The organism is Sphingobacterium sp. FBM7-1, assembly GCF_020687765.1.
In the GTDB taxonomy this organism is placed as follows: domain Bacteria; phylum Bacteroidota; class Bacteroidia; order Sphingobacteriales; family Sphingobacteriaceae; genus Sphingobacterium.
On sequence record NZ_JAJEWJ010000002.1, the window covers coordinates 517,880 to 563,195 of the forward strand.

General features: G+C 40.7%; 40 protein-coding genes and 1 rRNA gene (1 of these 41 only partly in view). 18 read left to right on the forward strand and 23 right to left on the reverse strand.

Annotation, left to right across the window (positions count from 1 at the left end; all coding sequences use genetic code 11):
- Positions 1 to 279, reverse strand: the 5' portion of a protein-coding gene (locus LKO28_RS06570) for an Lrp/AsnC ligand binding domain-containing protein (RefSeq protein ID WP_227693902.1). Its footprint begins 192 nt before the window's first position; the window shows 279 of its 471 coding nt (coding positions 1-279); it begins with the start codon at positions 277 to 279; the stop codon falls past the left edge of the window.
- A gap of 153 nt (positions 280 to 432) precedes the next feature.
- On the opposite strand from LKO28_RS06570, the gene LKO28_RS06575 reads away from it, so the two are divergent.
- Positions 433 to 1,476 carry a hypothetical protein gene (locus tag LKO28_RS06575; protein ID WP_227693947.1) on the forward strand — a complete coding sequence of 348 codons (1,044 nt, stop codon included), beginning with the start codon at positions 433 to 435 and terminating at the stop codon, positions 1,474 to 1,476.
- Between the two features lie 3 nt (positions 1,477 to 1,479).
- Here LKO28_RS06575 and ruvC read toward each other — a convergent pair whose 3' ends face one another.
- Entirely contained in the window at positions 1,480 to 2,043 is a 564-nt protein-coding gene (gene ruvC / locus LKO28_RS06580; protein WP_227693903.1) for a crossover junction endodeoxyribonuclease RuvC, read from the reverse strand.
- 92 nt (positions 2,044 to 2,135) lie between these two features.
- Here ruvC and LKO28_RS06585 point away from each other — a divergent pair, with 92 nt between their 5' ends.
- Both LKO28_RS06585 and LKO28_RS06590 read left to right on the forward strand, forming a co-directional pair.
- A complete protein-coding gene (locus tag LKO28_RS06585) occupies positions 2,136 to 3,110 on the forward strand; it encodes a lysylphosphatidylglycerol synthase domain-containing protein (RefSeq protein WP_227693904.1) in 975 nt (324 codons plus the stop codon).
- Positions 3,094 to 4,227, forward strand: coding sequence for a glycosyltransferase family 2 protein (locus tag LKO28_RS06590; RefSeq protein ID WP_227693905.1), 1,134 nt, complete (start codon positions 3,094 to 3,096; stop codon positions 4,225 to 4,227). The genes LKO28_RS06585 and LKO28_RS06590 overlap by 17 nt, the downstream gene beginning before the upstream one ends.
- Position 4,228: 1 nt before the next feature.
- Here the strand turns inward: LKO28_RS06590 and LKO28_RS06595 are convergent, their stop codons facing one another.
- Entirely contained in the window at positions 4,229 to 4,969 is a 741-nt protein-coding gene (locus LKO28_RS06595) for a lysophospholipid acyltransferase family protein (RefSeq protein WP_227693906.1), read from the reverse strand.
- An 80-nt stretch (positions 4,970 to 5,049) separates the two neighbouring features.
- On the opposite strand from LKO28_RS06595, the gene LKO28_RS06600 reads away from it, so the two are divergent.
- Positions 5,050 to 6,402: an alpha/beta hydrolase family protein gene (locus LKO28_RS06600; RefSeq protein WP_227693907.1), complete on the forward strand. Its 1,353-nt coding sequence runs from the start codon at positions 5,050 to 5,052 to the stop codon at positions 6,400 to 6,402.
- On the opposite strand, the gene LKO28_RS06605 is transcribed toward LKO28_RS06600, so the two are convergent.
- Both LKO28_RS06605 and LKO28_RS06610 read right to left on the reverse strand, forming a co-directional pair.
- Positions 6,403 to 7,113 (reverse strand): SDR family NAD(P)-dependent oxidoreductase, encoded by a 711-nt coding sequence (locus tag LKO28_RS06605; RefSeq protein ID WP_227693908.1) that lies wholly within the window; start codon positions 7,111 to 7,113, stop codon positions 6,403 to 6,405.
- A 5-nt stretch (positions 7,114 to 7,118) separates the two neighbouring features.
- Complete coding sequence (locus tag LKO28_RS06610; protein ID WP_227693909.1) at positions 7,119 to 8,006, reverse strand: lysylphosphatidylglycerol synthase transmembrane domain-containing protein; 888 nt, start codon at positions 8,004 to 8,006, stop codon at positions 7,119 to 7,121.
- 410 nt (positions 8,007 to 8,416) lie between these two features.
- Here LKO28_RS06610 and LKO28_RS06615 point away from each other — a divergent pair, with 410 nt between their 5' ends.
- The 3 genes from LKO28_RS06615 (at position 8,417) to LKO28_RS06625 (ending at position 11,227) form a co-directional block, all read left to right on the forward strand.
- Entirely contained in the window at positions 8,417 to 8,968 is a 552-nt protein-coding gene (locus LKO28_RS06615) for a hypothetical protein (protein WP_227693910.1), read from the forward strand.
- A 67-nt stretch (positions 8,969 to 9,035) separates the two neighbouring features.
- Complete coding sequence (gmd, locus tag LKO28_RS06620; RefSeq protein WP_227693911.1) at positions 9,036 to 10,187, forward strand: GDP-mannose 4,6-dehydratase; 1,152 nt, start codon at positions 9,036 to 9,038, stop codon at positions 10,185 to 10,187.
- Between the two features lie 86 nt (positions 10,188 to 10,273).
- Positions 10,274 to 11,227: a hypothetical protein gene (locus LKO28_RS06625; protein WP_227693912.1), complete on the forward strand. Its 954-nt coding sequence runs from the start codon at positions 10,274 to 10,276 to the stop codon at positions 11,225 to 11,227.
- Positions 11,228 to 11,243: 16 nt separating this feature from the next.
- On the opposite strand, the gene LKO28_RS06630 is transcribed toward LKO28_RS06625, so the two are convergent.
- The 5 genes from LKO28_RS06630 to LKO28_RS06650 all read right to left on the reverse strand — a co-directional run bounded on the left by LKO28_RS06630 (position 11,244) and on the right by LKO28_RS06650 (position 19,416).
- Entirely contained in the window at positions 11,244 to 15,005 is a 3,762-nt protein-coding gene (locus tag LKO28_RS06630; protein ID WP_227693913.1) for a sensor histidine kinase, read from the reverse strand.
- A gap of 126 nt (positions 15,006 to 15,131) precedes the next feature.
- Positions 15,132 to 15,908, reverse strand: coding sequence for a succinate dehydrogenase/fumarate reductase iron-sulfur subunit (locus tag LKO28_RS06635; protein ID WP_227693914.1), 777 nt, complete (start codon positions 15,906 to 15,908; stop codon positions 15,132 to 15,134).
- A 15-nt stretch (positions 15,909 to 15,923) separates the two neighbouring features.
- Entirely contained in the window at positions 15,924 to 17,858 is a 1,935-nt protein-coding gene (locus tag LKO28_RS06640) for a fumarate reductase/succinate dehydrogenase flavoprotein subunit (RefSeq protein ID WP_227693915.1), read from the reverse strand.
- A 45-nt stretch (positions 17,859 to 17,903) separates the two neighbouring features.
- Positions 17,904 to 18,677, reverse strand: a complete 774-nt coding sequence (locus tag LKO28_RS06645) for a succinate dehydrogenase cytochrome b subunit (protein WP_227693916.1) — start codon at positions 18,675 to 18,677, stop codon at positions 17,904 to 17,906.
- Positions 18,678 to 18,831: 154 nt separating this feature from the next.
- The gene (locus LKO28_RS06650) at positions 18,832 to 19,416 is read right to left on the reverse strand and encodes a porin family protein (RefSeq protein WP_227693917.1); all 585 of its coding nucleotides are present in this window, start codon (positions 19,414 to 19,416) and stop codon (positions 18,832 to 18,834) included.
- Positions 19,417 to 19,481: 65 nt separating this feature from the next.
- Between LKO28_RS06650 and LKO28_RS06655 the strand changes: the two genes are divergently transcribed.
- From LKO28_RS06655 to LKO28_RS06665, 3 genes are all read left to right on the forward strand, one after another.
- The gene (locus tag LKO28_RS06655; RefSeq protein ID WP_227693918.1) at positions 19,482 to 19,697 is read left to right on the forward strand and encodes a hypothetical protein; all 216 of its coding nucleotides are present in this window, start codon (positions 19,482 to 19,484) and stop codon (positions 19,695 to 19,697) included.
- A gap of 51 nt (positions 19,698 to 19,748) precedes the next feature.
- The gene (locus LKO28_RS06660; RefSeq protein ID WP_227693919.1) at positions 19,749 to 20,246 is read left to right on the forward strand and encodes a nucleoside deaminase; all 498 of its coding nucleotides are present in this window, start codon (positions 19,749 to 19,751) and stop codon (positions 20,244 to 20,246) included.
- Positions 20,247 to 20,314: 68 nt separating this feature from the next.
- Entirely contained in the window at positions 20,315 to 20,923 is a 609-nt protein-coding gene (locus tag LKO28_RS06665) for a superoxide dismutase (RefSeq protein WP_227693920.1), read from the forward strand.
- A 49-nt stretch (positions 20,924 to 20,972) separates the two neighbouring features.
- Here the strand turns inward: LKO28_RS06665 and recA are convergent, their stop codons facing one another.
- From recA to LKO28_RS06685, 4 genes are all read right to left on the reverse strand, one after another.
- On the reverse strand, positions 20,973 to 21,995 hold the full coding sequence (gene recA / locus LKO28_RS06670) for a recombinase RecA (protein ID WP_227693921.1): 1,023 nt from the start codon (positions 21,993 to 21,995) through the stop codon (positions 20,973 to 20,975).
- A 55-nt stretch (positions 21,996 to 22,050) separates the two neighbouring features.
- The gene (gene nth, locus LKO28_RS06675; protein ID WP_227693922.1) at positions 22,051 to 22,716 is read right to left on the reverse strand and encodes an endonuclease III; all 666 of its coding nucleotides are present in this window, start codon (positions 22,714 to 22,716) and stop codon (positions 22,051 to 22,053) included.
- 366 nt (positions 22,717 to 23,082) lie between these two features.
- Positions 23,083 to 24,705: a S8 family peptidase gene (locus LKO28_RS06680; RefSeq protein ID WP_227693923.1), complete on the reverse strand. Its 1,623-nt coding sequence runs from the start codon at positions 24,703 to 24,705 to the stop codon at positions 23,083 to 23,085.
- A gap of 136 nt (positions 24,706 to 24,841) precedes the next feature.
- The gene (locus tag LKO28_RS06685) at positions 24,842 to 25,045 is read right to left on the reverse strand and encodes a hypothetical protein (protein WP_227693924.1); all 204 of its coding nucleotides are present in this window, start codon (positions 25,043 to 25,045) and stop codon (positions 24,842 to 24,844) included.
- Between the two features lie 535 nt (positions 25,046 to 25,580).
- Here LKO28_RS06685 and LKO28_RS06690 point away from each other — a divergent pair.
- From LKO28_RS06690 to argC, 3 genes are all read left to right on the forward strand, one after another.
- Positions 25,581 to 26,297 carry a GNAT family N-acetyltransferase gene (locus tag LKO28_RS06690; protein ID WP_227693925.1) on the forward strand — a complete coding sequence of 239 codons (717 nt, stop codon included), beginning with the start codon at positions 25,581 to 25,583 and terminating at the stop codon, positions 26,295 to 26,297.
- Positions 26,298 to 26,452: 155 nt separating this feature from the next.
- A complete protein-coding gene (gene argG, locus LKO28_RS06695) occupies positions 26,453 to 27,646 on the forward strand; it encodes an argininosuccinate synthase (protein ID WP_227693926.1) in 1,194 nt (397 codons plus the stop codon).
- Positions 27,643 to 28,656 carry an N-acetyl-gamma-glutamyl-phosphate reductase gene (gene argC, locus LKO28_RS06700; RefSeq protein ID WP_227693927.1) on the forward strand — a complete coding sequence of 338 codons (1,014 nt, stop codon included), beginning with the start codon at positions 27,643 to 27,645 and terminating at the stop codon, positions 28,654 to 28,656. Before argG ends, argC begins: the two co-directional genes overlap by 4 nt.
- A gap of 684 nt (positions 28,657 to 29,340) precedes the next feature.
- Here argC and LKO28_RS06705 read toward each other — a convergent pair.
- From LKO28_RS06705 to rbfA, 8 genes are all read right to left on the reverse strand, one after another.
- Positions 29,341 to 29,595, reverse strand: a complete 255-nt coding sequence (locus tag LKO28_RS06705) for a hypothetical protein (RefSeq protein WP_227693928.1) — start codon at positions 29,593 to 29,595, stop codon at positions 29,341 to 29,343.
- A gap of 175 nt (positions 29,596 to 29,770) precedes the next feature.
- A complete protein-coding gene (locus LKO28_RS06710; RefSeq protein WP_227693929.1) occupies positions 29,771 to 30,589 on the reverse strand; it encodes a hypothetical protein in 819 nt (272 codons plus the stop codon).
- Positions 30,590 to 30,660: 71 nt separating this feature from the next.
- The gene (gene hemL / locus LKO28_RS06715; protein ID WP_227693930.1) at positions 30,661 to 31,971 is read right to left on the reverse strand and encodes a glutamate-1-semialdehyde 2,1-aminomutase; all 1,311 of its coding nucleotides are present in this window, start codon (positions 31,969 to 31,971) and stop codon (positions 30,661 to 30,663) included.
- A gap of 220 nt (positions 31,972 to 32,191) precedes the next feature.
- Entirely contained in the window at positions 32,192 to 33,166 is a 975-nt protein-coding gene (hemB, locus tag LKO28_RS06720) for a porphobilinogen synthase (RefSeq protein WP_227693931.1), read from the reverse strand.
- A 35-nt stretch (positions 33,167 to 33,201) separates the two neighbouring features.
- Positions 33,202 to 34,794 (reverse strand): hydroxymethylbilane synthase, encoded by a 1,593-nt coding sequence (hemC, locus tag LKO28_RS06725; RefSeq protein ID WP_227693932.1) that lies wholly within the window; start codon positions 34,792 to 34,794, stop codon positions 33,202 to 33,204.
- A 116-nt stretch (positions 34,795 to 34,910) separates the two neighbouring features.
- Positions 34,911 to 36,152, reverse strand: a complete 1,242-nt coding sequence (gene hemA, locus LKO28_RS06730; RefSeq protein WP_227693933.1) for a glutamyl-tRNA reductase — start codon at positions 36,150 to 36,152, stop codon at positions 34,911 to 34,913.
- Positions 36,153 to 36,271: 119 nt separating this feature from the next.
- On the reverse strand, positions 36,272 to 36,922 hold the full coding sequence (locus LKO28_RS06735; RefSeq protein ID WP_227693934.1) for a hypothetical protein: 651 nt from the start codon (positions 36,920 to 36,922) through the stop codon (positions 36,272 to 36,274).
- On the reverse strand, positions 36,923 to 37,294 hold the full coding sequence (gene rbfA / locus LKO28_RS06740) for a 30S ribosome-binding factor RbfA (protein ID WP_227693935.1): 372 nt from the start codon (positions 37,292 to 37,294) through the stop codon (positions 36,923 to 36,925).
- Between the two features lie 403 nt (positions 37,295 to 37,697).
- Here rbfA and argH point away from each other — a divergent pair, with 403 nt between their 5' ends.
- The gene (argH, locus tag LKO28_RS06745) at positions 37,698 to 39,029 is read left to right on the forward strand and encodes an argininosuccinate lyase (protein WP_227693936.1); all 1,332 of its coding nucleotides are present in this window, start codon (positions 37,698 to 37,700) and stop codon (positions 39,027 to 39,029) included.
- Between the two features lie 20 nt (positions 39,030 to 39,049).
- Here the strand turns inward: argH and LKO28_RS06750 are convergent, their stop codons facing one another.
- Positions 39,050 to 40,117 (reverse strand): aldose epimerase family protein, encoded by a 1,068-nt coding sequence (locus LKO28_RS06750; RefSeq protein ID WP_227693937.1) that lies wholly within the window; start codon positions 40,115 to 40,117, stop codon positions 39,050 to 39,052.
- Positions 40,118 to 40,231: 114 nt separating this feature from the next.
- Between LKO28_RS06750 and LKO28_RS06755 the strand changes: the two genes are divergently transcribed.
- The 4 genes from LKO28_RS06755 to LKO28_RS06770 all read left to right on the forward strand — a co-directional run.
- Entirely contained in the window at positions 40,232 to 41,578 is a 1,347-nt protein-coding gene (locus tag LKO28_RS06755; RefSeq protein ID WP_227693938.1) for a deoxyguanosinetriphosphate triphosphohydrolase, read from the forward strand.
- Positions 41,579 to 41,596: 18 nt separating this feature from the next.
- Complete coding sequence (locus LKO28_RS06760) at positions 41,597 to 43,708, forward strand: type IA DNA topoisomerase (RefSeq protein ID WP_227693939.1); 2,112 nt, start codon at positions 41,597 to 41,599, stop codon at positions 43,706 to 43,708.
- A gap of 94 nt (positions 43,709 to 43,802) precedes the next feature.
- Positions 43,803 to 44,786, forward strand: a complete 984-nt coding sequence (locus tag LKO28_RS06765) for a hypothetical protein (protein ID WP_227693940.1) — start codon at positions 43,803 to 43,805, stop codon at positions 44,784 to 44,786.
- 466 nt (positions 44,787 to 45,252) lie between these two features.
- Positions 45,253 to 45,316 (forward strand): 16S ribosomal RNA (locus tag LKO28_RS06770); the annotation flags it as partial.

Consider the following 45,316-nt stretch of genomic DNA (forward strand, 5'->3'; position numbering starts at 1 on the left):
TAGCTGTTTTACGGCATCCGAGTATTGAGATCCTTTCTCTAAGTAAATTCCTAAGAAAGCGGTAATGTCAAAACCCACTTTTTGAGGATTAATAATTAATTGAGAACCGTTGATTATTCCGAGTTCTTCCATTTTTTTCATTCGAACGTGTATGGTTCCCCCCGAAACAATCAGTTTTTTGGCTATTTCGGTGTATGGAATTGATGCGTCATCCATTAAAATAGACAAAATTTGTATGTCCAAGTTGTCTAGATCGTAATTTGAATACTTTTTATCCATAAAAAAACGCGTTTTTGCTTTTTTAAATTTTTTGTAAAAATACTAAGTATTTTTTTTAAAAAATTTTATAATTCATAAAAAGCATAGAGTTTATTGTAAATATTTTATATAGGTGTTTTTATTTAGAATTTCGTATTTTTCAAAAAAATGGTCATGGAAATCGAGGACGTCACTATATCGCACAAAAAGCCGATCTATCCAGTAGGTCCGGGGCTCAGCAAATATCTACGGATGTATCAAAGAGATGCTAAACTCCCTTTGACATATAAGGAACTGTTAAATTTTGTGGAGACAGTACCGGTGATGGATAAATATGGAAACGATACATTTTGGGAAACCCCTTTGTATCCTCCTCATATACAAGATCAATTGTATGAGTCGTTGCGCGTGGTATACGCTAAACTTAAAGCGTCAGGCAATACCCGTATTGTAGAACATAAGATTATTGATAGAGTTGAATATTGTGCTTTTGGAAATACCAAACCCTTTCGAATTCGTATCATCAACCGGTTAAACGACGTATACGACTATTTTTACATTAAACAGGCCGACGCTTCGCGAATATATGGCTTGGAATTAGAAGAAATTCTTTCCCCAAACCAAGTGAACTATTTGGTTGATCGAGAGACGTTGGTAGAAGAACATATTGTTGGTATTCCAGGCGATGTGTTTAGTAAAGGTGGAATATATAATGCTGAATATAACCAGACCCGTATCGCGAAAGAATTCGTGAAATTTAACGAACGTTGTATTATCTCGTTATTGGGAGATATGCGGGCGTACAATTATGTTATGCAGATTACACCGGATTTTGATGATTTTCAATTCCGTATCCGGGCGATCGATTTCGACCAACAATTTTACGAAGGGAATCCAAAAGTTTATATGCCACAATATTTCAAGGAAAATCTACCATATGTAAAACTAGCGATGGAGCACTTAACTGAAAAAACGGTGTTGCAGTATCAGCAGGAAGAGCGTTCGTCTATTGTACATCGCGTCCGTAGTGAACGCCATCGCATCAAAGATTTGCGAGACGCGTCGAAATTGCAGACATTGTCAACTCCTGAAAATATCAGCAGACTACGAGAAGGCTATCGTGTATTTTATAATAATGAGGCTTATCTCGATTGCAAGTCGATGACAGATATTGTCGAGCTAAATGTGAAGAATGTTATCCGCCAAGTGAAACTTTAGGGTTTAGCGTAGTCGACGTTGGTTGTCTTTTACAAAAGCCTCCCATCCGGAATAGCTTTTGGTTGTCACACTACTATTTTGTTGGAATGCGTGACATACCGCGACAGCTAAACCATCTGTAGCATCTAAAAATTCCGGAGTTTCGTTAAACTGTAAAATCGTTTTTAGCATCTCCGCCACCTGTTCTTTACTCGCGTTGCCATTTCCAGTAACAGATTGTTTTATTTTACGGGGGGCATACTCAAAAATAGGTATATCGACACTTAATGCCGCCGCCATAGCTACACCTTGAGCTCTTCCCAGCTTCAACATAACTTGAATGTTTTTGCCGTAGAAAGGTGCTTCCAGTGCCACGCAATCAGGTTGATATTCCTGTATAAGAGACATGGTTTTTTTAAAAATACGCTGAAGCTTTAGTCCGTGGTCATCTAAATGCGTCATTTTAACAACGCCGAGGCTTAAAAGTGATAGCTTCTGTCCAACCTGTTTGATTAATCCATAACCCATTACGGTTGTTCCTGGGTCTATCCCCAAAATAACCCGTTCCTTAGCCTTCTCTCTTTGCATGTTACAATATTACGATTTTGCGATCTTAATCTTCCTTTCATACATAATTATTCTAATGAAAAATTAGTAACATTGTGCTTTTATTTGCATAATTGACGAAACAACAAAAGAAATATCTCAACTTAGGAATTAAGTTAGCCATCGTTGGATTGGCAACATGGTTCATCATTTCTAAGATTAACAACCAACAAAACCTCCACGAGTTTAAAACCTTATTACAAAACATTGATCGGTGGACTGTTCGCGGGACACTTGTTCTGGTTGTGATAATGATGTTGATGAATTGGGCGATCGAGATTGTTAAATGGAAATACCTGAGTAAAAGAATCGAGGCTATCAGTTGGTGGAAGGCTATAAAATCAGTTTTTTGTGGCCTTACTTGGGCCATATTTACTCCCAATAGAATCGGCGAATATGGAGGACGTATTCTACTGCTAAAGCCGCGCAACCGAGCCCGGGGGGCGATTGCAATGGGGGTTGGTCTTTTTGCTCAGCTTGTCCTCACCAGTGTGTTCGGCTCCTTGAGCATCGCCTGGTTTATCGCTACTTATCTTCCCACACCCGCTAGTGTGGAATTTGGCGTATGGGTACTGGCTACTATTTATGCATTGGCGTTTGTCATACTTTATTTTAATGTCCAATGGGTAGACTATTTAGTCGGCAAATTTCGATTTTTACGAAAAATTAAGCCTTTTTTTTCCATTTTAGAAGACTTTACACCGCGTGAGCTTTTGCACGTCATTCTTTTATCGTTACTACGCTTTGTGATTTTCACCTCGCAGTATGTTTTATTGATGTTAGTTTTTCTGCCAGAGCTGCCGTTTGTTTCGATGATTTTAATGATTTTTATTTTATTTTTTATTCAATCAGCGGTTCCGTCGCTCGATATTTTTGATTTTAGTGTACGTAGTTTTGTAGCCAGCAATCTCTATGGTTATATCACCTCACAGGAAATTGCCGTTATGGCGATCGTTTCCTGCATTTGGTTTGTTAACCTTATCTTACCCGCTATTATAGGCTCCGTATTCGTTTTAAATGTGAATTATGTGGATGGCGACAGGTCTTGATCTATTTCTCGTCATCATGACGGGAGTATACGTTGTTTTAGTGCTTTATATGTTGCGCGGATGGTTTCGTATTTCTTATTTTAAAGGGGGCGATCGTCCTATCCGTACTTCCGTTTCCGTACTAATTGCGGCCCGCAACGAAGAAGAGAATATCGCTCGTACGCTAGATTGTATTATCCAGCAAGATTTTCCCAAAGAACTTTTGCAAATCATTGTGGTGGATGACCATTCTACCGATAATACAGCGGCTATTGTTGCTACTTATGCTTCGCGCGGTGTTACCTTGCTTTCATTAAACGAGGGAGACAAGCTAAATTCCTATAAAAAGTTGGCGATTACTCGGGGTATAGCTCAAGCTACTGGTGAGATAATTGTTACCACCGACGCAGACTGCCGTATGGGAGGAAGGTGGCTACGTACCGTTGTCAGTTTGTTCGAACAAACAAGCGCTGATATGGTTTCATCACCGGTAGCATACAATGAGGAGAAAGGTTATTTTGAACGATTACAGACTTTAGAATTCTTATATCTTATCGGGTTAGGCGCTGCTGGTATAGGAAACAAAAATCCTACGACTTGTAATGGCGCAAATCTCGCTTACCGACGAAACTTATTTTACGAAATGGGGGGATTTAATGGTATAGATAATCTTGCTTCTGGCGACGATGAACTTTTTTTGCATAAGGTTGCGGAAAAAAAGCCGGAAAAAATAAAATTCTGTAAGTCGAAGGATGCCATCGTATATACCGACGCGAAAGCAACACTTTCTGCATTTATTAACCAACGGAGACGTTGGGCGTCTAAAAGTACGAAATATAGAGACAAACGGGTCGTAATGTTAGGCGTAAGTATTTGGTTGTTCAATTTATCGTTAATAGCTGGCTTGGTACAGTTTATCGCCAACTTACCCAACATCAACGTGTTATTTTTAGCAGCTTTGGCGATGAAATTTCTGGCTGAACTATTCTTCATATACCCACTTTGCCATCTGATAAATCGGCGTGCGTTGCTGATCAACTTATTGCCCCTGTCTATTATACATGCGATTTATCTCGTGTACATAGGGGTAGCAGGTAACGTAGGGAAATACGATTGGAAAGGAAGAAAGGTTAATTAGTTTACCGATCTTCTACCTTTGCTCTAATAATAGCTTCCGCTTTTTTCACGATTTCTTCTGTATTCATTCCGGTGGTATCTATCGGTTGTAATACCTCCCAACTCATGGGAGTGAATGGACGTAAAGGAAAACTACCGTATTTTACCATCAAATAAGATCCCCTAATAGCAATTGGAACTACGAGTGCGTCAGGATTCTTTTTTAAGATCGTGGCTATTCCCCCTACGGAAAAAGGCTTTATTTTCCCTGTTTTCGTACGGGTTCCTTCCGGAAAAATAAAGGCTGACCAATTTTTTGCTTTCATGTTATTGGCCAGTTTTAAAATTTCCGAAATCGATTGTTTAGGATCGTTACGGTCTATGTTTGCAGCACCACCATGTATTAGATTGTAAGATATACTTGGGATTCCTGCCTTAGCGAGTTCAATTTTGGAAATAAATTTTCCATGGAACCGTCTCAAAAAATAAATCATGGGAGGAATATCAAAGGTACTTTGGTGATTCGCAACAAAAATAATTGGTCTTCCCGTCGGAATACTTTTGTTATCTACGAATCGTGTACGGTTAAAGAGCACATAGTTGCAGGCAACTAATAGGCCGTTTAAAAGGTCTACACTTTTTTTATGAGCCGCATATCCGCCAAGTTTAAAACAAATCCATTGTATAGGATGAAAGATTAGCAATGACACAGCAAAGCAGATATAAAATAGGGGTGTAAGTATATAACCAAGTGCTCTTCTCATCGGACTAAAATTTTGCGAATATACTATTATTGAATGAGTTTAGACGAAGGTTGGCATTGGTTTTGGAGAAGACTCATCATATGAAATATTATATTTTTTTAATAGTATTGCTTCAATCCTGTTTGGGATATGGTCAAAAATTTGGGGGAACTTGGAAAGGGGAACTAAAAGTACAGGGTGTTGCGCTACCGCTTGTTTTCCATTTGGAGAACACCTTGACATGGAAAGGAACGATGGAGAGCCCGGCGCAAGGAAACGCCAAACTTCCTGTTAGTGCAATCCACATCGAGCAGGACTCTATATCGATCGCTATTGCTTCGATTGGTTTAACCTATAACGGTAAGTTGTTAACAAATGAACTTATTGAAGGCGTTGTGTCCCAAAACGGTATGACATTTCCAATGCGTCTATCGAAAGCGGAGAAAACGCCAGCAAAACGGCGGAGACCACAACTGCCCGAGCCACCGTATAGTTATGACACATTAGATATTACGTTTTCCAGTGAATACGATAATGTTAAGCTGGCGGGGACTATAACAACGCCCCGTGAAGGCGACAAGCTACCGGCTGTTGTCTTGGTTAGTGGGAGTGGGCCGCAGGATAGAGACGAGACGATTATGGGACATAAACCTTTTAAGGTGATAGCCGATTATCTAACAAAGCAAGGTATTGTCGTGTTGCGGTATGACGAACGTGGTGTCGGTGCATCGACCGGAAATTATCCAAAAAGCACAATAGGTGATTTCAGTCGTGACGTCATTGCCGCGGTAGGATTTATACAAACACTAGAAAGAGTAGACCCGACGCGAGTGGGAATTATTGGGCATAGTGAGGGAGCGCTTATTGCAGAACTGATTGCGGGAGAATCTTCCGCCGATGTTGGTTTTATAGGGCTTTTGGGAGCACCCGCCATACCTATTGATTCGTTGATGGTGTTGCAGGCCTATGAAATTGGGAAAGTTATGGGGATGTCTGCTGAAGAGCTTCAGCAAGCGAAAGAAGTAAATCGTCGAAATTTTGCTACGGTAAAAAGTGATTTAGGGGATGAGCATGCGTACCGACAGATTTTGGAAAACATGTCGTCGCCATTACCTGATCTTTCCGATAATCAAAAAAACGAAATAAAAATGATGGTATTACCGGCCTATCGTTATTTTATGCGCATAGATCCCGTTCCGTTTATCAAAAGAATCGATGTTCCGGTGTTTGCCGCCTTTGGAACAAAAGACGTGCAGGTACCTTTCGCGTCTAATTTAGAGAGCTTGACTGATCATCTGCCGAGAAATGAGAAGAATTTTCTAAAAGCATACGACGGATTGAATCATCTATTTCAAAAAGCCGAAACAGGTGCCGTTTCGGAATACATTGATATCGAAGAAACGTTTAATGAGCAGGTGCTATCGGATTTGGCACAGTGGATAAAAGAGATTTAATTACGGAGTTGTATTTGCAACGGGCAATATTTTACCATTATAATATTTGTGACCATTTTGTGCAAAATCAGCTATATAACGCCCCATTTCAAAAGCAAGTGTTCCCGCTTCTACACCGGGGAATGCAGCTTCAAACATCTCCGTTTGTGCCGAGCCTAATGCTAAACAGTTCACCTTAATTCCTTTCTCTTTAAACTCTTCCGCAAGACATTCCGTCAAGGTAGCTAAGGCTCCTTTACTGCTGGAATAGGCCGACAGACCTGCGAATTTTGATGAGCCTTGAAAACCACCCATGCTTCCTATATTAACGATGTGGCCTCCATTTTTCATAAATGGTACAACATGTTTAATCATGTTAACATGTCCGAGTAGGTTGGTTTGTAATACTTGTGCAAACTCCTCAAGGGAAGTTTCCAGAAACGGTTTATTAATTAATATCCCGGCGTTATTGATCAGTATATCTACCGTATCAAACTTTGATTGGATAAAAGGAACTAAAGCCTCGGGATAGTTGTCGTATATCACGTCAAACTGCGCTGGATAAAGTTCGCCCCCCTCGGGATTGAGTGAAGAAGAGATTTCGAAAAGTTTACGTAATTTGTCTGCCGATCGCGCTAATGCGATGACTTTGTTCTCTTTTTTTGCCGTAAAATCCAAAACTGCTTCAAACCCGATCCCACTACTTGCTCCCGTAATAATGATGTTTGCCATAATATTTATTCTTCTTTTTCTAACACATTTTCTACTTCTTCTACCGAAGGCAATTTATTGGTTCCCAAACGTTGGGGTCTTATAATATAATAAATACCTGAACTAGCGACCAGTAGTGAAATAATATAGAAAAGCAAACTGATCAGTACCGCAAGATGCGGGTCAAGTTGAAAATAGGTGGCTCCAAAAGCCATGAGTGATTCCCGTAAGCCAGCGCCGCCCAGTATCGAAGGTACAATGGCGACCAACGATGAGACTAAAAAGATCAAAAGGTAGGGGGAGAATTTTCCCGTAAAACCCAGCGCATAAAGGATCGCAATAGCGCTCAAAGTCTGAAAACTTTGAACAGCCAGGGCTTTAATATGCGTAACCACGAATTTCGATAAGAATTCTTTGAAAAAAAGTTGTAAAAAATAGAGGTAAGTGGCTGTACCTACCACCAGTACACTAATAGTGACAGTATGCGGTATAGCAAGTCGCGGCATAAACATAATCAGACACCCGGTGATTACGGATAATGCCCATAACCCACTTAACCGATCAAAGAATACAGCGGTTAATACCTTTCTTCCTTGCACCGCATAATTCTTTTTTAAAAAATATATTTTATAGCCATCTCCGCCAATCCCCCCTGGTAGAAAAAAATTATAGAGCAAACCGACTTGATAAAGCCTTAAATTATAACGCTCACTGATATCCAATCCAATCACTTTTAAAAAACTATTTAGCCGAGATGATGCGATCAGTTGCGACAAAGCATAGCTTAATAAGGCGAGCACAAGATATAATGGATTACATTCTTGGAGTGCGATCTTAAGTTCGGTGAAAGATATTTTCTGTGAAACCCAATAAATCGCCGTTGCCGTAATGACAATTTTAAAGGTATTTTTCACATATGTCCACAATTTGTTTCTCTTAATCACCTCACCCAATCGATAAAATGCGTGTATAGAATAGCATAAGATACAAACATACAAAGATACCTGTTAACGAGAAAAGCCAATTATATTCCATTCTCCCATATTTTTCTCTTAAAACCGGGATTAAGAGTATCGTAAATATTAACAGCAGTAAAATAGGGAAAATAAATGCCCAGCGATTTGGGAAAAAAATCTGTTGAGACATCAGCTCGGGATTGGTGAAATATACAATTATCGGGAATACAATAAGGATGATCGTAATCCGTAAAATGGCTTTTGCTACAATTTTGCTTATGGTATGATTTTTGGATGAACCCATTTAATGCAAAGTTATATTTTTATATTTGCGAATATACTCAATTCAGAAAACTAATTTTTACATTATGCGAAAACATATCTTATCTCTATGTACCATTTTTACCTTAGCCCTATTATTGGTGTCTTGCGGTGCTCAAAGGAAATCTTCGGTAAGCGGTGGCTCGTTAAATAACGATGGTCCCTCTGCTCGGGAGTGGAGAAACGGACTCAAAGGTAAGTGGGTGTTAAATTCGGTAGATCGGGAAGATATACCTGCGGCCTACACCATAAAGAATATTTTTGACGAAGCCCCTGTAGATTGTTTTATCGGTAGCGTATGGACGCTTCCGGGAGGCAATTACCAAGGAAATATTCGTTTCAATGCTGCGGGCACATTATGTGCGGACGGAGCTAGTCGCAATATCATTTGGTCTATATACGATATTCCAAATGACAATTTGCATCCCCAGTTTCAGTTTAAGAAATTATATTCGGGAGAGAAAGCCCGAAATGTAACGTCGGGTTATCGCCTAGACCTGTCGTATTCCGACGGGCAGTCATTAGTTATGCGTATGCCTATTCCTTTGGATAATGGAACAGGTAATCTTGTGTTAAATTTTTCCCGCGTACAAGACTAAGCAGTAATATGATAACGCGTGGGGAATAATTTTACTATTTAACCCACGGCGTTATTTTCACGAAGATATGGATACAAATCCCCCCAAAGTAGCCCTAATTACCGGTATTACAGGCCAGGACGGCGCGTACCTCGCTGAGTTTTTATTAAAAAAGGGCTATATCGTCCACGGTTTGAAAAGACGTTCCTCTTTGTTTAATACCGACCGCATTGATCATCTTTATCAAGATCCACATTCTAAACCACGCAATTTTGTATTACACTACGGCGATTTGACAGATTCGAGTAATCTGATTCGGATCATTCAAGAAGTACAACCCAACGAAATTTATAACTTAGCTGCGCAATCTCACGTTAAGGTAAGTTTTGATACGCCCGAATACACCGCTAATGCAGATGGAATTGGAACGCTTCGTATCTTGGATGCGGTGCGCCTATTAGGTTTAGTGCAAAAGACGAGAATATATCAAGCATCAACCTCAGAATTATACGGTTTAGTACAAGAAGTTCCTCAAAGCGAAAAAACGCCATTTTATCCGCGAAGTCCGTATGCCGTAGCAAAATTATACGGCTATTGGATTACCGTCAACTACCGAGAAGCCTACAGCATGTATGCCTGCAATGGTATATTATTCAATCATGAAAGTCCCGTTCGTGGAGAAACTTTTGTCACCCGTAAAATAACACGGGCCGTGGCAAAAATTGCATTGGGTTTACAAGATAAACTGTTTCTAGGGAATTTGTCTGCTCAACGGGATTGGGGTCATGCGAAAGACTATGTAGAGGCCATGTGGCTCATTTTGCAACAAGAGGAACCGGAAGATTACGTTATTGCCACGGGAGTTACCACCACGGTTAGAGACTTTGTACGAATGGCTTTTGCTGAAGTGGGGATCGAGATAGCATTTAGCGGTAAAGCTGAACAGGAGAAAGGGGTGATTATCGATTTTGACGAAGAAGTATTAAACCGATTAAATATACCGATAGAAAATATAAAGCTGGGACAGACAGTAGTAAAAGTAGATCCTCAATATTTTCGGCCTACAGAGGTCGATTTGTTGGTTGGTGACGCTTCAAAAGCAAATCATAAACTCGGTTGGTATCCGAAATATACCTTGCCGATGCTGGTTAAAGATATGGTATACAGTGATTTGAAGCTTATGAGGAGAGAAGAGTATTTAGCAAAAGGAGGTTTCGAGATACTAAATTATTACGAATAAAATCTACTTAATTTGATTGGAATTGGAATAGTTTTTGTGAAGTTACTAAGGGGCAATGATTTGCGGTATTTTATGTGAAAAAGAGGATGTACAGACAACAAGATATGGAGAAAGTTGGAGCAAGTGAAGCAACCGCCAAAAGTCCGGAAGATTCGTCAAAGAAAAGTAATTCGAAAATTTATTTCTTTATAATAGCGATTGCGGCCTTACTTGCCACTAACGTTTATTTTTATGTTAAATTTAAGTCATCGGGAGAGAAGCTCTACACGATGGCTATCCAAAAACAAGATTTACAGATCGAGATTGATCGTATCGAGGCTGAATTAGATAATCTAGTCGCGCAAAAGGAGGTAGGTGTCGACTCGGCGATGCGCGTTTCGGAAATGAGATCAAGACAGGTTATTAGTGGCTTGCGAACGAGACTTGAAAACCAAAGCGTTTCGGAAGAAGACATGCTCGTTGCTACGAGAGAGGTAGCCCGTTTAAAGGGAGACGTATCTGCGTTACGGATAGCGCTTAACGAATTAAAGGTTAGAAATGAACTTCTTCAAAAGGAAAACCAGACACTGACTAGCCGAGTTACCACGACAAGCAAAAAAGTAACGGTTCTCTCCAATGAGAATACAACTTTAAAAGGTAAAGTGCAGGTTGCTTCCGCGTTAAAAGTTTCTAACATACAAGTGAATGGAATTTCGATTTCCAAAAAAGGGAAAATTGAAACAGAGTCCCGGGTCCGTAGAGTGGACCAATTACAAGTTCTATTTTCTGTAGCAGATAATAATCTTGCCCCAAAGGGAAGTAAAGAAATATTCGTCCGAGTTATTGATCCATTAGGTAATCTATTCGGTGACGCAAACAATATGTTTTATGTTCACGGTGAAAAATTACAATATACGTTTAAGGAATCGATTAACTTCACGAATAATGGAGAAGAATATCAGTTCTTATGGTCTCATGATAAGTTCCAAAAGGGAGCGTATACTGTTTTATTGTATAATGATAACGCTATCATGGGACGGGCCAGTGTGGTGTTGAAATAGGTACAACACCTCTACGTTAACTTTCCTTTCGATCGATCGGTAATTTTATGATAAAGGTCGTTCCGATATTAGGTTGGGTCTTGAAGTCAATAGAACCACCTATCCCAGTTACGGTCTGTTTAACAAATGCGAGCCCCAGTCCGGTACCTGAGCTCTTTGTTGTGAAATTGGGTTTAAATATTTTAGGGATAACATCCTCGGGAATACCATATCCGTTATCCTGAATCAGAATTTCTATCGTATTCCCCCCACCGTACCGTAAAATAACTTGAATTTTAATCTTTTTTCGGCCTATGCTTGCTTCAATAGCATTTTTAAATAAGTTATTGAACGTGCGCAAAAATTGGTCGCGGTCGCCCTGCACATATACCGATTTATCGGATGTTTCGTTCATCAGATGAATGGTCGTATTGCTCGTGTTGTTAAATAAGTTAATAGCCTTTCGGATCTTCTCAATCAGATCAATTTTCACTAAACTTGTTTCCGGTAACTTGGCAAAAGCAGAAAATTCAGTTGCAATGGTAGAAAGCAAATCAACTTGTTCTATAATCGAGGTGGATATCCGTTTAAAGCGCTCTTCAAAACGACTATCATTTTCTTGATAGGACCGAATCAATTGTTGTATACCCAGTTTCATAGGGGTAAGCGGATTTTTGATTTCATGTGCTACCTGTTTTGCCATTTCTCGCCAAGCTGTTTCCCGTTCCACATCCCGTAATTGCCGAGCACTTTCCTCTAATTTAATCAGCATGTGGTTATATTCCTTGATGAGCATACCAATTTCATCATTTCGATCCCAATAAAGCGGTTCATTAATCTTACTGGATAATTGCGTCTCTGCTAGTTTCATGCGTACAATATCCAATGGTTTCGTTATTTTTCGAGACAAGGTTACGGCTATAAAGCCAAACAAGATGATAATAAATGTGTAAATGTTTAAAATGGTGTTTAGCAACAAATTCTTGTTGTCCGCAGCATCTTTTTCTGTCGTATAATAGGGGATATTTAAAAAAGCAGCTGTGGTGTAGTCTTCGTATTTGATGGCGGAATATACCGAGGAGAACCAAAAGTGGGAAATGCGTTCTCGTTCATAAGCCTCTGAGCTACGCAACACGGACAACTTATTCAAAGCGGTAGGATTCATAAACTCAGACATAAGCTTAAGGTCGAAAATACGTTGTTGTGAAGAATACAGGAGTTTGCCTGATCGATCGTATAAATTGAAATTCGTCATGGTAGAAGGTGCCATCTCTTTCAGCATTTCCACAATTTTTTCCTTAAATCCCTCCTGATCTTGTGTGCCCGCCACGTAGTTTTCAATCTTTTTAGTAATTTCTGCGATCTCTTTTAAACGGTTATTTGTTGTGGTTTCTTCTAACTGCCGATTTAAACTGATAAAGGCTACGGCTCCAGATATTAACGTTCCTAATAATACCGAAATGCTCACCAATGCTTGAATACGCGTACTGTACTGAACGTTATTAAGCAACATACGGAAGTGATATTGGATACGGTTCCATCTGAAAGATATACTGAAAAAAGTCTTTACCAGATAATTAGTGAGGTTAAATAAGCCGAAAAAGATTAGGAAAATGATAAAGATGATGGACGCCAACGCGAGATGTTCCCAAAGAGAAGCTTTAGGCATACTGAAGATTATAGTCGTATACTGATCTGGTTTGTAGGCGAGGTGATGGTGATGATCATTGACGGCTAACGGAATAAATTCACCCAGTTTATTAGGAATGCCAAGATCATTTTCCATATAACTATAAGATCCATACTGTGTCACCAGGTTGTTCCCTTTATATAATGCGTAGGAATTATCTTTAAAAGAATCGGTCTGCCAGTTGGTGGTATTATTATCTGCCAAAATCTCCGGATAGGGAAGAGAGGTGCTATAAGAGAGATTTTTTATATTCAGATAGATGTGGTGAAACTTTTCCGGATCGTTTTCGTAAGGAATGGGGAAATGCGTGAAATATTCGTGCGTGCCCAGTTCGCTGCGTAAGCGGTAGAAGTTGGACGTGAAGGGAATTTTGATCGCACTTTTAATTACGTTCTCTCGATATTCAGCAGGTTTGTCGACCAGATAGTTTTCCAAAGGGAGACCTTCGTTATCGTAATAAAACGCTTGAAATTCGAATCTAGATAGGTAGCCACTCATATATCGTGTTCTGATATAGTCGGTGATATAAGGGATATCTCCAACGCTATCGCGCATGCTAAAGAGTTTGCTCAGGCGATAATCCTGAACAATATTCTTTTCCAAATCTATAAAGAGTGAAATCGCATTTACGTCATCTTCTGCTAATAGGTGAGCGATCGACTGCTCCATTCTGTCTATTTTTTTGATTTCATTATAGTGATTGTAGGAAATAACAGAAATCACGGAGAATAACAATACCGTTAAGATAAAGGTGGAAAGTTGATATGGCGATGAGAAATGATAAACTTTATATGTACGGAGAAATACCAACGCGCCAAATAGAATGCTGAAAAAGATATTGAAGCCAATTAGAGCCGTTAATATAAGAGAAACAGCGAGGCAGAATAATTCTATATTCAGTATGATTGTAATGTTATCTAGTAGTTTCCGCACCATTTGTACAATCCGATCGATATACAGAACTAAGGTGAGTACATTAATGCAGAATAAAAAAAGACACAGCCACCCATAGGAGCCAAGGTTGAGGATCTTTGTGAAATCATTTTCATATAGTGGGGAGTGGGTAACGAGTGTTCCCAGAAAATAATAGATAAGATGTCCGAACAGATAAACCGAAAAAATACCCATGATGGAAAGCATAATCGCGTATTTTCGATCGGATAAAAATGCAGGAATCTGGATGTACTTCCGGATAGACATAATGAAGCACATGAACCAAAACATGGCCGAGGTGTTCACTAAGAATGACCAAATATTAGGAAAAAACCGGTTATAAGCGTAATGTTTGGGGTCAAATAATTCCAGATTGGAATGAATGAACAACCAGCTAGACTTTAGGTCTAAAAATCGAACGGCTATCAAAACACTTGCAAACAGGATAATTCCTAACCATGTTTTACCTTTTCTAGCGAAATATACAGCGATACTATTTATGAGTATAATTAGACACACCAGGCCCGCAACCCAACAAAAGAATTGTAAGTTGATGTATAAATTGTCTTTCTTTCCTTCTATTAATTTGACCGAAAAGAGATAACTGCCATCTTTGCTATAGATATTCCGTATGTTTTTATTATCGTCATAGCGTGCGATTTCGAGGTTGTTCACTCCAATGGTAGAAAGAAAATTATTACGTAAAAATTGATTAGTATTAGTGAAATTTCGTTTAATAGGTACTAAAGCGAGTACGGAAATCCCATTCGCTAGTTCTTTCTTTTTTGTTAAAAATGAACGGTTTTCCGTTTGGATAATAGAGGTAGGCCGGCGTAGACCAACATCACTAAAAGGAACGTATATATTCGTAGACCAATGAACGATTTGATTGTCATTATATACATAAAAATAGATGAATTCTTTTGCAATTTTAGTGGTTAGGCTGGTCAGTTGTAATGGATACTTATCCGCGTGTTGAAAAGTCTTGAGAACGAGGCTGTCTTGCCATATTTCGTCTATTTTGTCCTCATACCAATGGATTTTCCGAGTAAGCTTTTTTTCATCCAGGTCAAGCATATCTTCATCCATAATGGTGAAATGGATGGTGAGGGCTGTGCCCATCAGGGATAGCGTTAATACCAAGAGCAAAAAACGAATCTTTGTAAGCATCTCCATTTTTTTCGTACGATGGATGTAAACCTAAATAAAATGCTTGGCATTCACGAATACCAATAGTAAAAAAATCCCCGTTATGTACGCATAACGGGGATGTCTTGTTTTCTTATCTAAAGAAAATGCCTATTAATGTGTGTGGACATCCTCTTCCCGGAAGAATTTTGCTCCAAAATATTCGCGATTCATGCGAGATATATTAGACAATTTGATACCCTTCGGACATTCCGCTTCACACGCACCTGTATTTGTACAGTTACCGAAACCCTCTGCATCCATTTGATCAATCATAGCTTGCGCTCGTTCGTAACGTTCGGTTTGTCCTTGTGGTAGCAAGGCAAATTGGGAAATTTTAGCCGATACAAATAACATAGCCGATGCATTTTTACACGCAGCTACACAAGCACCACAACCGATACATGTAGCAGACTCAAACGCTTCGTCAGCGATACGTTTAGGGATAGGAATGGCGTTAGCGTCTGGAACACCTCCAGTATTTACATTTACATATCCACCAGCTTGTTGAATGCGGTCAAACGCTGTACGATCTACCGCTAAATCTTTTAAGACTGGAAACGCGGCAGCTCGCCAAGGTTCGATAACAATGGTTTGCCCATCATGGAAAGAACGCATGTGTAGTTGACAGGTAGTAATGCCATACTTTGGTCCATGAGGACGGCCGTTAATAACTAACGAGCACATACCACAAATACCTTCACGGCAATCATGATCAAAATATATCGGGTCTTCACCCTCGCGCGTAAGGTCTTCGTTTACCACATCCAGCATTTCTAAGAAAGACATATCATCTGCGATGTCCTTCGCTTGGATAGTAACAAATTTACCTTTGGTTTTATCATTTTTCTGACGCCAAACTTTCAGCGTTAAATTCATATGTTGTGCCATGATAATATCTCCCTGCTATTTATAACTTCTTTGTGTTAATTTAACGTTTTCGAAAACTAACTCTTCTTTGTGTAAAACTTCTGGCTGATTATCGCCTTGGTACTCCCATGCAGATACATACGCAAAGTTTTCGTCGTCGCGCTTCGCTTCTCCTTCTTCTGTTTGTGACTCTAAACGGAAATGTCCTCCACAGGATTCCGCACGGTTTAAAGCGTCATCGACCATTAATTCTCCCAATTCGAGGAAGTCTGCTACGCGTCCGGCTTTTTCTAAAGACATATTCATCTCTTCATTCTCACCCAACACTTTTACGTCAGACCAGAACTCTCTTTTTAATTCCTGAATTAAGCCTTTCGCTTTTGTTAAGCCTTCTGCTGTACGGGCCATACCACAGTATTCCCACATGATATTTCCCAATTTCTTATGTATATCATCGACAGTCTTCGATCCTTTCAAGCTTAGCAGCGTGTCAACGTTATGCTGTACTTCTTGTCGAGTTTGTTCGAAAGCAGGATGATTCTTGTCCACTGGCGCAAAACTTCCCAAGTTAGCTAAGTAATCACCCACGGTGTAAGGAATCACGAAGTACCCGTCCGATAAGCCCTGCATAAGTGCAGAAGCTCCTAGGCGGTTTGCACCGTGATCCGAAAAGTTACACTCACCTAAAGCATACAGACCTGGTACAGTAGTCATCAAATTATAATCTACCCAGACGCCACCCATAGTATAGTGTACTGCCGGATAAATACGCATAGGTTGCTCATACGGGTTTTCGTCGGTAATTTGGTAATACATATCGAATAAGTTGCCGTATTTAGCTTCCACCGTGTCTTTTCCCAAACGTTTGATAGCGTCGGCGAAATCTAAGAATACTGCTACTCCAGATTTACCAACACCGCGACCGTCGTCAACCATTTCCTTCGCATTACGTGAAGCCACATCACGAGGCACCAAGTTACCGAAGGAAGGATATTTTCTTTCCAAGAAATAATCCCGATCTTCTTCTTTAATATCTATGGGCTTTAATTGTCCCTGACGTAGTCTTTCAGAAAGTTCTTTTGTTTTTGGAACCCAAACTCGACCATCGTTACGAAGGGATTCTGACATTAAAGTCAGCTTGGATTGATGGTCACCTGTTACGGGAATACAAGTTGGGTGGATCTGTGTATAACAAGGATTGGCAAAGAAAGCACCACGTTTGTGAGCTCTCCATGCAGCCGTTACGTTACAACCCATTGCATTTGTAGAAAGGAAGAATACGTTTCCATATCCACCAGTACACAATAATACCGCATGTCCCTCGTGAGCTTCTATTTTGCCCGTAACCATGTCACGCGTAATGATACCCCGCGCATGTCCGTCGATTTTAACCAAATCTAACATCTCATGTCGTGTATAAGAAGTCACTTTTCCTTTTCTGATTTGACGGTTCAAAGCAGAATAAGCACCTAATAACAATTGCTGTCCAGTTTGTCCGCGGGCATAGAATGTACGGGAAACCTGTGCTCCCCCAAAAGAGCGGTTGTCCAACAGACCACCATATTCACGAGCAAAAGGAACGCCTTGTGCCACACACTGGTCGATAATATTAACGGAAACCTCCGCTAGACGATAAACGTTCGCCTCACGTGCACGGTAGTCTCCCCCTTTAATGGTATCGTAGAATAAACGGAAAACAGAGTCACCATCATTTTGATAATTTTTAGCAGCATTTATCCCCCCCTGAGCAGCAATAGAGTGTGCTCTACGAGGAGAATCCTGATAGCAAAACGTTTTAACATTGTAACCAAGCTCTGCTAAAGAAGCTGCAGCTGATGCGCCTGCCAAACCCGTACCTACGACGATGATCGTGAATTTACGTTTGTTGGCTGGGTTGACCAGCTTCATATTGAATTTATGTTTTGACCATTTTTCGGCTAAAGCGCCTACAGGTACTTTCGAATCTAACATGTTTTTAAATAATTTATATTTATTAGATAGTGATATCTTAAAATATTATTTAACAAAATAAAAATATAGCGGCATCAATGCGAAAGCAATCGGAATGATGACCCCGAATACCCAAACACCCAAAAAATCGATGATAGGTACATATTTTTTATGGGAAACACCCAAAGTTTGGAATGCAGACTTGAAACCATGAATCAAGTGAAATGACAAGGCAGCCATCGCCAAAACATAGAAAATCACGATTCCTATATTTTGGAAGGAAAAGTCTACTTGTTTGTAAAGATCTCGTGCTTTTATGATCTCTACGTTGTTCTCTACGGTCACCTGGTAATCATTAAAGTCAGCGGCTTGGATTTCCTGAACAGTCGTCTCGCCCGTTGCCAAATCCGTGCGGTATTCTACATAAGGTACCTGATCGTTATGGTATTTCCACCAAAAATTGTACATGTGTGTAGCTAGGAATACCAAAATGATGGTACCCAAGATTCCCATGTTACGTGAGTTCCACTTGCTATTTGCACCGCCGTCAAATTGGGCATAGCGAATAGGACGAGCAGCCTTATTTTTCCGTGTTAAAATTAAGGCATAAATAGCATGAAAAATGATGGATGCATAAAGTAGATATGACACTACTTTAATCGGGGCAAAATTGGTCATAAAATACGCATACTGGTTGAAAGCGTACCCCGCGTCGTTTTTAAATAGTTGCAAGTTGCCAATCAAGTGAATGATCAGGAACAGACATAAAAAAATCCCCGTCAAGCTCATGATTAGTTTTCTTCCAAGTGAAGAATTTAAAACTGGCTTTGAATTACTCATTATCCTAGATGTTTATATATATTTTCGCAAATCTATTTATTTACTAACATAAATATGACGAAGTGATAGGAAAACAAATAATTTAGAATGTTTCTAATCAAAAAAGAGGCTGCTCTGTGGAGCAACCTCTTTCATTATTTTAAAGTCTCAAGGGCTATAGGAAAGAAAAACCTACTCCAAGCGTCCACATTTTTATTTTCTGATCGTAGTTACCGTTCTCAGAAAGATTTGTTAAACCGTGTTCGTAACGTAGGTCAACGGTAAAGCTGCTGATATCGACGCCTACACCACCAATAAGTCCAGTAGAACTTTTTTTATACTCTCCCCATTCCGCGGGTTTTACGAAATTAATATCGTCGTTTTGTCCAAAAGAGAATACCGGCCCTGCCTGGATACGGGCTCCTATAGGTCCAAGACCAATCCGTGTGCCCAATAAAATAGGCACATCAAAACTTTTAAACGTAACACTGCCATCTTCCGCCCCATCGGGTTGTACACCCACTTTTTTGCTAGCGTAATAAGCCTCCGGTTGCACATGGAACCCAGCGATTCCTACGCGACCCCATGCGCCCAATTGAAATCCAGTTTTCGTGTCGGAATTAAGAAATTTTCCTTCAGATCGCAGGCTAGAGAAGCCTAATCCACCCTTCAAACCTACTTTAAATGTAGGGAATAATTGAGCCTGTGAAATGCCGATAGTAGCCATCAAACAAATTAATACAAGTAGAGATTTTTTCATGTGAAAAATATTTGTTTATTTTATTACAACTACAATAATAAGATATTTGTTTTAAACTTTGATATATGAGTGTGTTAAAAATAACAGCCGAAGCCTGGGAAGTCTTGAAAATAAAATTGAGTAGGAAATATAACCATTTAACGATTGGGGACTTAGCTTATACACCAGGTGAGGAGAATGCGTTGGTGACGAGACTAGCAAAAAGGCTCCGCCGCGATAAGGATTACATTGAGTTTACGTTGGCAAAAGAATTGTCGAATCTGAAATCAAATCGGTTATAAGATGCGGAGTACCAATCGGAACGGAAAGGATAAATTTGAAAAGGTATAGGGATGAAAGTATATAATTTTGAACCGACAGATTTTGACCCCTTGGCCACAGATGAAGCCTACATGCGAGAGGCGCTAAAACTGGCACAGAAAGCATTTGATGAAGATGAAGTTCCCATTGGAGCTATTATCGTAAGTCAGGGCAAAATTATAGGGAGGGGATATAACCTCACAGAGCGACTGAATGATGTAACTGCACATGCAGAGATGCAGGCTTTTACCGCCGCCTCCAACTATATGGGGGGCAAATATTTGAAAGATTGCACGCTGTATGTTACCGTAGAGCCCTGTGTCATGTGTGCGGGAGCTTCTTATTGGACGCAAATTCCAAAAATTGTATTTGGTGCGGTAGATGAAAAAAGAGGAGCGTCTCAATATGGGGCACTTTATCACCCTAAAACACATGTTATTTCGGGTGTGTTGGGCGTAGAATGTGGGGATTTAATAAAATCATTTTTTCGTAATAAAAGGGGAGGGAAAGAACTTTTGGCAGGTAAATAAAACCGAAGGCCATTGGAAATTGTTATATTCGTGTTCTTATTTAATTATAATCAAAAAACAGAAATATTATGGCATTTGAATTAGAAGCTTTACCATACGCAAGCGATGCGTTGGAACCGCACATTGACAAAGCAACCATGGAAATTCACCATGACCGTCACCACCAAGCCTATGTAGACAATTTAAATAAAGCGATTGCAGGGACAGATGCTGAAAACTTATCTTTAGAAGAAATCAACAAAAACATCTCTAAATATCCTGCCGCTGTTCGCAATAATGGCGGAGGACATTTTAACCATAAGCTTTTTTGGACTATTTTAAGTGAAAATGGCGGAGGCGAACCTACAGGTGAGTTGGCAGAAGCTATCAACCAAACGTTTGGTTCATTTTCAGAACTGAAAACACAATTGCAGAATGCAGGCGCTACGCGTTTTGGATCGGGTTGGGCGTGGCTTATTGTTAAAGCAGACGGGCAACTTGCTGTAACCTCTACTCCAAATCAAGATAACCCATTGATGGACGTCGCCGAAGTACAGGGTGCACCTATTTTGGGAATTGACGTATGGGAGCACGCTTACTATCTAAAGTATCAAAATAAGCGTCCAGCTTATCTTGATGCAGTTTTCAATGTTGTCGATTGGAATGCGGTGGCGAAACGTTATCAAGAAGCAAAATAAGGGTCTTAAATAAAAAAGGCTGGGAACATCTTCCCAGCCTTTTTTATTTTTATTCCGTTTCGGTAATATGTTCATCGAGATCGTTTCCGCTGACCTCTGCACGAATTTTAGCTTCGAGTTCGTCGCTTAAATCTGGATTGTCTAATAATAACGTTTTGACGGCATCACGCCCCTGTCCCAATTTGGTGTCTCCATAGCTAAACCAGGAGCCGGACTTTTTGACGATGCCATATTCTACACCTAGATCAATAATTTCGCCTACTTTTGAAATTCCTTCTCCAAACATAATGTCAAATTCTGCCAAGCGGAAAGGTGGAGCAACTTTGTTTTTTACAATTTTTACTTTAACACGGTTACCTGCGACTTCGTCACTATCCTTAATTTGGGAAGTTCTGCGAATGTCTAACCGAACAGAAGCATAGAATTTTAAGGCATTTCCGCCCGTGGTCGTTTCCGGATTTCCGAACATCACGCCGATTTTTTCTCGCAATTGGTTGATAAAGATACAGCAGCAGTTAGTTTTGGAGATAGTTCCTGTCAGTTTCCGCAAAGCTTGAGACATCAAGCGAGCTTGTAAGCCCATTTTGGAGTCGCCCATTTCCCCTTCAATCTCTCCCTTAGGTACTAACGCAGCTACAGAATCAATAACAATAACATCGATTGCACCTGAGCGGATCAGGTTGTCGGCAATTTCTAGCGCTTGTTCACCATTGTCTGGTTGAGAAATAAGCAGGTTTTCTACATCTACACCTAATTTTTGCGCGTAGTATTTATCAAAAGCGTGCTCTGCATCGATAATAGCTGCTATTCCCCCTTTTTTCTGAGCTTCGGCAACAATATGGGTAGCTAAAGTAGTTTTACCGGAGGATTCCGGGCCGTAGATCTCAATGACACGACCTTTAGGTACTCCACCGATACCGAGCGCAATATCCAAACCAAGTGATCCGGTAGAAATAGCTTCGATCGGTTCTACGGCGGAGTCGCCCAATTTCATAATCGTACCTTTACCATACGACTTTTCTAGTTTATCTAACGTTAACTGTAAAGCTTTAAGTTTATCTGCGTTGCTCATATTTTTAGTATTGACTGATCAAAAGTAAGATTAAAATTTAAATAACCAAAATTATTTAGCTAATATTATTAGTTTTTTTATTTAGATAATGGGTTTCAAAATATTTACAGAAATAGGTAATAGGGCATTCTTCGCATTTGGGTCTTCTTGCGACACAAATATACCTGCCGTGGAGGATAAGCCAATGATGAGCGATGGCTATTGTGTCTTTCGGGAGATACTTGATTAATTGTTTTTCTACAGCGAGAGGAGTAGTAGCACGACTAGTAAGGCCTAGGCGGTTACTTACGCGGAAAACATGCGTATCGACCGCCATGGCGGGTTGGTTGTATACCACCGAAGAGATTACGTTGGCGGTTTTTCTTCCTACGCCAGGCAACTTAATCAGATCTTCTACTTTTTCTGGAACTTCACCGTGAAATTCTTCTATCAATTTTTTAGCCATCCCTACCAAATGTTTTGCTTTATTGTTTGGATAGCTCACAGAGCGGATGTATGTAAATACTTCCTCCGGCGTGCTGGCAGCTAATGCGGGAGCATCCGGGAATTGTTCGAACAACTTTGGAGTGATCTGGTTAATGCGCTTATCTGTACATTGCGCAGATAAAATTACAGCTACCAGCAGTTCGTATGGATTGCTATAGTTTAATTCTGTTTTCGCATCAGGATTGTGGGTCGAAAAATACTTTACAAATTCCTGATACCGTTCTTTTTTCAGCATGAACAAAATTAGAAATAAAAAGTATAAACCTAAAAAATGAGGTACAAATGGGCGGTAACGTCGTACTAAAAAAACAAAGTCTCCAATTAATTTGGAGACTTTGTCATTTTACCTTTTTAAGCTGCGAGAATAATTTAATATATTCTCTAAGGTTTTGGGACTGGGTTCTTTTACCAATTTTTGTAAATTGGACTTTAGATTTTGTGTAATTGTTTCATCCACTATCTCTACCATGCTCGCCCTTTCCTCGCTTAAATTGGTGTCATGTTCCTTTGTAAAGAATTCTACCATAAGCGTTTTATTAGATAAGTAAGTACATATTAAACGCCGGATAAAAAGTTATAGTATGTGGAATTTAACATTTTTTCACTTTCTTTCTTTTACATAACGCTCTGCCGCTTCAACAGCAGCTCTAGCATTCACAATGCCGCCCGAAACGCTGATCTCATCCAAGTAAACCTTCTTCGTTGAACCGTCTACTCGAATTTTGACTTTTTCGTCGACTTTCGTTGCTGATTTTAAGATAATGTCCTTCACTTCTTTGGCGCTTAGCTCCGGATAATAAGAACGTAACAACGCAGCTAATCCTGATACTACTGGTGCGGCCATACTCGTTCCATTTTGTTCCTTGTAGGTGGATTTTGGCATTGTAGAGTTAATTTTTACACCAGGAGCAAACACATCAACGGAGCGATACCCAAAATTAGAAAATTCGGCTAGTAAATCTCCATCCAGACCAGAGGAGGTAGCACCTACAGTAATCCAATTGGAAGCTTCTCCTGTTACAGCATCCAGGCTGTCAGTATAATATTTTGTAGGGTAATTCTTGGTCATGTCAATATTTTTGGCATCGTTACCTGCTGCATGTACCAAGAGTACATCCTTTTTTTCTGCATATTTTATGGCTTCATCTACGGTCTTTTTGTTATATACATATCCTTTTCCGAAACTCATATTAATTACTTTTGCACCGTTGTCTACCGCATAGCGTATACCATTTGCGACGTCTTTATCCCGTTCATCCCCGTCAGGGACCATCCGCACGCCCATAATCTGCACGTTATCTGCTATTCCATTGATACCTATTCCGTTTTGACGTTTAGCCGCGATAATGCCTGCCACATGGGTCCCGTGGTCAGCGTCGGGTCCTTTGATATCTGCATTTCCATAATAACGTTCATCCGCATCTTCATAATTATCCCCGACGATATGGCGAGTATCATAAGATTTATTCAGATGATAGTCTACCTGCGCCCTGTAGTAATTAACGGCATCCTCCAGTTCTTTATAAAAATCTTGAAAACTTTTGTCGTCGTTGAGTTCTCTTTTCGTCATACGAATAGCCAGTTTTTGACGATCTGTCTTCGGCTTAAATGCTTCGATATCGGCTTTGGTCAAATCTTCGATCGTTTTGCCTATACTGTGGGCAACAGCGTCGATCTCTTCTTTCAATCGGCTGTAATTTAGGTTGCCAAAATTTGCTTGATCCAGCTTACTGGTATAATCGCTGATCATCCGTTGGTAAGCTACAAACTCCCTTCGCTCATCCTCACGTAGGGGGGTAGAGGGAAGAACCGAAATGTATTTGGGTTCGTAAAGACGGATTAAACGTGTAACTTCCAAATTGTCGTAGTGTACATTATCGCCATTTGCGTTTCCTATGAAATTCCATCCATGCACGTCGTCAATATAGCCGTTATTATCATCATCCACACCATTTCCCGAAACTTCTTTAGGGTTTATCCACATGACGTCCTTTAAATCTTCGTGCTCGTAATCAATACCACCGTCCAATACTCCCACTACCACTGTGGTTGACTCCCGGCCATTTAAAAGTTCGTATGCTTTTTCTGTACTAATTCCACGTATACCATCTGCTTCGTGATCTAGATTGTACCAATTTGGGGGATTCGTATCCTTAGATTGTGCATTTCCCAACAGGGGAAGTATACATACACCTAATAAAACAAACCGTTTCCATGTCCTCATTATATGTTCTTGTTTCATCAAGAGACAAATATACGGTAACTCCGGAGTCGACGTTGTTAAAAAAATATAAATTACGATACAGAAAGTGTAGAATAACTCGGGAAATAATTACATATTTCTAGTTATGTGTAGGTAATTAGGGGGTAGATAGCGAATCCCGTATAGAATTCTCCTGGTTTTCTTGTTCTATTTCCCGGGCGTCTATTTGGTGTTGCTTGTAGTTCTCGATAGCTACTTTGCTGGCCTTTTGGGAGACGATAATCCCGACTATAGCGATCAAGGTGACCACTGCAAGTCCCCATGCATACTTCTTTTTGTCCTGTCTTACTAACCAGTACATCAAGAAGATATAAGGGACTGCAAAGAAGAGATAAAAAATAATACTTGGACCAACCATCTTTAACGCTAAATTTAAAACCGCTACAAAAATACCTAAAAAAAGAGATAATACACTATGTTATCTCTTTTAAACCTTGTGATAAAGTTCCTGTCCAATTATAATCTTAATGGCAGAATGCGCTAATGGGTGTTTTTTTGACAAAAAAACTAGATACCTATTGCATAAAAGAAAAAAATAATTTTTTACTTTTGTGGTGTTGATAATTAATAGATTAGACAAATGAACGTTTTCGCATATTATACATACTTTCCGGTGCAGCTTCCTAAGAAGTTTGTTAAGGATGTATTGTATAAATTGAAGGGTTTCAACTGTCCTATATTACGATTCCGACGACCTATTCTGCCTCGAGCTTGATTGGGAGGCAGAACAACATCCATTATGAACAATCACTCGGCTCAGTGGTTCCTCAATCGTTAATTAATAGAGTTTTGTTGAGAACACATTTATTGTGTAATTTATTAGGTCGACATCTTCGATGACACTTTCAGATTTTTTAGTTATTCCAGCCACTTCTGCGCATATTGGATATGCAGAAACCATTTGTGATGAAATGTTTGAATCTGCGAAAGCTCGTGGAACAGGCATTGCTCGTCGTAAGCCAGAATATATTGTTCGTAAAATTGAGGAGGGTAAAGCGGTTATCGCCTTACATAAGGACGGGCGTTGGGCTGGTTTTTGTTATATTGAAACTTGGAGTCACGGAGATTACGTAGCCAATTCGGGCTTGATCGTGGCACCTGATTTTCGGAAGGTAGGGTTAGCAAAGGCTATAAAAAAACGTGTCTTCGATTTATCACGAGAGAAGTATCCCAAAGCAAAAATATTTGGCTTAACTACCGGATTAGCTGTCATGAAAATAAATTCCGAATTAGGCTATGAACCGGTGACATACGGCGAATTAACCCAGGATGAAGAATTTTGGAAAGGGTGTCAATCCTGTGTGAACTATGATATTTTGGTTAGTAAGGAGCGCAAGAACTGTATGTGTACCGCAATGTTGTGGGATCCTGTCGAGAAAGAACGGGAACTCAAGGAAAAAATCCAGCGCCGTGCCGAAGCAAAAGAACGATTGAATCGAATTGTAAAAAAGCAATCGCTTTTGAAACGTATTGAAGCCAAATTGTGGAAATCGTCTAGAAAGATCGTGGCATCCGTTTTCCCTGTGGGTACGGGGCTCGCAAAACATTTATAATTTACTATCTTTAGCGGATGGCGTGTGTAACCCGCCGGTAAGATGAAAAAATAACAAGTGATAGGCGTACGAACGCCGTATCACTCTAAAAAACAAACCGAGTGTAACGAGCTCATTATACTGTTGAAATTTTACACTCATAAATAATTAATCCAATGAAAAAAGTTGTTTTAGCATTTAGTGGTGGTTTAGATACCTCTTTCTGTTGTATTTACTTGTCGAAAGAGTTAGGCTTAGAAATACATTCGGTTGTCGTTAATACCGGAGGTTTTTCGGCAGATGAGTTGCGCGCTATCGAAGAACGTGCGTATGCTTTGGGCGTGAAATCTCATAGCACCATTGACGAGACAGAAAATTACTACCGCGATACTATAAAATATCTTATTTTCGGGAATGTCTTAAAAAATGCGACCTATCCGCTGTCGGTATCGGCAGAGCGCGTTTGTCAGGCAACTGCGATTGCTAATTACGCAAAGAAAATCGGAGCGAGTTGTGTAGCACATGGATCCACGGGGGCAGGAAACGATCAAGTCCGGTTCGATATGATCTTTAATACACTGATCCCTGGCGTGGAAATCATAACACCAATTCGTGATCTCAAATTATCCAGAGAAGAAGAAATAGCTTATTTAGCTAAACATGGTGTAGAGATCAATGCCGAAAAAGCAAAATATTCTATCAACAAGGGGTTGTGGGGCACATCAGTAGGTGGGGCGGAAACGCTGACTTCGAATAAATATCTTCCAGAAACCGCTTGGCCTACGCCCGTGACGTCATCCGAGCCACAGACAGTGACGATCGATTTCGTTAAAGGAGAGCCGGTTGCTTTAAATGGCGATCAGGTTGGTGCTGTTAAAGTTATCCAGCAATTGCAGGACTTAGCTCAACCATATGGTATCGGACGTGATATACATGTAGGCGATACCATAATTGGTATCAAGGGACGTGTCGGGTTTGAGGCTGCCGGCCCGCTTATTATTATTAAAGCGCACCATACATTAGAAAAGCATACACTGACCAAATGGCAACTCTCTTGGAAGGATCAGATTTCCGGTTTCTACGGAAACTATATGCACGAAGGACAAATGCATGATCCTGTCATGCGGGATATGGAGGCTTTCCTCCGTTCCGCACAGGAAACAGTGACAGGACGCGTAATTATCGAATTACACCCTTATCGGTTTATCGTTGTTGGAATCGAATCCGAACATGATTTGATGTCAACTAAATTTGGTAGCTATGGCGAAATGAATGAAGGGTATACTGGCGATGACGTAAAAGGTTTCGCGAAAATATTCGGTAACCAAACAATTATTTGGCACAAAGTAAATCAAGGAGGCACAGAATGATAAGGGTTGGGATAGTAGGTTCAGCAGGTTATACGGGAGGGGAATTACTTCGCGTATTGATTTATCATCCCCATGTAGAAATTGTTTTTGCTAATTCAGCCTCGAATGCCGGGAAGAAAGTTTATGAAGTGCATAACGATCTATTTGGCGATACCGAACTAGCGTTCTCATCCGATTTTCATTCGGAAATTGATGTGCTATTTCTATGTGTGGGGCATGGGGATGCGCGGAAATTCTTAGCGGCAAATCCCGTAGATTCCGGGGTTAAAATTATAGACTTGTCGCAAGATTATCGCTTGAAGGAAAATACAGCCTATCAAGGACAACATTTTGTGTATGGTCTTCCAGAGCTCAACAAGCAAGCTATTCGGTCAGCCCAATACATTGCTAATCCCGGCTGCTTTGCGACCAATATACAATTGGCCCTGCTTCCGTTAGCCGCTAAAGGGTTATTGCCCCAACAAATTCACGTTAATGCCACAACAGGTTCCACGGGGGCAGGGCAGAAGCCTTCTCCTACCTCGCACTTCTCTTGGCGAAGTGGGAATCTGTCTGCCTATAAATCTTTCGAACATCAACATTTGCAGGAAGTATCCGAATCGTTGAGCCAGCTTCAGCCGAGTTTTCTACCTCCTTCAGAACAAAGTTTACTCGAGCGCGCTATGCAACGGATCAACATGATCCCGCAACGAGGAGCTTTTCCAAGGGGTATCTTTTCTGCGATATACGTGGCGTCCGACTTAACCCAAGAAGAAGCTTATGCACTTTATGAGGAATATTATGCAAACCATCCGTTTACTTGGGTGAGTAAAGCGAATATTGATCTGAAACAGGTTGTGAATACCAATAAGAGCATCATGCATTTGGAAAAACACGGCAATCAATTGTTGATTTTAAATGCAACCGACAACTTATTAAAAGGGGCGTCTGGCCAAGCTGTCCAGAATATGAACCTCATGTTCGGTCTCGATGAAAGAGCTGGGCTTAACTTAAAAAGCAGCGGATTTTAACGACTAATTGTTATCCCTAATATAGGGAAAATAGAGAACAATGCTACGTAACATGAGTAACGACGCGATGTTATTTGCTATCTAGCTAGACAAGTACGCGATTATTATCTACTATTTAGTTTTATTTATTAACAATTTTCTGCTGTTGAGAGAGCGAAAGTTAGCGTAGTTGTATCGTAATTTTCTCTTGACACCGATACTCTTCATTAAATATATTTCTTGTCGCGTAAATTTAGAGGAAGAAAACGATATTGACCTCGATAAACGGCTGTTCTGATATCACTCTATAACAAATACCTTCCCTTTTTAAGAAGCGAGAAACAAATGTTAAAAGTGAAGAGAAGAAAACAGAAAAAGTCCGACCTATTACGGACGCGGTCACCACGTGGTCAGCAGATTGTTAAAGTAAGGCAAGCATGGTCCGGTTTCTCTTAATCTACGACTGTTTTACGTTTAAAGATTTAGTATTAACTTATGTGATTGTTTGTTGTTGCTAGGGTTATAAACGTTTATCGTTAAACTAATGTTACGTAACAAGACTTTTGGCTTGTGATAGGTTACTGTGCATTCGGAACTCCCTATTTTAGGAACATGTTGAATTCGCTTGTCCATGTTCGAGAATGGCCTGTATACGTTGCTTTTTCATTCCAAGTACTATATAGTTAGGCTTCTGATCTCCGGGACTTACTGATGGTCGGATGCCTTGACCGCCGGGCGTATCAAGTGAAGGATAACGACCTCCTGAAAGGGAGAGTAAATGGTATGCTTTACTTCGAAGGCTAATAGGGTCAGCTTACCGTGATCGGAGAATGATGTGTAGGGGCATGCCTTTGCTTTAGCGTGTAGTGGGTTTGGCTTATCGCGGGCGGAGACCAAGTTGTTGCTGAATGTCTCTGTTGTAAAGGATGATATCTGCGTCTTGTTATGGTCCGACGCCAAGTCAGTGACGCCTGCGTTTGTTTTGAAGTGGTGTGGGGAACTTGATTTCGCGTATGTTGGACATACTTTTCTAATGGTTGTATCGTCGAGTTAGGAGCATGACATGCTTTTCTGGACACAAGCAAAAAATAAAGGCAGACCATAGGCCTGCCTTTATTTTTTGATCAATTCAATCTTATTCTGCAGAAAGTGTAATTTTTCTTTCTACCGAAACGTTATCGCCCGTTACGGCATTTCCGTCTTTGTCAACGAGTGTGAGTTTAAAGATATTTTCACCCATAGGGAGATTTAAAACCTCATAAGGCACCCATTGGTCTAATAAGAACTCTTGCCCATTAATTTCGGCTTTAACTTTATTTCCATCTGCACCTAAAGAACCGTTGGCGATAAAGAAGTCTAACAGTATTGTTTTAGCATCTTCTCCTTTGTATTCGCCTTTGGGACGGCTATAGAATACTGCGGGTTGTCCTGGTTCGGGTAGTTCTTCAATTGTAGCGTCAGCGGTAACTTTAAATTTAACTAACTTGGAAGCCTCGTTTGTTTTGATCGATTCGTGGAATGAGCGCGATAAAAACGACATCAGGTAATGTTCCGTGTTCAGGGCTACCGTTACGCTGTGTTCAGGCTTATAGAGCGCAGCGTACGGCTCGTTATTTAAAATAAAATGAATGTGTTGTCCATCATGCGAATTTGCCATATGGTGGTCATGCTCGGTCTGTGCCGTTAATTCAAAGTTACTTACATCATATTTAACGGTAACTTTTGCAGAATCTGTTCCTACTTTCTCCGCAGTGATAGACGCTATCTCTAATGTTGCTCCGGGGAATTCCTTTGCATGTGCTAAGGGGTTTACCCCGATACCACCAACAGAGTCAGCTAGCGCCGTGCTGTCTTGCGTTTCACCATCGGTATTATTGGTGGTAGGGTTACATGCCACAAGCGTTGCTGATGCAGCAACAAATGCGAGCGCTGTCTTCAAATTGGTCATTTTCATACCTTTTGATTTAATTATTTTTATAATTTATTACTTCTGTTATTGAACAAATATAACGGAAAAAAGTTTTACTATGCAAAAACAGTATCTAACGCAATTTGAATGGCTTTGATCGTGTGGTCCAAGTCTGCCGTTGTGTGTGCACTAGAAATAAAGCCGACTTCGTATCCGGATGGACCGAAGTAGATCCCTTGATTAAGGAGCGAGCGATGCATCACTTTATATTTTTCCATTGAAATTGGATCTATTTCGTCTGCCCGCTTGATACTTTTTCGGTCGGTAAAAGCGAACCAGAAAATAGAGCCCACCGTGAAAATCTGTACCGTATAATTTTTACGTTCGATATAGGCGCGTATTGCTTCGACGAACGCTTGGGTTTTGGCTTCCTGTTTGGTATAAAAGTCGGGCTCTGCTAATACGCGTAGCGCGGCAATACCGGCAGACATAGCGACTGGATTCCCAGATAAGGTACCCGCTTGGTATACACCGCCATCAGGAGAAATATGTGCCATGAGTTCTCGCGAGGCTCCGTATGCACCCACGGGCATACCTCCTCCAATAATTTTTCCGTAGGTAATAATATCGGGGCGTACATCGTAATATTTCGCTGCACCTTCAAAACCCAAGCGAAAACCTGTGATTACCTCGTCAAAAATTAATAAAGCGCCGTGTTCTTTCGTGATTTGGCGTAAGAAATGGATATAGTCTTTATCTTGAATTAATAAGCCGTTGTTGGCGGGAACCCCTTCAATGATGACGGCTGCTATTTGATCAGGGAAGGATGTGAAGACCTCCTCTAAAGCTTGTTTATCGTTTAAAGCTATAACGATGGTTTCATCTGCAAAAGACTTAGGTACACCTGCGGAGGATGTTTCGCCGAAAGTAACTAAGCCGGAGCCAGCTTTTACTAATAAGGAGTCTGAATGACCGTGATAACAGCCCTCAAACTTTACGATTTTATCTCTCTTTGTAAACCCTCTGGCTAAGCGGATTGCGGACATAACGGCCTCGGTACCGGAGCTAACAAAGCGAATTTTATCGATATAGCGATTATGCGTTAATATCAACTCGGCCAGTTCATTTTCTAGTCGAGTCGGCGCCCCAAAACTTAGCCCATTGTCTAGCTGTCGGGCTACTGCTTCCCGTACTTGATCATTATTATGTCCTAAAATCAAAGGTCCCCAAGAACAGCAATAGTCGATAAACTCATTTCCATCGGCATCCCATATCCGGGATTTGTCACCCCGTTCAATAAAAAGTGGTGTACCATACACCGATTTAAATGCTCGAACCGGGGAGTTTACGCCGCCCGGAAAATAGTTTTTTGCTTTCTCAAAAAGTTCGGCTGATTTTTTACGTGAAATATCTTGTTGTTTTGTCATTTGGTTATTCGTTTCTCGTGATTAACTTCGTTGAGCCCTTTGGGGTTCGTGAATTGTAAATTCTAAATATTAGGGTCAATGCAAATTGTATTATCCCATCCTTAACTTTAAAGGTCGCCTTAAAACTTTGACGCTGTAGGAATTTTATCCACGCACTATCCCAAATGTCAAAGATTTTTAGCGACGAGGTTTTGGTTCTTTTTACGGGAAAAAGAACACACTAAACTAACCATTTCTTTTCTAATACTTCTTTGGCATGGTATGTTAAAATAGAAGTTGCACCGGCTCGACGAAAACTCATTAACGTTTCCATGATCGCCCGTTCCTCATCCAACCATCCATTTTGGGCAGCAGCTTTCAACATAGCATATTCACCGGAGACATTGTACGCCGCAATAGGTAAATCGAAATTGTCGTGTAATAATTTTATAATGTCTAAATAGGGAAGGCCAGGCTTCACCATCAGAAAATCGGCACCTTCTTGTGCATCAAGATGTGCTTCAATAAGTGCTTCACGCGAATTGGCCGGATTCATTTGATACGTCTTTTTGTCTCCTGCTTTGGGAGCCGAGTTCAGGGCATCCCGAAACGGCCCGTAAAAGGCCGAAGCGTATTTTGCCGTATAAGACATCAGTGAAACATGTGCAAAGCCGTTCTCGTCAAGCAACTGGCGTATATAACCAATACGTCCGTCCATCATATCGGATGGAGCAATGATATCTGCACCCGCTTCCGCATGGGCAAGCGCCATTTTCCCTAAAACAACTAAGGTTTCATCGTTGAGAATAATGCCATTTTCTACAATGCCATCATGCCCATCAGAACTATAGGGATCCATCGCTACATCAGTTACAATACAAGCTTCTGGAAAATTTTTCTTTACCACTTCGATTGCTCTGAGATAGAGGTTGTCCTTTTTATAACTTACCGTAGCATATTTGTCTTTGAGGGAATCGTCTATATTGGGGAAAAGATCAAAGGCATATAATCCGAGTTTCATACAACTTTCTATTTCCCGCAGCAAATTGTCGATAGAATGCCGATAGATTCCCGGCATGGATGAAACTTCGGTTTTCTGATTTTGCCCTTCTATAATGAATAGTGGAAAAATAAGATTGGCCGCCGAAAGGTGATTTTCTTGGATCATATCACGGATAACGGCAGATTTTCTATTTCTTCGTGGACGTTGTAACATGGTCTCGCTATTAAGTATGTAGATAATATTCTCGTTTATTCATAATCTAACCCAAAGATCGCTTCGGAGAGTCCGATTTCGTCTGGGGTGAAAGGAAGTGTATAGCTTAACCCCATAGCTTCTATTGTTTTCGCTGTCGAATAACCTATACAAATAATTTTTTGCTCGGGTTCAATAAGATTATCTTGGAAATATGCCGTGACATTGCTTGGACTGGTAAAGATAAGGACCTCAGCATTCGTTTTATCGACATTCTCTTGTAATACCGTTTCATAAAAAGGCATATCAATAACCTTGGTCGCGGGTGTCAATGCATTTTGAATAGACATTAAAGAATCTTTGGCCCGGGGAATAAAAACGGTTTGTCCGTCGACAAGTTTGGCAAATTCTTTTGCAATATCAGCCGTATTAATACCCAGATTGTCGCCCGAGAAATCAGCCACGCGGCCATATTTGCGCAGGGCATCTTCGGAACCTCTACCGAGTACGGCGAGTTTAGTCTTTTTTAAGATCCTCGGCTCTAATTTGAAAAAATGCTCGATAGCGTTTTTACTGTTAAAGAAAATCCAGTCTGCCCGTTTAAGAATAAAAGAATCTAATGTATTGATGGTTGGATATATCTTAATGAGGGAACGTGCATCTACTTGTACGTTGTGTTTATCGAGGTAGCGACCTAGATACGAATTCTCGTCGAGGTCACGCGTAATGAAGACACTCGTAGGTAATTTTCGTTCTTTTTGAAATTTCGCAAAAATATGCTCGGCCATCCCTTCGGTACGCTCTGAACGTAAATAAAGACGGTTTGGGAAATCTTCATTGTCTTCAGCGATAGAAGTCCAGGATTCATATTGCCCATCTTCTGTTTCCCGACAAAAGCAGCCTAAAGGTGCATGACAACCTGCATCGAATAGATTCAATACCCTTCGTTCTACACCAATAACGTCTGCTACTTTTCTGTCGTGTATTTTCTGCAAAAGCTCGTACAGTTCTTGGTCTGTCTCCCGAATTTGTACAGCGAGTACACCTTGTGCTGGAGCAGGGACAACTTCTATAGGGGGGATTTCCTCAATATGGAAATCAGACAAATCCATCTCTATACGCGCTATGCCAGCTTTTGCTAAAACAATAGCGTCATATTTCTCATCTCTCAATTTCTGTATACGGGTTTGGAGGTTGCCGCGTAAATCTGTGAACTCCAAATCCGGGCGTAAAGATAATAGTTGCGCTTTACGTCGGTTCGACGAGGTACCCACCGTGGCATTATGTTTTAAAGACAGTCTTTTTTTGATGTCTACACAATCCTTATGAACAATTAGTAATTCTGAGGGATCTTCTCGCTCGGAGACAGCTGCGATAATGAGGCCAGGGGGATTAACCGTAGGGAGGTCTTTGTGAGAGTGAACAGCCAGATCAATCTGGGATGTAAGCAACTCCTCTTCGAGTTCCTTAGTGAAAAAACCTTTTCCTTCTAGTTTGTCCAATCGTAGGTGTTGAATGATATCACCTTGCGTTTTAATAACTTTTAGCTCAGATGCTACGCCAATCTCCGCCAATCTGGCTTTGATAAACTCCGCCTGCCATAGGGCCAATTGGCTACCTCTCGTTCCAATGATAAGTTTTCTGTTCACTATCTACTGCTGCTTAAATCGTTTGAAAATATTTATTGGAGTAAATTTAACCAAATAGGGGTACAATCCCGACTATCTTTGTCAGAATTATGGTATATTTTCTCTTTTAATTGCTATTAGTTGATCTCGGTTTGGGAATTTTGAACCAAAATTTCTTTGGCCATAACCATCGGAACTTTGATGTATTTTTTCTCCATATAGCTGATAACCTTGTCGAGCACTTCACGTGCTTGCGGGTCTAGGTTCTGAAGATCTTGGGCAAACACTTCGTTTACTGCCAACGAACGAATCTCTTTAATTTTCTGAGGTACCTCACGCATGGCAACTTCTACACGACGCTGCTTAACTACAGGTAAAAATTCTCGTATGTTTTGCTGAATAATTGCATCAGCACTTTCTAACTCTGCGTAGCGATCCTGCTTGTTCTTTTCCGCAATAGCTTGTAAGCTACTCACTTCGATGTATTGTATCGGGAATTGTGCTACGACCTCCGCATCCACATCGTTAGGTATAGCCAAATCCACGATGACTTTTCGGTCTGTTTCTCCCTGAAGAAGGGATTTATAAAGCTGTACATCAATGATCGCTTGAGGGGCACCCGTACATATTATCATGACGTCAAACCCTTTTTTATAATGCGCCAGTTCGGATAGCGAATAAGCTTCTCCATTTAATTCTCGAGCTAGTCTTTGTGCGTTTTTTAAGGTACGGTTAAAAACGACAAAATTGGAATGCTGGTGTTTTTTTAAATATTTAGCTAGATTTTGATTGGTCTCTCCAGAGCCGATAACTAACACCCGTGGATTCGCCGGTAGTTTTGTTTCTTTCAGCTTACGATAAGCTAATGAGACCACGGAAATGGGATTACGCGAGATATTGGTATAGGTATAAACTTCTTTAGCGGTTTTAACCAAACGATCCATAACTAAGCGTAAATAATCACCGGTAAAACCCGCTGCTCGGCAGCTTTCATATGCGCGGCGTACTTGGGCCAAAATTTCTTTCTCTCCGACAACTAAACTCTCCAAAGAGCAGGACATGCGAAACAGGTGGTTCAACGCGTCCATATCCGTATAACGAGTTACCTGCCCTAAATAACACTGTAAACGTTCAGCAGGAACGCAAAAATTCATCTGCTGCAAGAAATTAGCAACAAATTCATCGCTTAGTTCATGCGCGCCACAAAATACAAATTCAACGCGATTACACGTTGCAATATAGAAAATCTCCGGTATATCCAACGTCGTTTTTAGATTCACTAAACGATCTTCTAATTCTTCGTTGCACACGACCAAATTCCCCAGGTCTTTTAATTCGACATGTTTGTGGGTAAATGCTATTACTTTTAAATTCTTCAAGGCCTAGATCTTACTCCATTATTTCACTTGCAAAGGTAGACTAAAAGCCGTTGTATTCTGTCAGAAATCTGTCAATACAATGAATTTAGAATGGATTTAAATAGCGGTTTAACGGATGCTTAACCACGATTTGGTCGATGCGAGATGAAATGATCTTTTAGTTTATCTAAGCCAATGTTTTCTACGGGTTTGTCTAATTCAAATCGCCAAACTTTATCTGCTAATATATCGTCGGTTTCCTTTTGGGCGTGCAGGTCCATCGGTCTTACTTTAAATGCAGCGCTTAAAATTTCCGTAGCGACATGGGCGGTGGTGCTAAATCGTAGGATTTGTATTTCAAAGTTAGGCCATTTGCTCACATTGCCGAAGTTAGATGAATAAAACTGCACGCTATCTTTTGTTAAAATTTTTTCCGCAAACACCCCGATTCTTTTTGTGCCATTTATCTCACTCGCAGTTACTAAAATGTCATAAGATGTATGATTGATGAAATAAAATTTTGCGAGCCCGGCGCGCGGATCTCCTGTTATACCGACGTAGATACCACGATCTACGAAAGGAGAAGGAATATCGTTACTGGAGCGGGTCGGCTCTATGTCATCTTCGCGACGCATATTGCCGTGAACGAGTGTGATTTTATTAATCGGGACCGGTATTTCGAAGCCGGAGTCATCTGTTACGCCTACAATGTCGTTGCTCTGAAAAGATGTGATATGCCCTTCGATAGGTTCATCAACAAAACGAACAAAATTTCCAATTTTGAATTTCATTTAATCGGGTTGTCTTGGTTCTTTACTTATTTTTTCAAATAGTTTTTCCATGCGTTCCACGTACTCGTTCGTGTCGTCAAGGAAAAATTCTAGCTCTGGAACTACGCGCACCTGATTTTTAATTTTCGTGCCCAGTTTATAACGAATCTCACTCGTTCTGTTTTGGATCTGTTTTAAATCGTCTTTTGCTGTTTGTGTATTCAAGAAGCTTAAATAAATACGCGCAATGGCTAGATCCGGCGTAACCCGTACTTTGGTCACCGTAATAAAAGCTCCTGGAGCCCAAGAATTACTGTCTTTCTGGAATAATGCCGCAAGATCTTCTTGAATAACGCCGGCGAATCTTTGTTGTCTTTTGCTCTCTGTTCCCATAACTAATGATTACAATCCTATTGCAAAGGTACATATTAATAGATAAAAAAAGCGTATCACCCTCTCTATGTGATACGCTTCAAAACAAAGTTTGTTTATAAGTGGTCAGCCTTATTTCTTTTCAAGTTTTAAGACCTTGCGTCTATCAAATTTAGTTTGTTAGCTTGGTAAAATAAAGTATGAGTAATAACTCACTTGCCTTATTTTAATATTCCATTTCCCCTTTACGCTTACAAACATAGGGATATAAATTATTCACGCAAAGATTTTTTTAAAAAAAAGTAAGTGGTCACTTTTTACAAGGGGATTGGGTTCGTTCTAAGCGGTTTCACAAGTCTTTAAAAATTGGTTCGTGAAATGCTTTGCTTTTTGTCTAAGTTTGTGGTATAAACTCGAAAATAAAATGAAGATTTGGCAGAAGAATATTGATGTGGATTCATTTGTAGAAACCTTTACGGTCGGTAATGATCGTGCGATGGATTTACATTTAGCGGCCGCAGACGTGTTAGGCTCGCTTGCGCACACTCAAATGTTAAATAGTATAAATTTAATGAGCGATGAAGATCTCCATGTTGTACAGAAAGAACTAAAGCTCATTTATCGTGATATTCTAGCGGGAAACTTTGCCATAGCAGATTCCGTCGAAGATGTGCATTCCCAGATTGAGATGTTGCTCACTCAACGCGTAGGAGAAGCCGGAAAGAAGATTCATGCAGGAAGATCTCGTAACGATCAGGTTTTGGTGGATCTCAAGCTTTATTTTCGCTCCGAAATCCAACGTCTAGTAGAACAAACAGACGCACTTTTTCATAAGCTGATACAATTAAGCGAACAGCATAAACAAATATTAATTCCAGGTTATACCCATTTGCAGATTGCCATGCCTTCCTCTTTCGGTTTATGGTTTGGTGCTTACGCGGAAAGTCTGGTGGATGACCTGGAAATGTTAAAGGCGGCTTGGAAAGTTTGCAATAAAAATCCGCTAGGTTCTGCTGCCGGGTATGGATCTTCTTTTCCGTTGAACCGCAAATTGACGACTGAATTGTTGGGTTTTGATGACTTGAATTATAATGTCGTGTATGCACAAATGGGACGAGGAAAAACCGAACGTATACTAGCGCAGGGGATGAGCGCGCTGGCGGCTACGTTAGCTAAATTTGCGATGGATGTCTGCTTGTTTATCAATCAAAATTTTGGATTTATATCTTTCCCTGCCCATTTGACAACCGGTTCGAGCATTATGCCGCATAAAAAGAATCCAGATGTGTTTGAGTTGGTTCGTTCGCGCTGTAACAAAATTCAGGCCCTACCCAATGAAATCGCCATGATGACAACGAATCTGCCTTCGGGCTACCACCGTGATTTGCAGCTCTTGAAGGAAAATCTTTTTCCAGCATTCCAATCGTTGAGTGATTGCTTGGAGATTACAGCATTTATGTTGGATCATATTGTAGTAAAGGAGCAAATTTTGGATGATCCGAAATATGATTATTTGTTTAGTGTGGAGGTTGTAAGTAACGCGGTGTTAGAAGGAGTGCCTTTTCGAGAAGCTTATCGTCAGATTGGGCTGGATATCGAAAATGGTACATTCCAGCCCTCAAAAGAAGTGCTGCATACCCATGAAGGTAGTATAGGGAATCTTTGTAATGAGGAAATTTCCAGGATGTTTGAAGAGGTGAAGTTGGGATTTGGTTTTGACAAAGTGGAAGCGGCACTAAATCAACTTGTGAAATAAGAAAAAAAGGAGATGTAAATTTACATCTCCTTTTTTATACAAAACCTATATATCGTTTCAGATTCCCACCGGTCTCCCGGCTCTAAGACAACTGATGGGAAATGAGGGTTGTTGGGACTGTTTGGGTAATGCTGGGTTTCGAAGCAGAAAGCGGATCGCGATGGATAAGGGCGGCCAGACTTTCCGATATCCTTGCCCGACAGAAAATTTCCGGTATAAAGTTGTATTCCCGGTTCGGTCGTAAGTACCTCCAGCCGAATTCCAGAATGAGGAGAAAAGGCGGAGGCGGCTATTTTGGAGAAAGGCTGATTGTTAACTAAGGTGTGGTCATAGCCGTTACCTCTTCTTAATTGCTCGTCGTCTTTAGTAATGTCTGTCGAAAGTCGCTTGGGAGAGCGGAAGTCAAACAGGGTGCCTTCCACGGGAACTGGTTGGTCGATTGGAATTTGATGTTCGTCGATGGGCAGGAAATGATCAGCGGGAATATGTAAGATGTGATCCAGCACATCCCCATGTCCTTCTCCATCTAAATTGAAGTACGCGTGGTTCGTCAGGTTGATCACCGTTTTCTTATCTGTCTCTGCCAGATATTTAATGCTGATTTCATTGTTTTCTGTCAATTCATAAGTGACGGTGACCTTTAAATTTCCCGGGAATCCTTCTTCTCCGTCTGGTGAAATATAGCAGAAATCTATTTTGTTTTTGAAAGAAGTGCGTCTATCCCAGACTTTAGTATGAAAACCCGTTGCGCCGCCATGTAAAGAGTTACGTCCGTTGTTTTGTTGTAAGGTATATTTTTCTCCGTCCAATTGAAAGCTGCCATGCGCGATGCGGTTAGCAAAGCGGCCGATAGTGGCGCCGTGATACTGTTCGTCAGCTTGTAGGTAGTCATGGATGGAATTAAATCCTAACAATACATCTCGAAGATTTCCAGCCTTATCCGGAACTAAGATGCTAACAATACGAGCGCCATAATCTGTGAAAGCGACTTGCATGCCTGTGCGGTTCCTTAAAATAAAAAGATGCGTTTTTTTGCCATCGATTTTATGTTCAAAATCTTGATAGCGTGGAAGTGAATAAATAACCATGATGTATAGGATTTACGCTATAAATATAAGGAATAAGCTTGATATGCTCAAACGAAGGGCTGATATATCCAATAAACCTTATCTTTGTTACCAAACGTAAAACATATATTTTACATGAATTGGAAACAGTTATTGTCCGCAAAGCGTTGGGGGTATGAGTATCGCGAAGAGAGCGATCAAATTGATGCGCGATCGGAATTTCAACGGGATTATGATCGATTAATATTTTCTTCACCTTTTAGGAGATTGCAGAATAAAACACAGGTGTTTCCATTACCAGGTGCTGTCTTTGTGCATAATCGCTTAACACATAGTTTGGAGGTAGCCAGTGTGGGGCGATCGTTGGGGCGTCTTTTTTATAATATAATGAAAAAAGAAAATCCGGACATCGACAAAGAATATCCTTTTTTGCAAGAGGTTGGAAATATTGTTTCTGCGGCTTGTTTATCGCATGACTTGGGAAATCCGGCCTTTGGGCATTCGGGTGAAGCAGCTATCTCTTCCTATTTCACTGCGGGCGACGGACAGAAATATCAGACGGAAGTGACGGCCGAAGAATGGGCGGATTTGACCCATTTCGAAGGTAATGCGAATGCATTGCGTATTTTAACGCATGCGTTTGCTGGAAAAGATAAAAAGGGATTTGCATTGACCTACGCCACTTTGGCTTCCATTGTGAAATACCCTTGTTCGGCGATCGATGGGCATCAGAAAGGCAACCATCATCGGAAGAAATACGGCTACTTCGATACGGAAATCACCACATTCCAAAAAATTGCCGAGGAGCTAGGGCTGCAAAAGGATCCGACGAACCCTACGGGTTATTTGCGCCATCCGTTGGTCTACCTAGTGGAGGCTGCGGATGATATATGTTATAATATCATTGATTTGGAAGACGCTCATCATTTGAAGATACTTTCTTATGCAGAAGTGGAAGAACTGTTGTTGCCTTTGTGTGGGGGGGAAGATCTACGGAGCCGATTGGATACTTTGGTGGATACCGGTAGTCGTGTGGAACTCCTACGCGCGAAGGCCATTAATACGTTGATTCATGGCTGTGCCCGCGTTTTTGCAAAAAATCAAGATATGTTTTTGGAGGGTTCCTTTGATATGCCGTTAATGGACGCATTAGATGACCCTATAGTGGCGCAGTTAAAGAAGATATCGGAAATATCAATTGAACGAATCTATAATGCGCCCACGGTCGTGCAAATTGAAATTGCTGGTTTTAAGGTCATGAATGCGTTGTTGGAAGAGTTCATTCCGGCCTATTTAAAAAAAGAAAAAGGACATTTTGATAAAAAAATCGTTGCGATGATTCCGCCGCAGTTTCACACGAACCAAACTGATACCTATACAAAAATTCGAACGGTGTTGGATTATGTTTCGGGGATGACTGATATTTATGCGGTGGATTTATATCGTAAAATTAAAGGTATATCTATTCCGTCGTTGAAATAAATTTAACTGCATAATTTGATGAAAGTTGTTATAGCGGAAAAGCCATCTGTTGCGCGGGATTTGGCACGCGTGATGGGAGCTAAGGAGGTCAAAGATGGATATATTGCGGGTAATGGTTATGCTTTTACATATGCTTTTGGTCATCTGGTGCAGTTGTGTACGCCGCAGGCGTATGGTTATGCCACGTGGGCTGTGTCTAATTTGCCGATTATACCACCCGAATTTCGTTTGGAAGTAAAAAAGATCAAGCGGGATGGAAAGCAGGTAGATGATGCCGGGGCAAGTAAGCAATTGAATACGATCAAGGAATTAATAGCACAAGCTGAGGAAATTATCGTAGCCACAGATGCTGGGCGTGAAGGAGAATTGATTTTCAGAAATATCTATTATTATCTTCGGGCAAAAGTACCCTTTAAACGACTTTGGATTTCTTCTCAGACAGACAAGGCTATAAAGGAGGGTTTTGCTAACTTAAAAGACGGAGCGGAATACGATAGCTTATATATGTCTGCAAAATCCCGTTCAGAATCGGATTGGTTGATTGGGATAAATGCTACACAAGCATTGACTTTGGCGGCGGGAAACAGGGGACTCTTATCCCTGGGGCGGGTACAAACGCCTACTTTGGCTATGATCTGTGCTCGATATATAGAAAACAAGAATTTTAAGCCTCAAGCTTTCTACAAAATACAGGCGGGGTTTGAAAAAGACGCTATCCGGTTTAAAGCCACTTCTTCTAAAATAGAAAAGAAGGAGGATGCGGAGTTGGCGATTTCAAAGCTCGAGGTGGGGATAGCCGCCAAGGTAATTAAAGTCGAAGCGAAGGAAACCAAAGAGCCGCCGCCTTTACTATTTGATTTAACATCGCTGCAGCAGGATGCCAATAAAAGATACGGGTATTCGGCTGATCAGACACTGAGTATTGCGCAGACCCTGTATGAAAATAAAGTGATTACCTATCCGCGTACAGGATCTCGTTATATAGGAGAAGATGTTTTTGAACAAATAGGAGAGCTTTTTCAGCATCTTGCTGATACGGCGGATGAAGAAATCGCAGCAATAAGTCGTCATCTTATCGGTGCGAAATTAAATAAAAGATCTGTTGATGACAAGAAGGTGACAGACCATCATGCTTTGCTAGTGACAGAAGAAAAGCCCGGGCCACTGCGCAAAGAGCAACGGCATATCTATAACATGATCGCAAAGCGTATGGTCGAGAGCTTCTCGGAGGTATGTCTTAAAGATATTACTACCGTTACGATTGATGCGGAAGGGTTGGAGTTGATTGCGAAGGGGACGGTTATTCGGCAGTATGGTTGGCGTTTGTCTGCCGAGCAGGTGGAGGTGCCTGATGAGGAAAAGAATGCCGACGATCAAGATAATGAGAATGCGCAATTGCCAAAGCTATCAACGGATGAGTTGTTGGAGATTTTGTCGCTGGAATTGGGGGAACGTTTCACAAAAGCAAAGCCTATACATACAGAAGCCTCACTTTTGAAAGCAATGGAAACGTCCGGCAAAGAGATCGAAGACGACGAAATGCGACAAGCTATGAAAGACTGTGGCTTAGGTACACCGGCTACCCGTGCAGCAACGATAGAAACGCTGTTTCAGCGAGATTATATTAAGCGTGATAAAAAGAAACTGATACCTACGGAGAAGGGGATTACGGTTTATCGGCTCGTGAAGGATCGCTCTATTGCGAAGGTTACCTTGACTGGTAAATGGGAGCAGAAGCTGGAAGAGATGCGTGCCAATAAAGTGTCGTATGATGTTTTTATGAAGCATATTAAAGATTATACGGCGAAAATCACGAAGGAACTTCTGCAATTACGACTTACTATTCAGCAAGAAGAAATAAAGCCGCAGCAAAAGGGGAAGATAAAGTGTCCGAAATGTATAGCGGGTAATATGCTTTTGTTTGATAAGATCGCGCAATGTGATCATTATGCTCGTGGTTGTGATTTTAAGATTTGGCGAACGTTAAATGGCGTGTTTCTGGAAGAAAAAGAAATGAAGAGTCTATTAGAGAAAGGGAAGACTTCTACATTTAAAGGTTTAAAAAATAAAGAAGGCCAATCCGTAGATGGCTCGCTTGTCTTTGCCGATTTTAAGGTGAGCATTGTTTAAAGCGTTAGGATAATGTCACGAATAATCTTACACGACGACAAAAAGGTTCAAAAGAGGTAAAAACAAACTTCAAAACCCTACATTTGCTTCCACTATGGAATCAAGACTTTATAATCCATTTATTGCTTTTAAATTCGATAACCGTGCGTGTTTTTTGACCGGCGAATCGCTCGAATCTGCGGATGAACAGGTTCAGGTGTTTCCCGTTTGGATGATGCAAGCGTTTGATCTTGAAGAAAAGCCCTTTAAAATGTTGGATGAAAATATCGTCACCTATAAGTCGCTTAAATTGCCTTGTTCGATGAAGGTGGCGCAGGCCTTAGAACAAGTGGAAGAGCGTGTGGCGAAGGCGATGAAAGCTGGTTATGGAGCCGTGAAGGATATTCCGGAACATTTGCTGTTCCAGTGGATAGGCAAAATTTTGTATGGTGTTGTTTTCAATGAAATACAAGCAGGAATTCGGCAAACGATCGCTAGTGGAGAGGAAATGAATTTCTCTCAAGCATTAGTGCACAAATTTCGGAATTTGCATTTTATGCTGCAGTCGCTCGTCCTACCTGTAGAATTTGAACATGTGAATCCGTTTCGAGTTCAGGTGTTTCCAGTCGATAATGCGCCAGAGACGTTTTTGTATAGGGATGAGATAAATTCCTTGGTTTTTTCGATACGCATGGGAGATTTTGCGGTTATTGCAACGTTACAGGATAATGGAACAAATGCGATCTATCATGAGGAGATTTTAAATGGCTTAGGGCAGCAGGTTTTACATCCGATCCAATTTGAAGAAATTTGTGCCCGGTATTTTTATTCCGCTTATTTGTTTAATCGGTTGCCGGAATATACTTATATGGAGACGCTCGATAAGGTGTTTATAGAGCCGATGCCTTTAAATGACTGGACCCTGAAGCCTATTTTTGATGATTGGCAAACGAAAACATACGGCCAGGTGTTGGAGAATTTTTGGAAACCTTGGGGCTATACGCTATTTGAAATCATTAAGGATCCGGAGAATCCGATGAGTTTTCTCTTTGATGAAAACGGTCAGTTTCGGAAGATGATTGATTTGCCAAAGGTGTAAGGAAAATTTATTCCTCAATCCGTCAGTGTTTTAAGGGTTATTGGGGTGTAAATAGTGTATTTGTTCTTGGAGTGTGTTATAAAAGTTTCTACCTTTGCACCACTCCGCGAGGGAGGGAGGATGGCCGGATAACGGTCACCGAAGCTGAAAAGAGGGTTTAGAAACAAAATAAATTTTTTATTTGCTTCTTTCACAAAACTTCCTTACCTTTGCAGTCCCTTCGGGAACGAGGGGTAACAAAACAAGATAGCACGACCGGTTTTTTCCGGTTCTGTATAATAGCTCAAGCGCGATGCGGCGGCGATAGAAGTTCTTTAAAGATAGATGATCATGTAGCGCAGCAGTTACCCCATTGAAGGGGGATTGCTGTAGATTTAAGATTTACAATCAATCCGGTCCGGGCCGTACAGTACATTAATACTGACGATCCGGTCTAAGATACAGACCGGGGTCACTTTACATTTTTACAATGGAGAGTTTGATCCTGGCTCAGGATGAACGCTAGCGGCAGGCCTAATACATGCAAGTCG

Coding starts and splice junctions, on each gene's coding strand:
- LKO28_RS06575 (WP_227693947.1), top strand. CDS start 433: ATGGAAATCGAGGACGTCACTATATCGCACAAAAAGCCGATCTATCCA.
- ruvC (WP_227693903.1), bottom strand. CDS start 2,043: ATGCAAAGAGAGAAGGCTAAGGAACGGGTTATTTTGGGGATAGACCCA.
- LKO28_RS06590 (WP_227693905.1), top strand. CDS start 3,094: ATGGCGACAGGTCTTGATCTATTTCTCGTCATCATGACGGGAGTATAC.
- LKO28_RS06595 (WP_227693906.1), bottom strand. CDS start 4,969: ATGAGAAGAGCACTTGGTTATATACTTACACCCCTATTTTATATCTGC.
- LKO28_RS06600 (WP_227693907.1), top strand. CDS start 5,050: ATGAAATATTATATTTTTTTAATAGTATTGCTTCAATCCTGTTTGGGA.
- LKO28_RS06605 (WP_227693908.1), bottom strand. CDS start 7,113: ATGGCAAACATCATTATTACGGGAGCAAGTAGTGGGATCGGGTTTGAA.
- LKO28_RS06615 (WP_227693910.1), top strand. CDS start 8,417: ATGCGAAAACATATCTTATCTCTATGTACCATTTTTACCTTAGCCCTA.
- gmd (WP_227693911.1), top strand. CDS start 9,036: ATGGATACAAATCCCCCCAAAGTAGCCCTAATTACCGGTATTACAGGC.
- LKO28_RS06625 (WP_227693912.1), top strand. CDS start 10,274: ATGTACAGACAACAAGATATGGAGAAAGTTGGAGCAAGTGAAGCAACC.
- LKO28_RS06630 (WP_227693913.1), bottom strand. CDS start 15,005: ATGGAGATGCTTACAAAGATTCGTTTTTTGCTCTTGGTATTAACGCTA.
- LKO28_RS06635 (WP_227693914.1), bottom strand. CDS start 15,908: ATGGCACAACATATGAATTTAACGCTGAAAGTTTGGCGTCAGAAAAAT.
- LKO28_RS06640 (WP_227693915.1), bottom strand. CDS start 17,858: ATGTTAGATTCGAAAGTACCTGTAGGCGCTTTAGCCGAAAAATGGTCA.
- LKO28_RS06645 (WP_227693916.1), bottom strand. CDS start 18,677: ATGAGTAATTCAAAGCCAGTTTTAAATTCTTCACTTGGAAGAAAACTA.
- LKO28_RS06650 (WP_227693917.1), bottom strand. CDS start 19,416: ATGAAAAAATCTCTACTTGTATTAATTTGTTTGATGGCTACTATCGGC.
- LKO28_RS06655 (WP_227693918.1), top strand. CDS start 19,482: ATGAGTGTGTTAAAAATAACAGCCGAAGCCTGGGAAGTCTTGAAAATA.
- LKO28_RS06660 (WP_227693919.1), top strand. CDS start 19,749: ATGAAAGTATATAATTTTGAACCGACAGATTTTGACCCCTTGGCCACA.
- LKO28_RS06665 (WP_227693920.1), top strand. CDS start 20,315: ATGGCATTTGAATTAGAAGCTTTACCATACGCAAGCGATGCGTTGGAA.
- recA (WP_227693921.1), bottom strand. CDS start 21,995: ATGAGCAACGCAGATAAACTTAAAGCTTTACAGTTAACGTTAGATAAA.
- nth (WP_227693922.1), bottom strand. CDS start 22,716: ATGCTGAAAAAAGAACGGTATCAGGAATTTGTAAAGTATTTTTCGACC.
- LKO28_RS06680 (WP_227693923.1), bottom strand. CDS start 24,705: ATGAGGACATGGAAACGGTTTGTTTTATTAGGTGTATGTATACTTCCC.
- LKO28_RS06685 (WP_227693924.1), bottom strand. CDS start 25,045: ATGTACTGGTTAGTAAGACAGGACAAAAAGAAGTATGCATGGGGACTT.
- LKO28_RS06690 (WP_227693925.1), top strand. CDS start 25,581: ATGACACTTTCAGATTTTTTAGTTATTCCAGCCACTTCTGCGCATATT.
- argG (WP_227693926.1), top strand. CDS start 26,453: ATGAAAAAAGTTGTTTTAGCATTTAGTGGTGGTTTAGATACCTCTTTC.
- argC (WP_227693927.1), top strand. CDS start 27,643: ATGATAAGGGTTGGGATAGTAGGTTCAGCAGGTTATACGGGAGGGGAA.
- LKO28_RS06710 (WP_227693929.1), bottom strand. CDS start 30,589: ATGAAAATGACCAATTTGAAGACAGCGCTCGCATTTGTTGCTGCATCA.
- hemL (WP_227693930.1), bottom strand. CDS start 31,971: ATGACAAAACAACAAGATATTTCACGTAAAAAATCAGCCGAACTTTTT.
- hemB (WP_227693931.1), bottom strand. CDS start 33,166: ATGTTACAACGTCCACGAAGAAATAGAAAATCTGCCGTTATCCGTGAT.
- LKO28_RS06735 (WP_227693934.1), bottom strand. CDS start 36,922: ATGAAATTCAAAATTGGAAATTTTGTTCGTTTTGTTGATGAACCTATC.
- rbfA (WP_227693935.1), bottom strand. CDS start 37,294: ATGGGAACAGAGAGCAAAAGACAACAAAGATTCGCCGGCGTTATTCAA.
- argH (WP_227693936.1), top strand. CDS start 37,698: ATGAAGATTTGGCAGAAGAATATTGATGTGGATTCATTTGTAGAAACC.
- LKO28_RS06750 (WP_227693937.1), bottom strand. CDS start 40,117: ATGGTTATTTATTCACTTCCACGCTATCAAGATTTTGAACATAAAATC.
- LKO28_RS06755 (WP_227693938.1), top strand. CDS start 40,232: ATGAATTGGAAACAGTTATTGTCCGCAAAGCGTTGGGGGTATGAGTAT.
- LKO28_RS06760 (WP_227693939.1), top strand. CDS start 41,597: ATGAAAGTTGTTATAGCGGAAAAGCCATCTGTTGCGCGGGATTTGGCA.
- LKO28_RS06765 (WP_227693940.1), top strand. CDS start 43,803: ATGGAATCAAGACTTTATAATCCATTTATTGCTTTTAAATTCGATAAC.